51 protein-coding genes and 1 pseudogene are annotated in these 54,057 nt (G+C 71.9%); 21 read left to right on the top strand and 31 right to left on the bottom strand.

The features are described from left to right. Window positions 1-381: 381 nt before the first annotated feature. The 3 genes from AB0D48_RS30585 to AB0D48_RS30575 all read right to left on the bottom strand — a co-directional run bounded on the left by AB0D48_RS30585 (window position 382) and on the right by AB0D48_RS30575 (window position 1,949). Window positions 382-615 (bottom strand): hypothetical protein, encoded by a 234-nt coding sequence (locus AB0D48_RS30585; RefSeq protein WP_362404115.1) that lies wholly within the window; start codon window positions 613-615, stop codon window positions 382-384. Window positions 616-627: 12 nt separating this feature from the next. After that, complete coding sequence (locus AB0D48_RS30580; protein ID WP_362404112.1) at window positions 628-774, bottom strand: hypothetical protein; 147 nt, start codon at window positions 772-774, stop codon at window positions 628-630. Between the two features lie 98 nt (window positions 775-872). Further along, window positions 873-1,949, bottom strand: coding sequence for an endonuclease/exonuclease/phosphatase family protein (locus tag AB0D48_RS30575; protein ID WP_362404109.1), 1,077 nt, complete (start codon window positions 1,947-1,949; stop codon window positions 873-875). A gap of 363 nt (window positions 1,950-2,312) precedes the next feature. On the opposite strand from AB0D48_RS30575, the gene AB0D48_RS30570 reads away from it, so the two are divergent. Together AB0D48_RS30570 and AB0D48_RS30565 are read left to right on the top strand one after the other, a co-directional pair. Then, a complete protein-coding gene (locus AB0D48_RS30570) occupies window positions 2,313-3,524 on the top strand; it encodes a pyridoxal phosphate-dependent aminotransferase (RefSeq protein ID WP_362404106.1) in 1,212 nt (403 codons plus the stop codon). Between the two features lie 88 nt (window positions 3,525-3,612). Beyond that, entirely contained in the window at window positions 3,613-4,011 is a 399-nt protein-coding gene (locus AB0D48_RS30565; protein WP_362404103.1) for a hypothetical protein, read from the top strand. A 383-nt stretch (window positions 4,012-4,394) separates the two neighbouring features. Here the strand turns inward: AB0D48_RS30565 and AB0D48_RS30560 are convergent, their stop codons facing one another. Beyond that, window positions 4,395-4,802, bottom strand: a complete 408-nt coding sequence (locus tag AB0D48_RS30560) for a hypothetical protein (RefSeq protein WP_362404100.1) — start codon at window positions 4,800-4,802, stop codon at window positions 4,395-4,397. A 410-nt stretch (window positions 4,803-5,212) separates the two neighbouring features. Further along, complete coding sequence (locus AB0D48_RS30555) at window positions 5,213-7,033, bottom strand: phosphoenolpyruvate carboxykinase (GTP) (protein ID WP_362404097.1); 1,821 nt, start codon at window positions 7,031-7,033, stop codon at window positions 5,213-5,215. Between the two features lie 211 nt (window positions 7,034-7,244). On the opposite strand from AB0D48_RS30555, the gene AB0D48_RS30550 reads away from it, so the two are divergent. Then, the gene (locus AB0D48_RS30550; RefSeq protein WP_362404094.1) at window positions 7,245-7,919 is read left to right on the top strand and encodes a hemolysin III family protein; all 675 of its coding nucleotides are present in this window, start codon (window positions 7,245-7,247) and stop codon (window positions 7,917-7,919) included. Between the two features lie 45 nt (window positions 7,920-7,964). Here AB0D48_RS30550 and AB0D48_RS30545 read toward each other — a convergent pair whose 3' ends face one another. The 9 genes and pseudogenes from AB0D48_RS30545 to AB0D48_RS30505 form a co-directional block, all read right to left on the bottom strand. After that, on the bottom strand, window positions 7,965-8,627 hold the full coding sequence (locus AB0D48_RS30545; RefSeq protein ID WP_362404091.1) for a hypothetical protein: 663 nt from the start codon (window positions 8,625-8,627) through the stop codon (window positions 7,965-7,967). A 75-nt stretch (window positions 8,628-8,702) separates the two neighbouring features. Continuing rightward, window positions 8,703-11,135, bottom strand: coding sequence for a galactose oxidase-like domain-containing protein (locus AB0D48_RS30540; RefSeq protein WP_362404088.1), 2,433 nt, complete (start codon window positions 11,133-11,135; stop codon window positions 8,703-8,705). Window positions 11,136-11,158: 23 nt separating this feature from the next. Continuing rightward, window positions 11,159-12,343: a glycosyltransferase family 2 protein gene (locus tag AB0D48_RS30535; protein WP_362404085.1), complete on the bottom strand. Its 1,185-nt coding sequence runs from the start codon at window positions 12,341-12,343 to the stop codon at window positions 11,159-11,161. Between the two features lie 6 nt (window positions 12,344-12,349). Continuing rightward, window positions 12,350-14,032 (bottom strand): phospholipid carrier-dependent glycosyltransferase, encoded by a 1,683-nt coding sequence (locus AB0D48_RS30530; protein WP_362404125.1) that lies wholly within the window; start codon window positions 14,030-14,032, stop codon window positions 12,350-12,352. A gap of 143 nt (window positions 14,033-14,175) precedes the next feature. After that, window positions 14,176-15,540: a glycosyltransferase gene (locus AB0D48_RS30525; RefSeq protein WP_362404082.1), complete on the bottom strand. Its 1,365-nt coding sequence runs from the start codon at window positions 15,538-15,540 to the stop codon at window positions 14,176-14,178. A gap of 243 nt (window positions 15,541-15,783) precedes the next feature. Continuing rightward, window positions 15,784-17,838 (bottom strand): thioredoxin domain-containing protein, encoded by a 2,055-nt coding sequence (locus AB0D48_RS30520; protein ID WP_362404078.1) that lies wholly within the window; start codon window positions 17,836-17,838, stop codon window positions 15,784-15,786. Between the two features lie 27 nt (window positions 17,839-17,865). Then, a complete protein-coding gene (locus AB0D48_RS30515) occupies window positions 17,866-18,621 on the bottom strand; it encodes a DUF4344 domain-containing metallopeptidase (RefSeq protein ID WP_362404075.1) in 756 nt (251 codons plus the stop codon). Further along, window positions 18,618-19,283: a hypothetical protein gene (locus AB0D48_RS30510; protein ID WP_362404072.1), complete on the bottom strand. Its 666-nt coding sequence runs from the start codon at window positions 19,281-19,283 to the stop codon at window positions 18,618-18,620. Before AB0D48_RS30510 ends, AB0D48_RS30515 begins: the two co-directional genes overlap by 4 nt. A 151-nt stretch (window positions 19,284-19,434) precedes the next feature. After that, window positions 19,435-20,325, bottom strand: a pseudogene (locus tag AB0D48_RS30505) (transposase); the annotation flags it as partial. A gap of 278 nt (window positions 20,326-20,603) precedes the next feature. On the opposite strand from AB0D48_RS30505, the gene AB0D48_RS30500 reads away from it, so the two are divergent. Next, window positions 20,604-23,972: a tetratricopeptide repeat protein gene (locus tag AB0D48_RS30500; protein WP_362404069.1), complete on the top strand. Its 3,369-nt coding sequence runs from the start codon at window positions 20,604-20,606 to the stop codon at window positions 23,970-23,972. Between the two features lie 279 nt (window positions 23,973-24,251). Here the strand turns inward: AB0D48_RS30500 and AB0D48_RS30495 are convergent, their stop codons facing one another. Then, window positions 24,252-24,476, bottom strand: coding sequence for a hypothetical protein (locus AB0D48_RS30495; protein ID WP_362404066.1), 225 nt, complete (start codon window positions 24,474-24,476; stop codon window positions 24,252-24,254). A 2-nt stretch (window positions 24,477-24,478) separates the two neighbouring features. Continuing rightward, entirely contained in the window at window positions 24,479-25,360 is an 882-nt protein-coding gene (mca, locus tag AB0D48_RS30490; RefSeq protein WP_362404064.1) for a mycothiol conjugate amidase Mca, read from the bottom strand. A 120-nt stretch (window positions 25,361-25,480) separates the two neighbouring features. Between mca and AB0D48_RS30485 the strand changes: the two genes are divergently transcribed. After that, a complete protein-coding gene (locus AB0D48_RS30485) occupies window positions 25,481-25,897 on the top strand; it encodes a DUF4307 domain-containing protein (RefSeq protein WP_362404061.1) in 417 nt (138 codons plus the stop codon). 133 nt (window positions 25,898-26,030) lie between these two features. After that, window positions 26,031-26,528 (top strand): transcription elongation factor GreA, encoded by a 498-nt coding sequence (greA, locus tag AB0D48_RS30480; RefSeq protein ID WP_362404058.1) that lies wholly within the window; start codon window positions 26,031-26,033, stop codon window positions 26,526-26,528. 100 nt (window positions 26,529-26,628) lie between these two features. On the opposite strand, the gene AB0D48_RS30475 is transcribed toward greA, so the two are convergent. The 4 genes from AB0D48_RS30475 to ilvA all read right to left on the bottom strand — a co-directional run bounded on the left by AB0D48_RS30475 (window position 26,629) and on the right by ilvA (window position 30,633). Next, on the bottom strand, window positions 26,629-27,492 hold the full coding sequence (locus AB0D48_RS30475; protein WP_362404054.1) for an ABC transporter permease: 864 nt from the start codon (window positions 27,490-27,492) through the stop codon (window positions 26,629-26,631). Beyond that, entirely contained in the window at window positions 27,489-28,517 is a 1,029-nt protein-coding gene (locus AB0D48_RS30470; RefSeq protein ID WP_362404051.1) for an ATP-binding cassette domain-containing protein, read from the bottom strand. Before AB0D48_RS30470 ends, AB0D48_RS30475 begins: the two co-directional genes overlap by 4 nt. Window positions 28,518-28,755: 238 nt before the next feature. Further along, complete coding sequence (locus AB0D48_RS30465) at window positions 28,756-29,280, bottom strand: hypothetical protein (protein WP_362404047.1); 525 nt, start codon at window positions 29,278-29,280, stop codon at window positions 28,756-28,758. A 120-nt stretch (window positions 29,281-29,400) separates the two neighbouring features. Beyond that, window positions 29,401-30,633 (bottom strand): threonine ammonia-lyase, encoded by a 1,233-nt coding sequence (ilvA, locus tag AB0D48_RS30460; protein ID WP_362404044.1) that lies wholly within the window; start codon window positions 30,631-30,633, stop codon window positions 29,401-29,403. Window positions 30,634-30,826: 193 nt separating this feature from the next. Between ilvA and AB0D48_RS30455 the strand changes: the two genes are divergently transcribed. The 3 genes from AB0D48_RS30455 (at window position 30,827) to AB0D48_RS30445 (ending at window position 32,114) form a co-directional block, all read left to right on the top strand. Next, window positions 30,827-31,348: a MarR family transcriptional regulator gene (locus AB0D48_RS30455; protein WP_362404121.1), complete on the top strand. Its 522-nt coding sequence runs from the start codon at window positions 30,827-30,829 to the stop codon at window positions 31,346-31,348. A gap of 83 nt (window positions 31,349-31,431) precedes the next feature. Further along, a complete protein-coding gene (locus AB0D48_RS30450) occupies window positions 31,432-31,863 on the top strand; it encodes a sigma factor-like helix-turn-helix DNA-binding protein (RefSeq protein WP_362404041.1) in 432 nt (143 codons plus the stop codon). Continuing rightward, window positions 31,860-32,114 carry a hypothetical protein gene (locus tag AB0D48_RS30445; RefSeq protein ID WP_362404037.1) on the top strand — a complete coding sequence of 85 codons (255 nt, stop codon included), beginning with the start codon at window positions 31,860-31,862 and terminating at the stop codon, window positions 32,112-32,114. The genes AB0D48_RS30450 and AB0D48_RS30445 overlap by 4 nt, the downstream gene beginning before the upstream one ends. A gap of 675 nt (window positions 32,115-32,789) precedes the next feature. On the opposite strand, the gene AB0D48_RS30440 is transcribed toward AB0D48_RS30445, so the two are convergent. Next, window positions 32,790-33,947 carry a cystathionine gamma-synthase gene (locus tag AB0D48_RS30440; protein WP_362404034.1) on the bottom strand — a complete coding sequence of 386 codons (1,158 nt, stop codon included), beginning with the start codon at window positions 33,945-33,947 and terminating at the stop codon, window positions 32,790-32,792. Between the two features lie 75 nt (window positions 33,948-34,022). Here AB0D48_RS30440 and AB0D48_RS30435 point away from each other — a divergent pair, with 75 nt between their 5' ends. From AB0D48_RS30435 to AB0D48_RS30415, 5 genes are all read left to right on the top strand, one after another. Next, the gene (locus AB0D48_RS30435; protein WP_362404031.1) at window positions 34,023-35,129 is read left to right on the top strand and encodes a hypothetical protein; all 1,107 of its coding nucleotides are present in this window, start codon (window positions 34,023-34,025) and stop codon (window positions 35,127-35,129) included. Window positions 35,130-35,354: 225 nt separating this feature from the next. Next, complete coding sequence (locus AB0D48_RS30430; protein WP_362404028.1) at window positions 35,355-36,956, top strand: M48 family metallopeptidase; 1,602 nt, start codon at window positions 35,355-35,357, stop codon at window positions 36,954-36,956. Beyond that, on the top strand, window positions 36,953-38,044 hold the full coding sequence (locus AB0D48_RS30425; protein WP_362404025.1) for a hypothetical protein: 1,092 nt from the start codon (window positions 36,953-36,955) through the stop codon (window positions 38,042-38,044). The genes AB0D48_RS30430 and AB0D48_RS30425 overlap by 4 nt, the downstream gene beginning before the upstream one ends. Before the next feature lie 118 nt (window positions 38,045-38,162). Next, window positions 38,163-38,825 (top strand): peptide-methionine (S)-S-oxide reductase MsrA, encoded by a 663-nt coding sequence (gene msrA, locus AB0D48_RS30420; protein ID WP_362404023.1) that lies wholly within the window; start codon window positions 38,163-38,165, stop codon window positions 38,823-38,825. Window positions 38,826-38,949: 124 nt separating this feature from the next. Continuing rightward, window positions 38,950-39,129, top strand: a complete 180-nt coding sequence (locus AB0D48_RS30415) for a hypothetical protein (RefSeq protein WP_362404020.1) — start codon at window positions 38,950-38,952, stop codon at window positions 39,127-39,129. On the opposite strand, the gene AB0D48_RS30410 is transcribed toward AB0D48_RS30415, so the two are convergent. Continuing rightward, complete coding sequence (locus tag AB0D48_RS30410) at window positions 39,096-40,142, bottom strand: NAD(P)-dependent alcohol dehydrogenase (protein ID WP_362404017.1); 1,047 nt, start codon at window positions 40,140-40,142, stop codon at window positions 39,096-39,098. The genes AB0D48_RS30415 and AB0D48_RS30410 overlap by 34 nt on opposite strands. A gap of 188 nt (window positions 40,143-40,330) precedes the next feature. Between AB0D48_RS30410 and AB0D48_RS30405 the strand changes: the two genes are divergently transcribed. Then, on the top strand, window positions 40,331-41,323 hold the full coding sequence (locus tag AB0D48_RS30405) for a helix-turn-helix transcriptional regulator (RefSeq protein WP_362404014.1): 993 nt from the start codon (window positions 40,331-40,333) through the stop codon (window positions 41,321-41,323). On the opposite strand, the gene AB0D48_RS30400 is transcribed toward AB0D48_RS30405, so the two are convergent. From AB0D48_RS30400 to AB0D48_RS30390, 3 genes are all read right to left on the bottom strand, one after another. After that, a complete protein-coding gene (locus AB0D48_RS30400) occupies window positions 41,313-41,687 on the bottom strand; it encodes a GNAT family protein (RefSeq protein ID WP_362404011.1) in 375 nt (124 codons plus the stop codon). The genes AB0D48_RS30405 and AB0D48_RS30400 overlap by 11 nt on opposite strands. A 119-nt stretch (window positions 41,688-41,806) precedes the next feature. Next, on the bottom strand, window positions 41,807-43,075 hold the full coding sequence (locus tag AB0D48_RS30395) for an Ig-like domain-containing protein (RefSeq protein WP_362404008.1): 1,269 nt from the start codon (window positions 43,073-43,075) through the stop codon (window positions 41,807-41,809). 132 nt (window positions 43,076-43,207) lie between these two features. After that, a complete protein-coding gene (locus AB0D48_RS30390; RefSeq protein ID WP_362404005.1) occupies window positions 43,208-43,510 on the bottom strand; it encodes a hypothetical protein in 303 nt (100 codons plus the stop codon). A gap of 146 nt (window positions 43,511-43,656) precedes the next feature. Here AB0D48_RS30390 and AB0D48_RS30385 point away from each other — a divergent pair, with 146 nt between their 5' ends. Then, a complete protein-coding gene (locus tag AB0D48_RS30385) occupies window positions 43,657-43,992 on the top strand; it encodes an LPXTG cell wall anchor domain-containing protein (protein ID WP_362404002.1) in 336 nt (111 codons plus the stop codon). 54 nt (window positions 43,993-44,046) lie between these two features. Here AB0D48_RS30385 and hutH read toward each other — a convergent pair whose 3' ends face one another. The 5 genes from hutH to AB0D48_RS30360 form a co-directional block, all read right to left on the bottom strand. Further along, window positions 44,047-45,588: a histidine ammonia-lyase gene (hutH, locus tag AB0D48_RS30380; RefSeq protein ID WP_362404118.1), complete on the bottom strand. Its 1,542-nt coding sequence runs from the start codon at window positions 45,586-45,588 to the stop codon at window positions 44,047-44,049. 80 nt (window positions 45,589-45,668) lie between these two features. Further along, a complete protein-coding gene (locus tag AB0D48_RS30375; RefSeq protein ID WP_362403999.1) occupies window positions 45,669-46,784 on the bottom strand; it encodes a GGDEF domain-containing protein in 1,116 nt (371 codons plus the stop codon). Between the two features lie 150 nt (window positions 46,785-46,934). Next, window positions 46,935-47,735: an enoyl-CoA hydratase-related protein gene (locus AB0D48_RS30370; protein ID WP_362403996.1), complete on the bottom strand. Its 801-nt coding sequence runs from the start codon at window positions 47,733-47,735 to the stop codon at window positions 46,935-46,937. 83 nt (window positions 47,736-47,818) lie between these two features. Next, window positions 47,819-48,973: an adenylate/guanylate cyclase domain-containing protein gene (locus tag AB0D48_RS30365; protein ID WP_362403993.1), complete on the bottom strand. Its 1,155-nt coding sequence runs from the start codon at window positions 48,971-48,973 to the stop codon at window positions 47,819-47,821. A gap of 149 nt (window positions 48,974-49,122) precedes the next feature. Next, complete coding sequence (locus tag AB0D48_RS30360) at window positions 49,123-49,989, bottom strand: biotin--[acetyl-CoA-carboxylase] ligase (protein WP_362403990.1); 867 nt, start codon at window positions 49,987-49,989, stop codon at window positions 49,123-49,125. 131 nt (window positions 49,990-50,120) lie between these two features. Between AB0D48_RS30360 and AB0D48_RS30355 the strand changes: the two genes are divergently transcribed. The 4 genes from AB0D48_RS30355 (at window position 50,121) to AB0D48_RS30340 (ending at window position 52,835) form a co-directional block, all read left to right on the top strand. Further along, window positions 50,121-51,713, top strand: a complete 1,593-nt coding sequence (locus AB0D48_RS30355; RefSeq protein ID WP_362403987.1) for an acyl-CoA carboxylase subunit beta — start codon at window positions 50,121-50,123, stop codon at window positions 51,711-51,713. A gap of 12 nt (window positions 51,714-51,725) precedes the next feature. Beyond that, on the top strand, window positions 51,726-51,935 hold the full coding sequence (locus tag AB0D48_RS30350) for an acyl-CoA carboxylase epsilon subunit (RefSeq protein WP_362403983.1): 210 nt from the start codon (window positions 51,726-51,728) through the stop codon (window positions 51,933-51,935). Between the two features lie 92 nt (window positions 51,936-52,027). Next, the gene (locus AB0D48_RS30345) at window positions 52,028-52,162 is read left to right on the top strand and encodes a hypothetical protein (protein ID WP_362403980.1); all 135 of its coding nucleotides are present in this window, start codon (window positions 52,028-52,030) and stop codon (window positions 52,160-52,162) included. A gap of 58 nt (window positions 52,163-52,220) precedes the next feature. Further along, window positions 52,221-52,835 carry a nucleoside triphosphate pyrophosphatase gene (locus tag AB0D48_RS30340; RefSeq protein ID WP_362403977.1) on the top strand — a complete coding sequence of 205 codons (615 nt, stop codon included), beginning with the start codon at window positions 52,221-52,223 and terminating at the stop codon, window positions 52,833-52,835. On the opposite strand, the gene AB0D48_RS30335 is transcribed toward AB0D48_RS30340, so the two are convergent. After that, the gene (locus AB0D48_RS30335) at window positions 52,816-53,295 is read right to left on the bottom strand and encodes a hypothetical protein (RefSeq protein WP_362403974.1); all 480 of its coding nucleotides are present in this window, start codon (window positions 53,293-53,295) and stop codon (window positions 52,816-52,818) included. The genes AB0D48_RS30340 and AB0D48_RS30335 overlap by 20 nt on opposite strands. Before the next feature lie 376 nt (window positions 53,296-53,671). Between AB0D48_RS30335 and AB0D48_RS30330 the strand changes: the two genes are divergently transcribed. Then, window positions 53,672-54,057 (top strand): biotin carboxylase N-terminal domain-containing protein (locus tag AB0D48_RS30330; RefSeq protein ID WP_362403971.1); only part of this gene is annotated, 386 nt, incomplete at its 3' end.

The raw sequence follows: 54,057 nt of genomic DNA, 5'->3' as shown, positions 1-54,057 counted from the left end.
AGGGACCGGCCCGACCCGGAAGACGATGGGACGGACGGGAAACCCCCAGCCCCACCCTGATCCGGAGTAAGCGGCTCCCGACAACCCGAAGCCACAGACCCACTTCCCTCATCCCGCCCAGCCAAGATCCCGCCCCTCCACACCCCCGCGCACGTCCCCGACCCCGCCCAGCCAAGATCCCGCCCCTCCACACCCCCGCGCACGTCCCCGACCCCGCCCAGCCAAGATCCCGCCCCTCCACTCCCCCGCGCACGTCCCCGACCCCGCCCAGCCCAGGCCCGGCTTCTCCACACCCCCGCGTCGCTCCCCGACCCCGCCCAGCCCGGACCCGCCCCCGAAGCCCCCGACCCCGCCCCGCCCCGACCCCGCCCGCCCGCCCCCTCAGAGGTATTCCCGGGCGAATTCCACCGCCCACTCCACCGCGGCCACGGGGACGCCGCCCGCCTGAGGTTCGACGGTGAGGCGGGCGGTTTCCCAGCCCTGGTCGTGTTCGCGGTGGATCACGAAGTGCGCCTCCTCGGTGGCCCCCCGCTGGGCCACCAGGAACTCGATCGCCCGGTCGTCGCCGTCCGAGCCGACCGTGGTGATCGCCATGTCACCGACTACGAACTCCATGCCCCGCACCTCTCACTGACTGTTCAGGAACAGCAGCAGCAGGAACGCCATGAAGACCGCCCCCGCGATCATGAGGCCCCCCGCCACGGCTGTGATCACCATGCCGACCCGTTCCGCGCCCAGGCGGTAGTCCGCCGGCTTCCATTCACCCTGATGCATGCCCCCACCCTCTCCCCGGCCGCCGCCCGGCGCATGAGCCCGCGTACTCAGCCCCCGTACTCAGCCCGCGGACCCAGCCCGGCACTCAGCCCGCGCACTCACCGCAGCTGGAGCAGGCTCCATACCCCGGCATGGTCGGACGGCCACAGGCCGGACGGGGTGCGGTCGGCCTGCGCCTCACCGACCCGGTCGCTCGCCCGCGCGGTGATGCTGCCGCGGAAGAGCACGTAGTCGATGCGCTGGGTGAGTTTGGAGGTGGTGTTGAGCAGGTCGGCGTCCTGGCAGCAGGTGAAGCCGGGATTGCGGTGTCGGGTGGCGGTCCAGGCGTCGGTGAAGCCCGCGGTCAGGAGTGCGTTGTGGGGCGGCGTGCCGGGGCCCGAGTTGAGGTCGCCGAGCAACACGGCAGGAAGCGTGGTGTTCAGCGGGCCGGCGAGCAGTTCGGCGGCCTGCTGCAGCCGGACGGGGGGAGAGGCGGGCTCCAGATGGGTGGTGACCACCCGGGCGGTGTGACCGCGCAGGGTGGCGTCGACGGCAACCCAGCCCCGCTCGATCCGGATGCGGGCAGCACAGCCCGGCGACGCCGGAGCACAGATTTCCACGTGGCTCTGGAACACGGCCGTCTGCGCGTTGGCAACGGAGAAGACACGCGCGGGCAGGTCGGTGCGGGCCAGGAGTACGTCACGGTCGGTGAGCCGGATGTCCTGCAGGCCGCCGCCGGGCAGGGAGCGCGGAGCCTCGAAGTCGCTGCCGACGGTGACGGTGGCCACGGCCGCGTAGTGCTTGCCCCGGGCGGCGAGCTTGTCGAGAAGGATCTGCAGGAAGTCGTACTCGACGTGGGTGGCGCTGCCCGTTCCGGCGGGGGTCTGGCTTCGCCACAGCACGGCTTCCTGCAGGCCCACGAGATGGGGGTCGCCTTCGGCGATCTCGTCGGCCAGCGCGTCGGCGCGCTCGGGGAAGTTCGTCGCCTGGACGTTCGCGTACACCGTGGTCACGGCGGCGACCAGCGCCTGTGGGCTGGTGGCGGCGAGGACGGGTGCGAGGTCGGCACCGAGGTAGAGGTTGCGGGTCAGGACCCGCAAAGGGGCCGGGGACTCAGCGGCCGACGCCGCGGTGAGGGACCCGGGTGCGAGGAGCAGCAACGCGCACAGGGCCGGGGTGAACCATCGGCGAATCATGCAAGCAGACCTTTCGGCGAAGAGCGGGTGAAATCCGACATCTGCGCCGAAATCTAGGATGCCCGGTGGGGGGTGTCGATCTAGCTGTAGGCCGGGCGGCCGAGCCTCCCTGCGAGCATCGCGCGGCTGCGCGGCCCGGCCCCACATCGGGGCGCAGGACGCCAGGGGTGACGAGCGCAACACCCTCACTCGCGCCCCGGCCGCCGACTCCCCCATTCCGCAGGCCGGAACGGCGGCGCGGCCCCCGTTTCCAAGGGTGGAGCGCGTGGCCACCCATTCATCGCGCCAAACCGGACATAACGCTCCTTCACCTTCGGTCGAAATGCCGCAGCGGGCTCGCGGGGAGCGCCGTAAGCTCCCGTTATGCAGGTGATCCAGTCAACGAAACTCGCCAATGTCTGCTACGAGATCCGCGGACCCGTCCTCGAAGAGGCGATGCGGCTCGAAGCGGCAGGTCATCGCATCCTCAAGCTCAACACCGGCAACCCCGCGGCCTTCGGCTTCGAGTGCCCGCCGGAGATCCTTGAGGACATGCTCCGCAACCTGGGCACCGCCCACGGCTACGGGGACGCGAAGGGGCTGCTCTCCGCGCGCCGCGCGGTCATGCAGCACTACCAGACCAAGGGCATCGAGCTGGACGTCGAGGACATCTACCTCGGCAACGGCGTCTCCGAGCTGATCCAGATGTCCATGCAGGCGCTGCTGGACGACGGCGACGAGGTGCTGGTCCCGGCGCCGGACTACCCGCTGTGGACGGCATCCGTCTCGCTCGCCGGCGGTACCGCCGTGCACTACCGCTGCGACGAGCAGTCCGACTGGATGCCCGACCTCGGCGACATCGAGCGCAAGATCACCGACCGCACCCGCGCGATCGTGATCATCAACCCGAACAACCCGACCGGCGCCGTCTACGACGACGCGATGCTGCGCGGGCTCACGGACATCGCCCGCCGCCACAACCTGGTCGTCTGCTCGGACGAGATCTACGACCGGATCCTGTACGACGGCGTGACCCACACGAACACCGCCGCCATCGCGCCCGACCTGCTGACGCTGACCTTCAACGGGCTCTCGAAGAACTACCGCGTCGCCGGCTACCGGGCCGGCTGGATGGCGGTCTGCGGCCCGAAGAAGCACGCCGCCTCGTACATCGAGGGCCTCACGATCCTCGCGAACATGCGCCTGTGCGCGAACATGCCCTCGCAGCACGCCGTGGCCACCGCGCTCGGCGGCCGGCAGTCGATCGAGGACCTGGTCCTGCCGGGCGGGCGGATCCTGGAGCAGCGCAACGTCGCCTACGACCTGCTCACCCAGATCCCCGGCGTCACCTGTGTGAAGCCGAAGGGCGCGCTGTACGCCTTCCCCAAGCTCGACCCGGCCGTCTACAAGATCAAGGACGACCGGCAGATGGTCCTGGACCTGCTGCGGGCCGAGAAGATCATGGTCGTGCACGGTACGGGCTTCAACTGGCCCGAGCCCGACCACTTCCGGATCGTGACCCTGCCGAACGCCGTTGACCTGGCCGATGCCGTGACGCGGATCGGGAACTTCCTCGACGGATACAGCCAGCCCTAGCACCACGCGAGCCGGACACCAGGATTGAGCTCAACTTTAGAACGGATCCAATGTAGGATGGTCTCCTGACCACGCAGGAGGCCACCTCATGTACGAGCCGATCCGCCCCAAGTCGGTCGTCCACCGCGTGGGCGGCAACCAGACGCCCGACTATCCGCACAGGAGCCGTGGCGAAGCGCTGGACATCCAGCTCGCCGGCCACCTCGCCGCCCTGCTCGCCGTCACCGACGAGCTCGGGCTGGCTGAGGACGCCGCCAGGATCGCGGCGCAGGTCGCCCGACTGCGGGGGGCCCCGCCCGCCCGCGCGCCGCGGCAGGAGCCGGCCGGTGACGTCGCGGCCTTGCACCAGCGGGCGCACGACCTCGCCGCCCGCGCGCTCCTCGTCGCCGCGTCCCGCGCCGACACCACCGCCGCGATCCTCGCCGCCGAGCGCATGGACGCCCACGCCGCCGCCCTCCGGTCCCCGGACCTCGCCGGCGCCCACTGACGGCCCCGGTCCGGGGCCGCGGAGGCTCCGGACCGGGCGCCATATCCCTGCGGGGAGCCCGGCGAACGAAAGCCCGGCCTCTGCGGGGCCACCGCCGCCTGCCGTACACCTGCGGTGAGCTCGGCGGGCGAAGCCGCCGCGGCCGCCCGGCGCGGCACGGGCTGCGCCCCGTACCCGCGCGGTCCGGGCGCGCCACCGCTGCTGGGGCTCCGCCCCAGACCCCGCGCCTCAAACGCCGGCGGGGGCTGAAATTGCGCCGCGGGGCTGGATAGTGCCCCGCCGGCGATTGAAGCGCGGGCGCGGAGCGCCGTACGGGTGAGGGTTCCGGGGCCGAGCCATCGCGGAACGCCGGGCCACGACCGCCCGGTCCGGTAGGGCTTCGCTCAAGGCTCCAGTTGGGCCGACTCGACCGCGTCCGCGACCCCGCACCAGGGGGTCGTCGCCGCCGGCCAGACCGGGCCGACCGCTTCGGCGTGTTCCGGTGTCCCGGGGGTCACCCCCGGGATCTTCACCAGGGCCTGTGCGACCCGCGCGCCCGGCCCGGGGTGTTCCCGGTCGCGGAACTCCACCGTCACGACGTACGAGCCCTGGCCCGTCACCTCCACCGTCGCCGCCACGCGCCGGCTCGCCGGATCGATTCGGCATCCGGTCACCCGGGCCCGTACGTCCTCCACGACCTCGCGGGGCGGCTCGCCGCTGGCCCACACGTACAGCCCCAGCGGGGCGAACACCAACAGCCCGGCCAGTGTCACCAGGCCGACCAGCCAGCCCTGCCACTTCAACGCGCTCACGCCCATGCCCAGATCCTCCCGGGCGGCCGCCCCTCCCACCAGCACCCACGGGCTCACACAGCATTTCGAAGTGGGACCACCTGGACACCTGACGTTCTTTCAACTCAGCGCGGAATGTAGGTTTCCGCGAACACGCTGCACCGTGAGACGCATCCTGGGAATCATCCCGGGTGTGCTCCTCCTCGGAGGCGCGCCCTACGACGAGGCGGAACGCGTGACGGCCGGCCTCCACGAGGTGGAGGCCGGCCGTCAGCAGACGCACACGACCTGTCCGTCAGGAGCGCGGACGCTCCTGACGGACGGGCGGTGTGCTGCGGTGGGCGCCGCTTGGTCGGGGGCTCCCACAGCGGTGGGCGCCGCTTGGTCGGGGGCTCCCACGTTCGTTGGCCCCGGTCATCGGGGCGGGGCGGTCAGCCCAGGCGCTCGACGAGCGCGTGGTACTGGTCCCACAGTTCCTTCGGAGTGTGGTCGCCGTAGGTGTTCAGGTGCTCGGGGACCAGGGCGGCCTCCTCGCGCCAGACCTCCTTGTCGACCGTGAGGAGGAAGTCGAGGTCGGCGGCCGGGAGGTCCAGGCCGTCGAGGTCGAGCGAGTCCTTGGTCGGCAGGATCCCGATGGGGGTCTCGACGCCCTCGGCGGTACCTTCGAGGCGCTCGACGATCCACTTCAGGACGCGGCTGTTCTCGCCGAAGCCGGGCCACACGAACTTGCCCGCGTCGTTCTTGCGGAACCAGTTCACGTAGTAGATCTTCGGGAGCTTCGCCTGGTCCTTGTCGGCCGCGACCTTGACCCAGTGGGCCATGTAGTCACCCATGTTGTAGCCGCAGAACGGCAGCATGGCGAAGGGGTCGCGGCGCAGCTCGCCGACCTTGCCCTCGGCGGCGGCGGTCTTCTCGGAGGCGATGTTCGAGCCGATGAAGACGCCGTGGTTCCAGTCGAAGGACTCGGTGACCAGCGGCACGGCGGAGGCGCGGCGGCCGCCGAAGAGGATCGCGGAGATCGGGACGCCCTTGGGGTCCTCCCACTCGGGGGCGATCGTCGGGCACTGGGAGGCGGGGACGGCGAAGCGGGCGTTGGGGTGGGCGGCCGGGGTCTGCGAGTCCGGAGTCCAGTCGTTGCCCTTCCAGTCGATGAGGTGCTTGGGCGCCTCTTCGGTCATGCCCTCCCACCACACGTCGCCGTCGTCGGTGAGCGCGACGTTGGTGAAGACGGTGTTCGCGTACATGGTCTTCATGGCGTTGGCGTTGGTGTGCTCGCCGGTGCCGGGCGCGACGCCGAAGAAGCCGGCCTCGGGGTTGATCGCGTAGAGGCGGCCGTCCTCACCGAAGCGCATCCAGGCGATGTCGTCGCCGATGGTCTCGACGGTCCAGCCGGGGATCGTGGGCTCCAGCATGGCCAGGTTGGTCTTGCCGCAGGCGCTCGGGAACGCCGCCGCGACGTACTTGGCCTCACCCTGCGGCGGGGTGAGCTTGAGGATCAGCATGTGCTCGGCGAGCCAGCCCTCGTCACGCGCCATGACGGAGGCGATGCGCAGCGCGTAGCACTTCTTGCCGAGCAGGGCGTTGCCGCCGTAGCCGGATCCGTAGGACCAGATCTCCCGGGTCTCGGGGAAGTGCGAGATGTACTTGGTGGTGTTGCACGGCCACGGCACGTCGGCCTCGCCCTCGGCGAGCGGAGCGCCGAGGGTGTGGACGGCCTTGACGAAGAAGCCGTCGGAGCCGAGCTCGTCCAGGACGGGCTTGCCCATGCGGGTCATGGTGCGCATGGCGACCGCGACATAGGCGGAGTCGGTGATCTCGACGCCGATAGCGGAGAGCTCGGAGCCGAGGGGGCCCATGCAGAACGGGACGACGAACATCGTCCGGCCCTTCATGGAGCCGCGGAAGATCCCCTTCTCGCCAGCGAAGATCTCCTTCATCTCGGCCGGGGCCTTCCAGTGGTTCGTGGGGCCCGCGTCCTCCTCCTTCTCGGAGCAGATGAAGGTCCGGTCCTCGACGCGCGCGACGTCGGAGGGGTCGGAGGCGGCGTAGTAGGAGTTCGGGCGCTTCGTCTCGTCGAGCTTCTTGAACGTTCCCTTGGCGACGAGCTCCTCGCACAGGCGCTCGTACTCGCCCTCGGAGCCGTCGCACCAGACGACGCGGTCCGGCTGGGTGAGGGCTGCGATCTCGTCCACCCAGGAGATCAGCTCCTGGTGAGTCGTCGGGATGGTGGGAGCCGCGTTGTCGCGCGCCACGATTGCTCCTTGTTGAGGGGTGTGTTTGGTATAGGCCCCGTGGGGGCTGCGACCCGGACGCTTCGCGCTCCGCTCATCCGGTGTCGACCGCACTCATCTGATCATCCGGTGCGTGTGCGCATATGTCCAGAGGGCCTCTCACGTGAGCATCGCCACGTCCGTCAATCTTCCGTAAAGAGGACCAACGGAAACCTACGGACCCGTAGGTAGCATGTCGCTCATGATTTCTGACGCCGCCGCCGTACCGGAGCCGGAGGCCAAGCCGCTGATGCGTGGCTGGCTGCACCTCGGGATGTTCCCCGCCGTAGTGATCGCGGGCGTGGTGCTGATGGCCTTCACCGACTCGACCCGGGCGCGCGTCGCCTGCGGCGTCTACATCCTCACGGCATGCCTGCTCTTCGGCGTCAGCGCGGTCTACCACCGCGGCACCTGGGGGCCGCGCGGCGAGGCGATCCTGCGCCGGCTCGACCACGCCAACATCTTCCTGATCATCGCGGGGACGTATACCCCGCTGACCGTGCTGCTGCTCCCGCCCTCCACCGGCCGGACGCTGCTGTGGGCGGTGTGGCTCGCGGCCGTGGCCGGCATCGCCTTCCGCGTCTTCTGGGTCGGCGCGCCGCGCTGGCTGTACACCCCGTGCTACATAGCGATGGGCTGGGCGGCGGTCTTCTTCCTGCCCGACTTCATGCGCACCGGCGGCATCGCCGTGCTGGTCCTGGTGATCGTCGGCGGCCTGCTGTACAGCGTGGGAGGGGTCATCTACGGGATGAAGCGACCCAATCCCTCCCCACGCTTCTTCGGCTTCCACGAGGTCTTCCACTCCCTGACCCTCGCGGCCTTCATCGCGCACTACGTCGGCATCTCGCTCGCCGCGTACTCGCACTGACGGCGGCGGCGCCGTCAGCGGCCGCGCCGTCAGCGGGGGGCGCGGTCAGCGGGGGAAGCCGGCCGGCCGCGGCTGGGCCCAGCCGCCTTCCCGCTCCCGGTCCCGGCGCCTGAGCACGTGGCCCCGCCGGCCGGCGAGCAGGGTGAGCGCCGAAAGGCCGCCCGCCCCCATGAGCAGCGTGTCGAGCTCCCCGGCGGGATCGATCGTGGCCGCGTCCTCGACCGGTACGACGCCCTCGGGGTCCCGGATCACCTCGATGCTCTGGCCCACCCGGTAGCTGGAACCCGAGCCGTCGTAGCCCAGCTTCTCCTCCAGCACCACGCCGTCCTCACGGCGCAGGGTGTACCGGTGGTTGTTGCCGCCCGTCTCCTCCGCGCTGTCCGCGGTGATGACCACCCGCTCCCGGACTCCGCGCCGGTCCAGCGCGAGTTCCGGGGCGTACTGCACCGAGCCCACGAGCACGAAGAGGGCCGGCAGGGCGGAGAGCCAGGCCAGCCACGGACGGTTGTTGAGCGCCGCCAGCAAGCACCCGAAGACCACGAGCAGGACGACCCCGCTCATGATCGGGACCCCGTCCATGCCCAACGCCGCGTACGCGATGCCCGTGTTGACCGCGGCGATCACCCAGGCCAGCAGCGCGACGGCCAGCGTGGCCCCCAGCAGCGTCCAGCCGTTCCTGGGCGTGAATATCTCGTCCTTGTCTGCCATGTGCGCAGGATAGGCAGAGGCCACAGGGCGGGGCCCGGCCGCGACACGCGGCCGGGCCCCTCTGTTGTGGCCTGCTCAGCAGGCGTAGCCGTCGCCGTCCTTGTCGAGCCGCAGCGGGTCGCTGCCGTTGACCTTCATGCGCCGCGGGTACTGGTGGGCGGCCAGCCAGTCGCAGCGGGCCTTCGTCGTCTCCTTCACCTCCACCGGGAAGCGGGTCGGTACGCACAGGCTGACCGTGCCGTAGTGGCGGTCGCAGCCCGCGACGCTCGGGGCGACCGGGACCGAGCCCCGCTTCGCGCCCTCTTCGTCGGACACGGGCTCCTTGGCGGGACCCAGCTTGTCCGCGAAATCGTGCACGTGCGCGGCGGGCCGCTCCTCGGCGGCCGCCAGCGCCGGGGCCCCGCCCAGGTGGACCCAGGTCGCGATCGACGGGATGCCGTTCGCGTCGACCGCGAAGAGCATGTACCAGCCGGGCGGCGCCAGGCTGGGGTTGCTGGTGACGCCCAGGTCGATGTTGTTCCCGTTCACCGTCATGGGCAGGTCGACGAACCGCTGGTTCGGGTCCGAGGAGTGGGTGACCGCCGCCGGACGGATGAGCTCCGCCTTGGCGACCGGCCGGTCGACGGTGATCCGCTGCGTGTCCCCGTACACCCACTGCGTGTCGATCACCGAGGTGATCTGCGGGCGCGGGCCTTTGAACAGGTACGGCGGGGTGTAGATCGACACGTTGTGGTTGTACGTGCCGTTGCCCGGGTTGTCGCCGACCGACATGACCCGGCCGTCCGGCATCAGGAACGACGCCGAGTGGTACGTCCGCGGGATCGGGTCGGCGGCCAGCCCCGCCTGGTACGTGTTGGTCACCGGGTCGAAGAACGAGGCCTCGAAGACCGGGTCGGCCCGGTCGTGCAGCCCGCCGCCGGTCTCCAGCACCTTGCCGTCCGGCAACAGCACGGCCGACACGTACATCTTGCCCTCGGCCCCGCTCTGCGGCCGCTTGCCCGCGCCCGTGTCGACCAGGCCCTGCGGGAGGTCCGGACCGGCCGTGTAGGCGGGGCTCGGCTTCTTCAGGTCGATGATGTCGGTGATCCGGTTCGCGGCCGGGTTCGTCTCGTTGTTGCCGCCGCCGATGGTCAGGACCCGCTGGTCCTGCGCCGGGGGCAGCAGCACGCTCGCCGACTCGTCGCGCTGGTCCTTGTTGCGCAGCCCGGGCACGTCGGTGATGGTGTTGGCGGCGTAGTCGTAGACCGAGGAGCCGGTGCCGGGCGTGTTGTTGCCGAAGGTGTGGCTGCCCGAGTAGAAGAGCCGCCCGTCCTGCATGAGGATCATCGACGGGTACAGGCCCCAGTACGACCAGGTCTGGTTGACCTCGTTCATCGGCAGCCATTTGTTCTGCGCCGCCGAGAACTTCTCCGCGGTCACGTTGCCCGTGGAGTCCTCCTTCAGACCGCCGAAGGAGATGACGTCACCGTTGCCGAGGATCGTCGCCGACGGGTACCAGTGCCCGCCGTTCATGTCGTTCGTCTTCGTGTACGTCTCGGTCGCCGGGTCGAAGACGTAACTGTCCTTCAGCCCCTGGTAGCCGATCTTGCCGTCGGCGGACGGATAGCCCTTGTTGCCGCTCATCACCAGCACCCGGCCGTCGGCCAGCTGCACGTGGCCCGAGCAGAACATGTCCACCGGCGTCGGCACCGTCCTGAACGAACCGTTCGCCGGGTTGTAGACGGCCGAGGTGAAGGTGCCCGCGTTGAACTGGGCGATGTCATTGCCCGAGCCCGCGATCAGCAGCACCTTGCCGTTCTTCAGCACGACGGCGTGCATCGAGCGCACCGGGTTCTTGGCCGGGATCACCTCCCACTTGCCCTTGGCGCACTCCTCCGCCGTGCCCGAACAGGTGGGCTGCGGCGGCACCGCACCCACCTCCTCCAGCGCGTAGTCGTCGGTGGTGAGCGTGCCCACCCCGTAGACCGACAGCCCCCACGCGATCTTGTCGGTGCCCGGCGGGACGGCCGGCGTACGGACCTCCGTGCGCGCCCATCCGGCACTGACCGGCGGATTCTGCAGGTCGGTCCAGTACTGCCAGACCCCGGTCGCGGCCTCCCGCCGGAACACCGTCACCGAGACGTCCGGGGTGTTCGACTTGTACCAGGCGGAGAGGTCGTACTGCTTTCCCGGGGTGACGGCGGGCGCGCAGGCGGTGTTCTCGGTGACCAGCGCCTTGCGGTCGCCGTTCACGCGGCGGGTGAGGGAGACCTTCATCGCCTTGGTGCCGCTGTGCGCGTCGGCGACGGTCGCGAAGGTGAAGTCGTTGTCGCCCCAGCCGGATGTGGACCAGCAGGACGGCATGTCGGCGCCGGGCGCGCCGGCGGTCTCGAAACCTGGATTGGTGAGCAGATTGGGCGGGCCGGCCGTGGCCTGCTGCGGTGCGGTGAGCAGCAGACCCGCGGTCATCGCCCCGACGGCCAGCAGGGCGGCCCGCCGCCCCGCCCGCCGCCGGATCTTCAGACGCATCGAAAGGTTCCCTTCTGTGCGGCTCAACTCCTGGTGTGGCGCCCTGCCGTGCGCGAACCGCGCGGCAGGTAGACGAGGGCCTCGGTGGCCGCGTACCGAAGGACGAAGGTGGTGACCAGCGCGAGGGCGGTGGCCGGCAGCACCGTCATGCCGAACTTGGCGACGAACACCGCTATCAGCGGTATCCGCAGCAGCAGATCGGCGTTGGCGAGCAGCGCGAAGCGGCCCACCCGGTCCGCCCAGTGGCGGTGGCGGCGGCGGTCCCGGAAGAGCAGGGTCTCGATGAGGACGAAGTTCCACAGGACCCCGGCCTGGTTGGCGACGACCTCCGCCGGGAGGTAGTGCATCCCGGCGGAAGTGAGCAGCCAGAGCGCGGCCAGGTTCGGGACGAAGCCGGAGAGACCGATCAGGCCGAAGCCGATCAGCCGGGCCAGCGGGGTCGCCGAGCGCAGCGAGGCGAGGTGCGCGAGGAAGCGCATGCCTTCGCGGGCGGTGGACTTGGACTCTCCCGCGAAGCGGTCCTGGAAGACGAAGGGCACCTCGGCGACCTTCGCGGGCCGGCCGCGCACCGCCAGCTCCAGCAGGATCTTGTAGCCCAACGGCCTGAGGGCGTCCGCGGTGACCACGGAGCGGCGCATCGCGAAGAAGCCGCTCATCGGGTCGCTGATCCCGCGCAGGGCGCGCGGGAAGAGTCCCTTGGTGAGCCAGGTCGCCCCGCGCGAGACGGCGATGCGGTAACTGCCGGCGAGTCCGGCCCGGCTGCCGCCGCTGATGTAGCGGGAGGCGACGACGAGGTCGGCGCCGGTGCGCTCGCCCTCGCCGACGAGCTCCGGCACCAGGTGGGGCGGGTGCTGGAGGTCGGCGTCCATGACGACGATCCAGTCGGTGTCCGCCCGCCTCATCCCCTCGACGACGGCGCCGCCCAGGCCGCCGTCGGCGCTCTCGCGGTGCAGGACGGCCACCGGGAAGGGGTGCTCCAGGGCGGCCTTCTCGATGACGGCCGGGGTGTCGTCCGTGGAGTCGTCCACGAACAGGACCTGGCACGGCAGGTGTGCGGGCAGCGCGTCACCGAGCCTGCGCAGCAACTCGTCGATGTTTCCCGACTCGTTGAAGGTCGGGACGATGAGGGTGACGCTGCCGGCGACCGCCTGCGGAACGGCGAGTTCCGCATCGATCGGGGCATGGAGGGACCACAGGTCCTCGCTCATGGTGGCTCAGCTCCCACTCTGGACGTCGGCGCTGCCTGTGCTGCCTGTGCTGCCTGTGCTGTCGGCACGGTTGCCGGTGTCGGAGGCGTTGCCCGTGTCGGCTGCGTTGCCGGTGTCGGAGGCGTTGCCGGTGTCGGAGGCGTTGCCGGTGTCGGTGCGGTCGGTCCGGCGGATCTCTATGCGGTCATCGCCCGAGCCGAAGACGGCGACCACCGTCGAATGCTCCAGCGCGGCCTTCACGTTCGGCAGGTCCACCGCGTCGCGGCGCACCGTCGGCGAGGAGACGACGTAGTCGATGTCCCGCCAGCCATGCGGCAGGGTCTTGGTGACGGCGGGGTCGAGGTCGGCCTTGTAGAACCAGATCGCGCCGAGACCCGGCTCGAAGCCGCGGTGCACGGCGTCCAGCCACAGCGCGTCGTCCAGCAGCACCCGGGTGCGCGCCGGATCGTCGACCTCGCTGCCGAGCCAGGCCGCGGCCTGCCGGTACGGGGCGTTCGCGTCGACCGTGAGCGCGGTGCGGTTGCCCTCGTACCAGCGCGGCAGGACATACAGCGCGGCGGACGCGGCGAGTACGCCGAGCAGCGCCCAGCGCGCGTACACCAGCCGCCTGCGCTCCCCCGGGGTCCGGCGGCGGCGCAGCACGGCGTGCGTGACGCTGGCCGCGCCGCCCGCGAGGACCAGGGCCAGGAAGGGCAGCGCCTGGATCACGTACATCGCCGGGAGGTAGCCCGAGGGCCGCAGCGCGACGAGGGCGAGGATGACGGCGGCGAGCGCGGGACCGGCGAGCGCGCGGGCGGTGACCGACCAGCGCAGGGTGGCCAGCAGCAGGACGGCGCCGGCCAGCCCGCCGAGCGGCAGCACGGTGTCGTAGTAGAGCCAGGAGCGGAAGACGCCGTTCGAGCCGGACCCGGCGTCGAGGATGAAGCCGGAGCCCTCGCGGCCCATCTGGTAGGTGATGCCGTCGATGAGCGAGACGTGGCCGGAACCGGGCAGCAGCTCGCCGTTCAGCAGGGCGTACAGCGGATAGGCCAGCCCTATGAGCACACAGGCGGTGACGGCTCCGGTGACGGCGAACTTGCGGGTGTCGCGGTGGCTGTGGCGCCACATCGTCACCAGCAGCGCCGGGAGCACCACCAGCATCGTCTCTTTGGTCAGGACGGCGGTGGCGGCTGCCAGCCCGGACCCGAAGTGGTGCCACAGGTGGCGGCTGGGCGACGCGGCGAGGCAGAAGGCGAGCAGGATCCACATCACCGCGAGGTTGTCGAGGAATATCTCCCGCTGGAGCACGACGGAGAGCGGGGACAGTCCGAAGAGACCCATCGCGAGCCCAGCGGCCCAGCGCGGCAGCCACAGCCGGCGCGCGAGGACGTAGATCAGCACCGCACTGGCGGCGGAGACGACCAGCATCGAGAACCGCATGGTCGCGACGGTCATCGAGTCGGGCACGAAGAGGGAGGGGAGGTACGTCAGGCCCGCGACCTGGATCCAGCCGAGCGGGGGATGGTCGTACCAGTACGTGTAGTGGGCGAGGCCGTGGCCCTGCTGGACGGCCCACGCCTGGGCCAGGTAGGTGCCCTCGTCGTCGCTGAGGGTCGGGAAGCCGGTGAGGTTCCAGCCCTGGACGAGGACGATCACCAGCAGAAGGGCCCCGCAGAGGAGCAGGTCGGGGCGGGAGGAACGGAAGCGCACGAGCGGGCGGGCGGGCGCGGGCGGCTCGACGCCGAGCCCGCCGCGGCCGTTGCGCTGGGCGGGGACGCGGGGCTCGGTGGTGGTCGCGGTGGCGGTGGCGGGCGCGGCAGGCCGGGGATCAGTGGCCGTGGGCACAGTGGCGGTCACCGGTGGCTGTCCTCTCGGATCGCGGAGTACGCGGCGGGCGAGGTGGACGCGCTGTACGTGGGCACGGCAGAGGCAGCGGCAGCGGCAGACGCCGTGGCGGTCGCGGTGGCGGTGGCGGGCGCCTCGCCGAGGTGGGCGCCGGTGTGGCTGGTCAGTTCCCACTCGCCCTGGCCCCGCTGCTCGCGCCAGACCGCGCGGATCGCGGCGCCCGCGAGCATCACCTGGTAGAACGGGCCGCCGACGACGAGCTTGACGTAGTGCGAGAAGCGGACGCGCAGTCCGTACTGCCGGCCGAAGTCGTGGAGGCCGACGATCTCGAAGACGAACGTCACCATCGCCGTGATCATGGGGAGGAAGGTGATGATCGCGATGCCGACCGGTACGTCGAGGAAGAGAGCGACGGCGAAGTTGAGCGGGATGATCACGCCGGACGCGGCCTGCATGAAGGGCGTCATCAGCGTGTAGCGGGCCAGCCAGCGCTGACCGCGGCCGGGCAGCTGCCGCCAGTCCTTCTTCCGGTAGACCTGGAGGAAGCCCTGGTTCCAGCGGGTGCGCTGCTTGAGCAGGCTCACCAGCGAGCCCGGCGTCTCCTCGCGGGTGACCATGTCGGCGTCGTACGCGACGACCACCTTCTTGCCGACCGACGAGAGCCGCACGCCCAGGTCGCAGTCCTCGGCGAGGCAGTCAGGGTCCCAGCCGCCGGCCTCGCGCAGCACCTCGGTGCGCACGAAGACGGTGTTGCCTCCGAGCGGGATGAAGCCCTTCTCGGCGTGCAGGTGCAGCCGGGAGCGGAACCAGAAGAAGTACTCCAGGCAGTTGCGCAGGCTGTACCAGCTGGAGTGGAAGTTGATGAGCTGGACCCCGCCCTGGACCACGTCGGCGCCGGTGGAGCGGAAGGCGTGGTCGACGTGGGAGAGCAGCTCGGGGTGGACCTGGTCCTCGGCGTCGAAGACCCCGACGATGTCGCCCCGGCAGTACGGGAGGGCGGTGTTGAGGGCCTTGGGCTTGTTCTTCTTCTCGTGGTGGTCGACGACGACCCGGACGGTGCCCGGTGCCCGGGCGGCGGCCCGCTCGGCGACGGCGGCGGTCTCGGGGTCGTCATGGCCGACGATCACGATGATCTCGTAGTCGGTGTGGCTCGATTCCAGGAGCCGGTCGATGGTGTGCTCCAGCACCGCCTGCTCGTGGCGGGCCGGCAACAGCAGCGAGAAGGCCAGTCGGCCGCCGCCGTCGGGGCGGTCGAAACGGGTGGAGGCCAGCACCTCTGGCGTCCGCCAGGCGTGCATCTGCCACCAGAGCGTAAAGGCGGCTATCCCGAAAAGCGCAAGCGAAACGACAGAAATGAACACAGAGGTGTACAAATTGTCCCCCCAGACATGCCGCAACCCCAGGCGGCGATCGTCAAACCCCCCGGAGGCTCTCGGCGGGCCCCCCGGCCCGCCGCCCCCGTTCCCCCCTCGCGCGCACCCCCCGATGCGGCGTCCCGGTACCTGCCCGATGACACGAGATTAGTCAGTGAACATGACACCCAGGAGCAGCACAGATAAAAAGCACGTTTCTGAACTCATATGAGAGCAACCGGAATTGACGGTACTCCAGCCACTTCAGGGACGAAACGTACCCAACTGCTCCGCCAGCTCGACCGGCTCCGTCGTAGGCCGCGCGCAGACGAAATGTCGACACACATACGCCGTCGGACGGTCGTGTACGAGTGTGCGCTCGGCCAGCAGGGGGAACTCACCCCCACCGCCGTCCGCCGAACGCGGCATCCCCGTCGCCACCACGGCCCCAGGAGCCGTCCCCAGCAACGCCGCCCGGTGCAGCGCCGCCCGGGCCGGATCCTCCGGGTGACCCACGACCGCCACCTCGCGCGGCCCGTCCAGCAGCGCCTCGGCGACCGCCAGCCCGTGCCCGATGAAGCGCGGAGCGCGCGGCCCGAGGGCGTGCACCACCCCGAGCGCCCTCTCGGCGGCCGTGCGGTGGGCCTCCGAACCGGTGTGCGCCGCATACGACAGCAACGCCCCGGCGGCGGCCGTCCAGCCGGACGGCGCGGCCGTGTCGGTGGGGTCCTGCGGCCGCCTGATCAGCGACTCGGCATCGTGCGCGGTGTCGTAGAGCGAACCGTCCTCGGCCGTGAACTGGTCCAGAACCAGATCGACGAGGAACCCGGCGAACTCCAGCCACACCCCCTCGCCGGTGACGCCGGCCAGCGCCAGGAACCCCTCCGCCACATCGCCGTAGTCCTCCAGCACGCCGGCATTGGCGCCCACGTGACCGTCCTTGCTCGTCCTGGCGAGCCGGGCCCGTCCGTCCATGTGCACGCGCACCAGCAGATCGGCGGCCTCGGTGGCCCGCTCGATCAGGTCCGGCCGCTCGAAGAACGCCCCGCAATCGGCAAGCGCGGCAATGGCGAGACCGTTCCAGGCAGCGACGATCTTGTCGTCGCGCCCGGGCGCGGGCCGCGTCTCCCGCTCGGCGAACAGGAGCGCCCGGATCGAGGCGATCCGCTCGGCGTCCGCCGCGGGCCCGTCCTGGGGCAGCTGGAGCACCGACTTGCCGTGCTCGAAGGTCCCCTCCTCGGTCACCCCGAAGTAGGCGACGGCCAGCTCCCCGTCGTCCTCCCCCAGCACTTCCCGCAACTGGGCGGGCGTCCACGCGTAGTACGCGCCTTCCACGTGCTTCCCGCTGAGCGGGTCCTCGCTGTCGGCGTCGAGCGCGGAGGCGAAACCGCCCTGGTCGGTGCGCAGTTCCCGGACCATGAAGTCGGCGGTCTCCAGCGCGACCCGGCGCGCCAGATCCGATCCCGTGGCCCGCCACAGGTGCGCGTAGACCCGACAGAGCAGCGCGTTGTCGTACAGCATCTTCTCGAAGTGCGGCACGACCCACTCCCGGTCCACGGAGTACCGCGCGAACCCGCCGCCGAGCTGGTCGTAGATACCGCCCCGGGCCATGGCCTCGCAGGTGTCGGCGGCCATCTGGAGAGCGCCTTCGGCCCCGGTGCGGGCGTGGTGGCGCAGCAGGAACTCCAGCACCATGGACGGCGGGAACTTCGGCGCCCCGCCGAACCCGCCGCGCGTGGCGTCGTACTCCCGCGTCAGCCCGAGCAGCGCCTGCGCCAGCTCCTCGGGCCCGGGGCTGCCGGCCCTCCCGTAGTCCAACTGCCGCCCGGCCAGGTCTCGTACGATCTTCTGCGCGACCTCGGCAACCTCCTCGCGCCGCCCCACCCACGCGGTCCGCACGCCTTCCAGGACCTGCATGAAGGAGGGCATCCCGTGCCGCGGCTCGGGCGGGAAGTAGGTCCCGAAGTAGAACGGCTCGGCGTCCGGGGTGAGGAACACGGTCATGGGCCAGCCACCCTGCCCGGTGGCGGCCTGCACGGCTTCCATGTAGACGGCGTCGACATCGGGCCGCTCCTCGCGGTCCACCTTGACGTTGACGAAGTGCTCGTTCATGTACGCGGCAGCGAGTTCGTCCTCGAACGATTCGTGGGCCATGACATGACACCAATGGCAACTCGAGTAGCCGACGCTGAGCATCACCGGCACCCCGCGCTCCCGTGCCTCCGCAAAGGCCTCGGGCGACCACGGCCACCAGTCGACGGGATTGTCGGCGTGCTGGAGCAGGTACGGCGAGGTCTCGTTCGCGAGGCGGTTCGGCATGGGGCCATCCTGCCGCACGAGATCACTTCAGGGGCGAAGGAACGGGGCCAGGTCGTGGGTCCAGGCGTCGCGGATGCGGGTCCATGTGGCGGGGCAGGCCGCACGGGGCAGGGTGGCGAGGTCCGGGTGGCGGGTGGGGGCTGCGGCGTAGACCGCGCAGCGGTGGGATTCCGCGCGGGCCGCGTCCGGGGCGTGTTCGTCGGTGGGGTCGGGGGTGGGGTCGGCCGCCGCCGCGAGGTCGTAGGCCCGGGCGGCGGTCAGGAGGGTCTGCTCGCCCTTGGGGTCGTCGCGCAGGAGCATCAGCTGGGCGAAGCGGTCGGCGGCGTCCTCCTCGGTGCGGTCGTCGCCGCCGACGGGCAGGTCGAGGGCGTCCACGAGGGCGTGGCCGGCCTCGTGGTACAGCGTCTCGCGGACGACCTCGGCGAGCCGGTCGTCCGGATGCGGGTCCCCCGCGTGCTCGAACAGTTCGCGGTCCTCCGCCAGGTCGTCGTAGCAGAGCTCGATGCGGTGCTCCTTGGGGTCGTAGCCGGTCCCTTCGCCGTCGCAGGAGCGGGCGAGGACGGTGAGCCGGTACGGGACGGCGAGGTACGCGTTGAGGTCGGCGGCGACCGTCTCGGTGAGCCTGCGCTCCTTCAGGAAACGGGCGCTGTCGCGGTCGGCCTCCGCCGGGTTCTCGTACGCCGGCACGAATCCCCGCTCGGGCCCCGCCCGTTCGCAGCCGGCCAGGGCCGGCATCAGCATGGCCGCGCACAGGGCTGCGGCCGTCCGGCGTAAGGCTGTCATGCCCGGGTGCAGACGTGGGTGGTGGTGCTGCCGCTGGTCTCGACGTGGCGGATGGTGAGGGTGTTCTTCGCGTACTCGACGGACAGCTTCTGGCCGTCGTTCGCGTTGGGGTGGCCCGGGGGCTTCCACGGCAGGGTGAGGGAGACGGTCTCGCCGACCGTCGCGGGGACGGCGAGGGCCTCGCCGCCGGTCAGGCGCTGTACCCCCTTGGGGGCTTGGTAGACGTCCAGCACGAGGTGGCCGCCGCGCAGCAGGAAGCCGCCGTGCCAGGTGCCCGCGCCGCCGTCCCATTCGATGGTCCAGCCGCCGTTGCCGCCGCCGTCCGCGTTGACCGTGGCCTTGCCGCGTCCCGTTTGACCGCCGGGGGTGGTCGATTCGATGGTCCAGTTGCCCCTGATGAAGGCGTCGAACGCGCGGCCGGCCACGGTGGGGGCGGGGGGCGGGGTGGAGGGGGCGGGCGCCGTCGCGGGCGCCGTGGGGGCGGGCGCCGTTGTGGCAGGCCCGCCGGCGCCCGGTGCCTCCGGGCCGGCCGGCGCGGCCGGGTCCGGGGTCTTGCCGGTGCAGGCGGCGAGTACCGAGGCTCCCACGCCGATGGCCAGGTAGCGCAGCGCGTTGCGCCGCCCGATGAGCCGCGCCGCCGTGCGGATCTCTCGTACCGTCACCAGGTCTCCTGTTCGGACAAGTTGGATTAGCGAAGGATGACTATAGGACGGTCACGCTCGCCAACTCCCTGTCAACTCGGCCCGGCCCCAACGGGCCGGGCTTGTGGGTAGGGCGCGGCTGGCTGCCGCATGGCCTCCCACGTCTGAGCACCTATGTGAGTGCTGGGACGCGTGACTCACGCCCCGCGATCCACACGGTCTCGCCCTTGCGGCGGATGTTGTGGGATGCGTTGTCGTCCGCGTTCAGCACGGTCCCGCAGGACCGGCAGGCGAACGCTGCCTGGTCGACCCGGTTGCGCCGGTCGATGTGGCCGCACTCGGAGCATTGCTGACTGGTGTACGCCGGATCGACGTACACCAGCGGCACCCCAGCCCGTTTCGCCTTGTAGGCGATGAACTGGCCGAGCTGGTGGAAGCTCCACGAGTGCAATTTCGTCCGCTGGTCCTTGCGGTGCCGCACCCGGTCCCGGATGCCGCCCAGGTCTTCGAGGGCAACACCCTGGCCGGTGCGTTCAGCGGCGGTGACGATGGTCTTGGAGATGATGTGGTTCTGGTTCGCGGCGTGGCGCTGCTCACGCCGGTTGCGCTTCTTGAGGAGGCGCTTCGCGGACTTCGTACCCTTGGCCTGCAGCTTCTTCCGTAAGTCGAGCTGCCGCTTGCGGTACCGGTTCAGACCGCGCCCGGTGGCCCGGTACCCGGTGGACGTGGTGGCGATGTTGACGATTCCGAGGTCCACGCCGATGAACCCCGCCGGGTCCTCGTTCAACGGCGCCTCGGGAACCTCGCAGGTGGCGATCAAGTAGAACGCGCCGTCGCGCTGGATCAGGTCGGACTCACCCTTGCGGTGCCCGCGCAGCATCGTGAGGGCGTCGGCGGAGCCGGCGAAGCGGACGCCTCTGAGTCGCCCGGCCGTGGTCCAGATCGACACCGCTCCAGCATCCAACTGCCAGGACAAACAGCGGTCGTCGTACGGATGCGCCGCCTGAGGCCGGAAGAGGATCGGTTTGGACTCGGCATTGACCCGGCGCTTGGAGCCCGGCTCAGCAGGGTCGCTTCAAGTGCCGGTAGCTGGACGGCATCCGGCAGCAGCTTGACCTGCACAAACGACCTTCACGCAAGCAAGCTAGCAGCGGCCACTGACAACGCCCTCCGGGCAGCTCCGAAGCGAACTCCGGCGCCTAGCACCCTCAGCCAAAGGTGCCTATTACTCCTGTACTTGAAGCATGGGCATCCTCTGAACTAGCTCAGATTCCCTGTCGCTCGCGCGCGTCCCGACGGACACTTGTGGCACGTTGCCGGAGCTCTCTGAGGGGGATGCCGATGCGGGACAGCCATCGCGGTGAGGCCGAGCGGCTGTTGGGTCGGGCCGTGGACGAGGAGGCCCGGCGGGCCGCAGCGGGCACACCGGTCGACCAGGCGGCGCTGCTGGCCCGCGCCCGGGAGGCGCTGGACGCGCTCGCGGCGAGCGCGGCTCCGGAGTACGAGGCGTACGTACGGGCGCTGGACGAGGCGGCGGCCGGGGAGCAGTCGCTCGGCGAGGCGTTCCGGCGCGGCAACACGTCAACGGCCTTGCTGGTGACGGCGGTTGCGGCGGCGGCTGCGATCGGGGCGGACCTGTCGCTCGGTGTGGCGGCCGGTACGGCCCTGACCGCGGGGGCCGTCGCGGGCGTCGCGGGGGCGGTCGCGACGGTGGCGAAGGTGACGGCGCTGCACCTGCCGGCGGCGAACCGGCGGGCCGGCGAGCGGGGCCGGCCGGGCGGGCCGGAACAGCTGAGGCTGCAGTGGCTGTCGGCCCTGGAGGTACGGGGGATACGGCCCTTCCTGGAGCAGCAGCGGGCGGTGACCGCGGCGGCGCGGGCGCCCCGGCCGGCCTCCCGCACCGGCACGGCGCAGCTGCGCGGGACGGACCGCAGTGCGGAGGCGCGGCGGCGCAGTGTGCTGGAGCAGTCCTTCGGGCAGCTCCCCGATCCGGCTGGGCTGTTCGCGGGCCGGCGGGCGGAGCTGACGCGGATCGCGCAGTGGGTGCAGGCGGCCCGGGCCAGTACGGAGACCCGGCCGGTGGTCGTGGTGCTGCACGGCGAGCCGGGGGTGGGCCGGACGGCACTGGCGCTGCGGGCGGCGCACGGGCTGCGGGACCAGTTCCGGGGCGCGTGCGTGGTGGATCTGCGGGGCGGCGACCCGGGCGCTCCGCTGTCGACGCGGGAGGCGTTGCTGCACCTGCTGAACCGGCTGGGCGCGCCGCGCGAGCAGCTGTTGTTCCGCGAGGGGGCTTCGGCGGAGCAGCAGGTGCGGCGGCTGGGCGAGCTGTACCACCAGCACTTGCAGGGGCTGCCGGTGACGGTGGTCCTCGACGACGCGGTGGATGCGGCGCAGGTCCGGATGCTGGTGCCGGAGCGGTCGGAGAGCCTGGTGCTGGTGACGGCGCGGGAGCCGCTGGAGCTGCCGGCGGACCTGGCGGCGTGGGTGCACCAGTTGCCGGTGGAGCGGCTGGCGGAGGCGGATGCGGCGGAGCTGGTCCGGGCGGCCGCGGCGGTGCCGGAGACGGACGGAGGCGCCCGCACGGACGCCCGGGCCCAGCCTGAGGCCCAGGCCCAGGCCCAGGCTCAGGCGGACGAGGCGCTGGCCGCCGTGGTGGAGCTGAGCGGCGGGCTCCCGCTGGCTCTGCGGATGCTGGCCCCGCTGGCCCGCGCGGGCCTCACACCTCCCGGCCCCGGCCCCGCCCCGAAACCCTCGGAACCCTCGGAAGCCTCCGGCGGCCACCCGGTCGAGCGCGCCCTCCGGGCCGCCGACGCCCGTCTCGCCGAGCCCGCCCGGCAGCTGCTGCGGTGGCTGCCCCTGGCCGGGCGGGCCTCCCTCGGCGGCGCGGCGGCGGCCGCGCTGGCCGACGTACCGGAGCAGGCGGCGCTGCGCGCCCTGGAGGAGCTGTGGGAGGCCGGGCTGATCGAACGGGTGCGCGGGCAGCGGTTCCGGATGCACGACGCGGTACGCGCGTACGCCGCGGCCCGGCTGGCGGCGGAGGAGGACCGGGACCGGTCGTCGGCGGCGCACGAGCGGCTGATCCGCAACTACGCGCAGCTCGCGGACTCGGTGATCCGGATGGTCGACGGGAAGATGTCGACGCGGGCGAACCACTTCGGCAACCACGGCTTCACGTCGCTGGACGCGGCGCTGCGCTGGCTGGACGACGAGTCGAGCTTCATCACGGCGGCGCTGCGGCATTCGGAGGGGGTGGACCAGCAGGCGGTACTGGACCTGCTGGGGGCGCTGTGCGACTTCTGTCTGCTGCGCGGGGACCTGTACCGGCTCGGTGAGATCGACGAGCTGACGCAGGCGGTGGCGCTGGCGGCGGGCCAGTCGGGCGGCGCGGGCGGGCAGCAGGGGCGGCTGGTGCGGTCGGTGCAGTGGCGTACCGGTATCGCGGCGCGCCAGCTGGGCGAGCTGGACAAGGCCCGCACCACGCTGACCTCGGTGGTGGACCAGTACATGGAGGCCCATCAGGAGGCGGGGGCGGCGATGGCCCTGGTCTCGCTCGGCATCACCCTGCACCACCAGGGCAGCCTCCCGGAGGCCGCGGCCCGCATCCGCGAGGCGCTCGTGCTCCAGGAGCCGGAGGAGCTGGCGGGCGACCGCGCGTGGGGCCTGCACGCGCTGGCGGCGGTGGAGCGGGACCTGGCGCACCTGGCGGAGGCCATGCAGCTGCTGGAGCAGTCCCTCGTCCTGCACCGCAAGAGCGAGAGCGTGCACGGCGAGGCGTGGGCGCACTTCCAGCTGGGCCAGGTGTACCTGCGGGTCGGGGACGTGCGGCGGGCGGAGGCGGAGCTGCGGGAGGCGCTCGGCCTGTACGGGCGGACGCGCGACGACCGCGGTGAGGCGTGGGCGCTGACCCAGTTGGGGCGGGCCAGGGTGGTGGACGGTGATCCGGGGCCGGCACTGGAGAAGCTGCGGGAGGCGCTGGCCCGGCACCGGGAGGCGGAGGACGCGCGGGGCGAGGCGTGGACGCTGTACTACCTGGGGCAGGCGCTGGAGGAGGGTGGCGAGCGCGATCAGGCGGTACGGGAGCTGGAGCGGGCCCGGACGATGTTCTCGCGGATGCGGGACGTGTACGGGCTGGCGCACGCCCGGCACCACTCGGGCCGGGTGACGCGGGACCAGCGGGCGGCGCAGACCGGGAACCTGAGGAACTCCGGCTTCGCCCGTCAGCTGCTGGTGGACGCGCGGGCGGATTTCCGGCGGATCGGGCTGGCGCACGGCGAGGCGTGGACCTGTCTGGAGCTGGCGGTGGTGGACGCGGGCAACGCCAAGATCGCGCAGGCGCTCGGACTGTGTGAGGAGGCGGTGCGGCTGTTCATCTCGTACGGGGACCGGCGCGGGGAGGACTGGGCGCGGTTCCTGCGGTGCACGATGCTGCCGTACGCCGGCTTCGCAGACCTGGCGGTGTCCGGGGCGCCGGAGGAGGCGCGGGCGGAGCTGGCCCGGCTGACGGCGGCGCCGCATCCGGCGCGGGACGGGCGGCTGGAGGACTGCCTGGAGTCGTACGGGGTGATCCTGGGCCGCGGGGTGGACCCGGCGGAGGGCTGGCAGGCGTGGCGGCTCGGCCTGGTCCCGAACCTGCACTCGCGGGAGATCATGGGCGTCCCGTTGCCGCGGACGGACCCGGACCCGGACCGGGGCCCGGCGCCTGCCGTGTGACGCGCGGAGACCGCCCCCGGCCTGCGTGGCGGGGGCGGTCACGCGGCGGATGTCAGCGGGTCCGGTCAGGCGGCCGGGGGCACGGATCAGGTGGGCCCGGGGGCGTCAGCCTGTCCCGAGGACCGGCGTCAGCCTGTCCCGAGGACCGGCGTCAGCCTGTACCGAGGACCGGCGTCAACCGGTCCGTCCGGGCCCTGCCCGGCCCGGGGCGGGGCGCGGGCGTCAGCCGGTCCAGCCGAGCCGGGCGCGGCCGTCAGCCCGTCGGTCCGGGCGCGGCCGTCAGCCCGTCCGGTCCGGGGCGGGGGTCGCGGTGCCCGGCTCGGGGGCCTCCTGGAAGTCCACCCGGCCCATGTGGCGGCTCATCGACTTCATCAGGCCCCACACGCCGAGGGCGAGGGCCGCGAACACGATGAACCCGAGGATTCCCGGGGTCACCTTGTTCTTGTCGAAGGTGTCGGCTGCCAGCGGGAGGAACTGGGTCAGTGCTGCCTGCGTAGCGCTCATAGCTACGCATTCTCCCGGATGCCCGCGAAGAGGTCGGACTCGGGGAGGGAAGTGTCGACGAGCGACTTCGCGAGCTCGTACTCCTCCGTGGGCCAGACCTCCTTCTGGATCTCCATCGGGACGCGGAACCAGCCGCCGTCCGGGTCGATCTGCGTGGCGTGCGCGACGAGCGCCTTGTCACGGATCTCGAAGAACTCGGCGCAGGGCACGTGCGTGGTCAGGTTGCGCTCGGTGCGCTCGAACTCCTTCCACCGCTCCAGCCACTCCCCGTACGGGGACTCCAGGCCGCGCGAGAGCAGCGCCTCGTGCAGGGCGATGGTGCGCGGCTTGTTGAAGCCCTGGTTGTAGTAGAGCTTCTGCGGCTGGTACGCGGGACCGAACTCGGCTTCCGGGTACTTCTCGGTGTCGGCCGCGCCGTCGAAGGCGACCATCGAGATCTTGTGGGTCATGATGTGGTCGGGGTGCGGGTAGCCGCCGTTCTCGTCGTACGTGGTGACGACGTGCGGCTTGAAGGCGCGGATCTTCTTCACCAGGCGGCCGGCCGCCTCGTCCACGTCCTCCAGCGCGAAGCAGCCCTGGGGCAGCGGGGGCAGCGGGTCGCCCTCGGGCAGGCCGGAGTCGACGTAGCCGAGCCATTCCTGCTCGATGCCCAGGATCTCGCGGGCCTCGTCCATCTCCTTGCGGCGCACCTCGTGGATGTTGTCCTCGATGTACTTGTCGCCCTGGAGCTTGGGGTTCAGGATCGACCCGCGCTCGCCGCCGGTGCAGGTCACGACCAGCACGGGCACCCCCTCGGACACGTACTTGGCCATGGTGGCCGCGCCCTTGCTGGACTCGTCGTCGGGGTGGGCGTGGACGGCCATCAGTCGAAGCTGCTCGGTCAAGACGGGATCCTCTGCGATTCGGCGCGACGGTCGGCCTCTATATTGACCGAATCGGGGGACGGAAAATTCCGGGGGTGGGCCTGCGAGGGCCCGGCCCCGCCCTGTCGGAAGGAACGATCGATGAGCACGGTGCGCGGAGGGCTGCCCGAGGGCCGTTACGGCCGTTCGGCGGACGAGCGTGCGGACCGGAAGCTCAAGATCGTCGGGGCGGTGCTCGGTGCCGTGCTGCTGGGCGTGGTCGGCTGGATCGGCTGGGACTACGTCTCGGGGCAGAGCGTCAGCGCCGAGGTGATCAAGTTCCAGGTGGTCTCGGACACCGAGGTGAAGGCGCACCTGGAGATCCGCAAGGACGCCTCGGTCACCGGGGTCTGCACCCTCAGCTCGCAGGACGAGGAGCACAATGAGGTGGGCCGCGCCGACTTCACCTTCGCGCAGCCCGAGGCGCGCGTGGACGAGGTCGTCACCTTGAGGACGACGGGCCGCGCCACGATGATCGAGCTGGTCGGCTGCCAGCAGGCGGCGTCCGCGACCCGCTGAGGGCCCGGGCCGTGACACGGTCGGCGGGCAATCCGGCACGTGGGTCCTCCCCCTTTTCTTCCCGAATTGTTAGGCTCGTGGTTTCGTCCGCCGCTGGCGGCTTTGTAGTCCCCTGTACCGACGAGGAGCACCCGTGACCCAGACGAGCGAAAGCGTCACCTGGCTGACCCAGGCGGCGTACGACCAGCTGAAGGCGGAGCTGGACTACCTCTCTGGTCCCGCCCGCACGGAGATCGCCACGAAGATCGCAGCCGCCCGCGAAGAGGGCGACCTGCGGGAGAACGGCGGCTACCACGCGGCCAAGGAGGAGCAGGGCAAGCAGGAGCTCCGTGTGCGCCAGCTGACGCAGCTCCTGGAGAACGCCAAGGTCGGGACCGCGCCCGCGTCCGACGGCGTGGTGGCGCCCGGCACCCTCATCAAGATCGCCTTCGATGGCGACGAGGACGACACCATGGAGTTCCTGCTGGCCTCCCGCGAGTACGCGTCCTCGGACTTCGAGACGTACTCGCCCCAGTCCCCGCTGGGCAGCGGTGTGCTGGGCAAGGCGATCGGCGAGGACGCCGAGTACGAGCTGCCGAACGGCAAGAAGGCCTCCGTCAAGATCCTCGACGTCAAGCCCTTCACCGGCTGATCACCCTTCTTCGTACGCCGATGCCCGGCCGGGTTCTCCCGGCCGGGCATCGGTGCGTACGGCTGCGTACGGATAGGGCTACGACCGGGCCGTACGGGGCCTACGCGGTCGCCGAGCGGTACTTGCGGACCGCCAGGGTCCGGAAGACCGTGATGATCAGCAGTGACCAGAGCACGGACGCCAGCACCGGGTTCTGCATCGGCCACGCGTCCGGGACCGGGTAGCCCTCCGGGAGGTTGCCGAAGAGCTCGCGGGCCGCCTGGACGGTGGCGCTGAAGGGGTTCCACTCCGCGATCGTCTGCAGGAAGGGCGGCATGTTCTCGGAAGGGACGAACGCGTTGGAGATGAACGTCAGCGGGAAGAGCCAGATCAGCCCGCCCGAGGTGGCCGCCTCCGGGGTGCGCACCGACAGGCCGATCAGGGCGCCGATCCAGGAGAAGGCGTAACCGAGCAGGAGGAGCAGGCCGAAGCCGGCGAGCACCTCGCCGATGCTCGTGTGGGTGCGCCAGCCGACGATCAGGGCCACGATCGCGAGGACGAACAGGGTCAGCGTGGTCTGGACGAGGTCGGCGAGCGTGCGGCCGGTGAGGACCGCGCCGCGGGCCATGGGCAGGGAGCGGAAGCGGTCGATCAGACCCTTGTGCATGTCGTCCGCGATGCCCGCGCCCGCACCGGCGGTGGCGAAGGTGACGGTCTGGGCGAAGATGCCGGCCATCAGGAACTCGCGGTAGGCGTCGGGCGAGGTGCTGCCGCCGACGCTGATGGAGCCGCCGAAGACGTAGCTGAAGAGCACGACGAACATGACCGGCTGGATCACGCCGAAGATGATCATCTCGGGGATGCGGGACATGCGGATCAGGTTCCGCTTGGCGATCACCAGGGAGTCGTTGACGCCCTGGACGAGGCCGCCGCGCGGGCGGGGGGCTGCGAGTTCCTGGACCGGGGTCGGGGAGCTGCTGGTCACTTCGCCGCCTCCTTCCGCGCCGCCTTGCGGCCCTTGGCATCGGTGGGGGTCCCGGCCGCGCCGTCGCCGTTCTCGTCCGTGGTCAGTTCGGCGGCGTGGCCGGTCAGGGATATGAACACGTCGTCGAGGGTGGGGCGGCGCAGACCGATGTCGTCGATCTCGATGCCCCGGCCGTCCAGTTCGCGGATGACCTCGGCGAGCAGCTTGGCGCCGCCCGACACCGGCACGGTGAGCTTGCGGGTGTGTTCCTCGACGGTGGTCTCGCCCTTGCCGAAGCCGGCGAGCACCTCGCGTGCGGTGGTGATGTGGTCGCGCTCGTGGACGACTACCTCCACGCGCTCGCCGCCCGTACGGGCCTTGAGCTGGTCGGAGGTGCCGCGGGCGATGACCTTGCCGTGGTCGACCACGCAGATGTCGTGGGCGAGGTGGTCGGCCTCTTCGAGGTACTGGGTGGTGAGCAGCAGAGTGGTGCCGCCCGCGACCAGTTCCTGGATGATCCCCCACAGCTGCTGGCGGTTGCGGGGGTCGAGGCCGGTGGTCGGCTCGTCCATGAACATCACGGGCGGGCTGACGACGAGGGCGGCCGCGAGGTCCAGGCGCCTGCGCATGCCGCCGGAGTACGTCTTGGCCGTGCGGTCGGCGGCGTCGCTGAGGTTGAAGCGCTCCAGGAGTTCCTCGGCCCGGGCCTTCGCCGCCTTGGCCTTCATCTGGTAGAGCTGGCCGACCATCTGGAGGTTCTCGCGGCCGGTGAGGTATTCGTCGACGGCGGCGAACTGGCCGGACAGGCCGATGGCGCGGCGGACTTCGTTGGGGTGCTTGAGTACGTCGATTCCGGCGACGACGGCTTTCCCGCGGTCGGGTCGCAGGAGGGTGGTCAGGACGCGTACGGTCGTGGTCTTGCCCGCGCCGTTGGGGCCGAGCAGACCCAGGACGGTGCCTTCGGGGACATCGAGGTCCACGCCGTCCAGAGCCCGTACGTCGCCGAAGGTCTTGACCAGGCCTTCGGCGTAGATGGCGCCTGGCATATGGATTCTCCCAGTCTGGATCGGGCCAGCAGGGTCGGGCCAGCAGAATCGAAGCTTCCCTGGGCGAAGCCTATGGTCGCCGGGCAGGCTTCGCCCGGTCGGCCGAACGGACGGGACCACGCTAGGACGTCATGTCGCGTACCGCACGGGAATTACGGGGCCTGCGCGGTCGGGCAGGCCAGCCGCCGCCGGTCAGCCGGGGCAGCCGGCGCCGGTCAGCCGGGGCACCTTCCGCCTGTCAGCCCGTGCCGAGGTACGTGGCGTTCACCGTCAGCAGGCTCTCGCCCTGACGGAGGGTGAGGCCGTCCGCCTGCTTCACGCTGCCCACCAGCAGGACCCAGTCGGTCTTCTCGTAGGTGAGGGTCGCGGTGCCGCCGGCCGGATGCGGCTGCCAGCCGAGGCCCTGCAGCTGCTCCCCGATCTTGGGCAGGGCGGCGTCCGCCTGCTGGGTGGGGAGGGCGGCGGTCCAGTCGACCAGGCTCGGGGCCTTCCGGCCGGTCGTCTCGGCCGTGGTCCTGCCCTTCGCGGGGTCGATGCCCGCCGCCCGCAGCGCCGACCTGACCTCCCCGTCCACGGCGTCCCGGCCGAGCGGCGCACCCGTGCTCCTGGGGGTGGGCTTCGCGGGCGGCGACGCCGGGGCCGCGGAGGCCGCTGCCCCGGGACCGGCGCTCTCGGAGGCGGCCGTGCAGCCCGCCAGGGCGAGGGCCGCCGACGCGGCCAGAGCGATGGCGGCCGCTGCCTGCGGTCTGACACGTGTGTGCACCGTTGAGACTCCCACCCGATGTGAACGAGGCGGAAACGTTCACGTTCCCGCCTCGTGTCTGCCTCGTTCCGCCATGAGTATCGGGTAAGAGGGGGGCGGAGCCTAGGGGTGTTTCACACCTCAGCTCATCACCTTGTAGCCGGCGCCGTGCAGCGTCCGGGCGACCTCCGCGCAGTGCTCGGGGCCTTTCGTCTCCAGGTGCAGCTCCACCTCCACCTCGGTGAGCCCGAGCCGCGGGTCCGTCCGTACGTGGCTCACGTCCAGTACGTTCGCGTCCACCACGGACAGCACGCCCAGGAGCCCGGCCAGGGCCCCCGGCCGGTCGGCCACCCGCAGCCGCAGCGACAGGTAGCGGCCCGCCGCCGCCATGCCGTGGCGCAGGATCCGCTGGAGCAGCAGCGGGTCGACGTTCCCGCCCGACAGGACGGCCACCACCGGGCCCCCGCCGTAGAGTTCGGGCTCGCTGAGCAGGGCGGCGACCGGGCTGCACCCGGCCGGCTCGACGACCAGCTTGGCTCGTTCCAGGCACAGCAGCAGCGCGCTGGAGAGCGCGTCCTCGGAGACGGTGCGCACGTCGTCCAGGAGCTCGCCGATGATGTGGAACGGGATGTCGCCGGGGCGGCCGACCTTGATGCCGTCCGCCATGGTGTTCGGGTTGTCGATCGACACCGGGTGCCCGGCCTTGAGCGAGGGCGGGTACGCGGCCGCGCCGGCCGCCTGGACCCCGACGACCCGTACGTCCGGGCGCAGCGCCTTGACCGCGACCGCGATGCCGGCCGCGAGACCGCCGCCGCCGATGCCGACGAGGATCGTCCGCACCTCGGGGCACTGCTCCAGGATCTCCAGGCCCACCGTGCCCTGGCCCGCGATGATGTCGTGGTGGTCGAAGGGGTGGATGAACACCGCCCCCGTGCGTTCCGCGTAGTCCCGGGCGGCGGCGAGGGTCTCGTCGACGACCTGCCCGTGCATGCGCACGTCGGCGCCGTACTCCTGGGTCGCGGCCACCTTGGGCAGCGGCGCCCCGAGCGGCATGAACACGGTGGAGTGGACCCCGAGGAGGGAGGAGGCCAGCGCCACGCCCTGGGCGTGATTGCCCGCACTGGCCGCGACGACGCCGGCGGCCCGCTGCTCGGGACGCAGGCCCGCGATGCGCACGTACGCCCCGCGCAGCTTGAAGGACCCGGTGCGCTGGAGGTTCTCGCACTTGAAGTGGACCGGGGAGCCGGTGAGTGCGGAGAGGTGCCGGCTGCCCTCCATCGCGGTGACCCTCGAGACGCCTGAGAGCATTTTCTGAGCCCCCCGGATGTCGTCGAGGATGACCTGCGGGACGGGCTGGGGCACGCGGTAGTTCATGCCGCCAGTCTCGCAGCCCGCGAGCGGCCGGGCTCAGCACGGCGGCAGGGGCGAAATCTCGCCATCCGGGACGGCAGCGCGACAGCTGTGGGGACGGGCCGTACCAGTTCTCGTACGAGGCGTACGAGCCGCCGCACGGCCGCGTACTCTGTCCCCCATCCTTGTCGGACCCACGCGAAGAGAGCCCATGGCCATGCCTTCCTCCCCGGCCAATTCCGATCTGCCCGCGGCGCCCGAAGCGCCCGCCGGAGCCGGTCTCCTCGACGCGCTCCAGCACCAGGTGGCGGTCTTCGCCCGCCGCGCCGAGCAGACCCGCCTGGGTGGTGTCGGCCAGGCCCGCAACTCGATGGACCGCGCCGCGTACCTGCTGCTGAACCGGCTCGACCTGGAGGGGCCGATGGGCGTCAAGGCGCTGGCCTGCGGCATGGGTATCGACTCGTCCACGGTCACGCGGCAGGTCGCGCCACTGGTCGACAGCGGTCTGGTCAAGCGGACCTCGCACCCCGAGGACGGCCGTGCCGTGGTGCTCGCGCTGTCCCCGCGGGGGCTGGCGCGGCTGGAGGAGGTCCGCTCCTCGCGGCGCGAGCTGATGGCGCGCGTGACGGAGGGCTGGAACGAGGAGGAGCGCGAGTCCTTCACGCAGCTGCTGACGCGTTTCAACCTGTCGCTGTCGGAGCTCATGGCGGCCGTCACCGAGGCCGGTCCGGCGTCCTGAGCCGGGGCACCGGCCGGGCCCGGGCCCGGCCGTGAGGCGCCTGCGTCCGACCTCTTGACCAGGGTGGTCCCGCTGCCCGCACTATGTGGGATATGCGGGCGGTTGACCAACGGGCGGACCCCTACGCGGAGTTCGAGGCCTTCGTCGCGGGCGCGGCGGGGCGGCTGCTGCATGTCGCGCTGCTGCTGACCGGTGAGCCGGAGCCGGCGCGCCGACTGCTGGCGGGCGCGCTGTCGCGTACGTACGCGAACTGGCGGCGCCTGCGCGGGGACGATCCGTACGACTTCACCCGCCAGGAACTGTGCGCGGCCTTCGCCCGTACCGGCTGGCGGCACCACGGCGGCGCGGGCGTACTGGCGCGGCTGAGCCCGCTGGAGCGGCTCGTCCTCGTCCTGCGGATCTACGAGGGGGTCGCGGAGGAGGTCACGGCCGCGCAGCTGGGGCTGTCGGCGGACCGGGTACGGGTGCTGTGCAACCGCGCGGTGGCGGCGCTGCGCTCGCGGGAGGCGGCGTGAGCGGCCGCCCGGACCGGAAGCAGGACCAGGTCAGACGGCTCCTGGAGGGCCCGTACCCGACGGTCCCGCCCGGTCTGGCGGCGGGCGCGGCGGCCCGGGGCGACCGCTTGCTGCGCCGCCGCCGGGTGCTCCGCAGGTTCGGCTGGGCGGTGCTCTTCGCGGCGGCGGTGGCCTTCGCGGTCTGGGCCTCCCTGACCCACCCGTGGGCCACACCCCCGACGGGCGTCTCACCCCCACTGGAGGGCTGGTAGCCAGCGGAAGCTCCGCGCACCACGCGGCCACCGGTGCGGGCCCGACCCGCCGCGACCTCCCCGCGCCGCGCCGCTGCCGGGGCGAACCCCGACCCACGCGACGTCCGCGCCCGCGCCACTGCCGGGGCGAACCCCGACCCACGCGACCTCCACAGGCCGCGCCGACTCCGGGGCGCTGCCCCGGACCCGCGCAAGTCCGCGCGCCACGCCGCTGCCGGTGCGGGCCCCGACCCACGCGACGTCCGTGCCGCGCCGCAGCCGGGGCGCTGCCCCGGACCCCGCGCCTCAATCGCCGGCGGGGCTGAAATTGCCCTGCGGGCAATCCGGGGCCGCCAGGCAGGAGGGATGCGCGTGCGACTCCCCCCGCCAGGGAGCCCGCAGCAGCCGAATCCAGCCCCGCCGGCGTTTGAGGCGCGGGGTCTGGGGCGGAGCCCCAAGTCCTTCACCCCCGCCGGCCAGCAGCGAGCCCAGGGGCAATCCAGCCCCGCCGGCGTTTGAGGCGCGGGGTCTGGGGCGGAGCCCCAGGTCCTTCACCCCCGCCGGCGAGCCGCGGGTCCCGGGGCGGAGCCCCGGGTGATCCAGCCCCGCCGGCGTTTGAGGCGCGGGGGCCCGCGCGCCCCGCAGCGGCACGCGCGGCCCCGCCGGGCCCGGGCGGGGCCCGGCGGGGGCGGGGGCCTAGCCCAGGGCCTGGGTCAGGTCCGCCAGGAGGTCGTCGGCGTTCTCGATGCCCACCGACAGGCGGACCAGGTCCGCGGGGACCTCCAGCGCCGAGCCCGCCGCCGACGCGTGCGTCATGCGGCCCGGGTGCTCGATCAGGGACTCGACGCCGCCCAGGGACTCCCCGAGGGTGAAGAGCTTGGCGCGGTTGCAGACCTCGACCGCCGCCTCTTCGCCACCGGTGACCCGGAAGGAGATCATCCCGCCGAAGTTGCGCATCTGCTTGGCCGCGATGTCGTGCCCCGGGTGCTCCGGCAGGCCCGGGTAGAGGACCTGGGTGACCTTGGGGTGACGGGTCAGCATCTCCGCGACCTTGGCCGCGTTCTCCGCGTGCCGGTCCATGCGCACGGCCAGGGTCTTGATGCCGCGCAGCACGATCCACGAGTCGAAGGGCCCGGCCACCGCGCCCATGGCGTTCTGGTGGTAGGCCAGCTCCTCGCCCAGCGCCGCGTCACCGGTGACCAGCGCGCCGCCGACCACGTCGGAGTGGCCGCCCATGTACTTGGTCAGCGAGTGCACGACCACGTCCGCGCCCAGCGCGAGTGGCTGCTGCAGGTAGGGGGACGCGAAGGTGTTGTCCACGACCAGCTTGGCGCCGGCCGTGCGCGCGATGTCGGCGACGACGGCGATGTCGGTGATGCCGAGCAGCGGGTTGGAGGGGGTCTCGACCCAGATGACCTTGGTCTTCGGGGTGAGGGCGGCGCGTACGGAATCCGGGTCGGAGGTGTCGGCCACCGACCACTCCACGCCCCACCGGGAGACGACCTTCGCGAAGAGGCGGAAGGTGCCGCCGTACGCGTCGTTCGGAATGACCACGTGGTCGCCCGGGGAAAGCAGCGTACGCAGCAGGCAGTCCTCGGCGGCGAGCCCGGACGCGAAGGCGAGCCCGCGCCGGCCGCCCTCCAGCGCCGCGAGGTTCTCCTCCAGCGCGGTGCGCGTCGGGTTGGCGCTGCGGCTGTACTCATAGCCGCCGCGCAGTCCTCCGACGCCGTCCTGCTTGTACGTGGAGACCTGGTAGATCGGGGGTACGACCGCGCCGGTCAGCGGGTCCGCCGTGTTGCCCGCGTGGATCGCGCGGGTCTCGAAGCTCTGGTGCTCATGGCTGTCATCGCTCATGGGCAGAGCCTAAGCCCCGCCCGGGGTCGGCTCCCCTATTGGCCTGCTGCCCACCCGGTCTGGTTCGCTTGAGGCATGGAGATTCTGTGGTTCGTGTTCGCGGTGCTCATGATCGTGTTCGTACTCGGCCCGTACATACGGCGCAGGCGCGGCGGGGTCCGCCTGGTCGCGCCCGGCAGCCCCGACGCCGCCGACCCCGCGAACTACGGATTCGACCGGCAGGAGGACCTGGACATCCGGATTCCCGGCCCCGACCCGGATCTGATGGACGCCCTCGACAACGTACGCCGCACCGGCCAGTGGCAGGCGGCCTCGCAACTGCTGGCCGGAACCCCGAAGGAGGGCGAGCTGCGCTGGCAGCGCGTGCAGGCCTTCGGCGGGGCGGCCGCGCTGGAACTCGTACAGCAGCCCGGTGTGGGCGCGCAGTGGCTTAAGGCGTGGCGGCTGGAGGCGGACAAGGACGCGGGTGGCGCGCAGGTGCACGCGGAGCTGCTGGTGCAGCAGGCGTGGCGGCACTCGGGCGGGGTCGGTTCCGAGGACCACCGCATCATCCTGGAGGAGGCCCGGGAGGCGTGCCGCAAGGCCGCGCTCCTGGCGCCCGGCGACCCTGTTCCGTACATCACGGAGCTGGCGATCGCGCGGGGCCTGGCCTACTCGGAGGCGGAGTTCGACGCGCTGTGGGCGAACGTGATCGACCGGGCGCCGGAGCACATGGGCGCGCATCTGGCGGCCCTGCACTACTGGTGCGAGAAGTGGCACGGCTCCCGGGAGAAGGCCGACGCGTTCGCGCACGCGGCTGCGGCGCGTGCCCCGCAGGGCTCGCTGCTGGCGGCGCTGCCGCTGTTCTCGCTGTACGAGAACCTGCCGGACGTGCTGCTGGTGAGCAGCTTCTACCAGAGCGCGGCCGTGACACGGGCGGTGGAGGGGGCGCTGTACGCGGTGCACACGGCGCGGCAGGACGACCCGATGCTGGCGCACGTACGGCACCTGCTGCTGCTGTTCCTGGTCAGCATGGAGCGCTGGGCGGAGGCGATGGAGCAGGTGCGGCACGTGGACGGCTACGTGGGCGCCCTGCCGTGGTCGGCCTCCGAGGACCCGGCGGCGCAGTACGCGGTGTACCGGGCGCTGGCGGTGGCGGGGTACGAGGCGAACGGCGGCTCCCCGGCGACGCTGCCGAACTGACGCAGTGCGGGGGGGTGGGCGGGGGGTGACGGTAACCACCCCTCGTCCGGGGGCGACCAACCCCCGTCTCCGGGCGCCCCTCCCCAGCAGGCCCCCCCACCAGCGGAAATCACCCGCCAATAAGGTTGCCGTAAGTGACCCCCGGGCCGCATGATGCGGCGGTGGCGGCCGTCTCCGGCCTCGTTCCACAGCACCGCTTTCATCCCGTGGGGGGATCTTTTCCATATGGGCGCTTCACTGCGCGCCGTGCGCGCTCTCGTCCTGCTCGCCGGCTTCTATCTGCTCGGCCTCGTCCTGCTCGCCGTCCTCGCGGGCGCCGACTACGCCGTCCTCGCCTCGGGCCACGGCGGCCCGGCCGCCGTCAAGATCGTCATAGTCTCCGTCGTCCTCGCCGTCCCCATCGTGCGGGGCCTGTTCATGCTGCGCACCCCGAAGGGCGAGCCGCCGGCCGGCGTCCCCGTCACCGAGGCGCAGGAGCCCCTGCTCTGGCAGACCGTGCGCGACGTCGCACGGCAGGTCGGCACCCGCGCCCCCGACGAGATCGTGCTGATCGACGAGGTCAACGCCGCCGTCGGCGAGGACGCGAAGCTGCTGGGCCTGCGGCCCCGCACCCGGCGCCTCTACCTGGGCCTGCCCCTGATGACGGGCCTGGACGAGATGCAGCTGCGCGCCGTACTCGCCCACGAGATGGGCCACTACGCCAACCTCGACACCCGCCTCACCCCGCTGATCGCCCGCGGGCGCGCCCAGCTGATCCGCACCATCGGCCACTTCCACGACCGCGCGGACAGCAAGGTGGCCAAGGAGCGCGCGAAGCAGGAGAAGAAGGCCGAGAAGCGGATCGCCAACGGCAAGAAGGCCAAGGAGATCAACACCGCCGGCGAGGGCGCGATGTACCGCGCGATGGCCAAGATCTACACGGCGTACGGCAAGTTCTACATGCGCGCCACCCTCTCCTCCGCCCGCCGCCAGGAACTCGCCGCCGACCTCGCCTCGGTCGAGGTCGCGGGCCGCGACTCCGCCGCGTCCGCGCTGCGCGAGCTGAACGCCCTCGACTCGGCACACGACTTCTACATGCGCTCGTACGCCACCCTCGGCGTCGGGGCCGGCCTGCTGCCCCGCCCCGGCCAGGTCTTCGGCGGCCTGCGCACCCTCCTGGAGGCCCGTTCCGCGGAACTGGACGGGCTGCGCCACGAGTTGTCCACCGAGCCCACCTCCCCGTACGACTCCCACCCCGCGCTCGCCGAGCGCGTGGCCCGCATCGAGGCGCTGCCCGACGACGGCCGCGGCGGCCAGGCTGCCCGCCCCTCGCTGGAGCTGCTCGCCTCCCCGCAGGCCTCGCTGACCGCGCTGGAGCAGGCCGTGCTCAGCCCGCAGGCCCTCGCGCTCAAGCGGGTGGACTGGGAGGACCTGGTCCACGAGTCGATGACCCAGTACGTCGGCCAGGGCGCGGCGGAGGTCCGCGAGGCCCTCGCCGCCGAGGGCGCGGGCCCGGAGCTGGCCGTCCTGCTGGACGCGATCGACGCCGACCCGGCGGTGCGCTGGCGGATCGCCGACCGCCTGCCGAAGTCCGAGGAGGCGGCGTCCGCCACGGGCCGTGCGGCCCGCGAGTTCGCCCGCCCCGTCGTCCGGCGCGCCCTGAACCAGCTGGTGACCGTCGAGCTGACGGCGCGCGGCGCCGCCCGCTGGCAGCTGTCCTGGTCCGACTCGGCCACCCTGCGCTACCCGGCCGACGGCTTCGAGGACCAGCTCGGCCTGGCCCTGGACGCGGCCGTCGCCGACCAGCCGGACACCGAATCCCTGCGAAAGCTGGTGCTTGCCCCGTGATCGGCCTCGTCATCCTGAGCGTCATCCTGATCGGCGCCGCCTACACGTTCCTGCGCAAGGTCCGCCAGGGCCGCAAGGTGGAGGGGCGCGGCCGCAGCGGCGCCGACGTCCGGGCCGCCGTCGCGATGGGCTTCGTACCCGCCGATGGGCTGGACACGGAGAACCGTTTCCCGGTGTCCGCCGGGCAGCGGGCCGCCCTGGCCGCCGTCCGGGCCGGGGACTGGCAGTCCGCCGCCGCCTGGCTGGACGAGGCCGGCCAGGACTGGGACGAGCGCATCCGGCGCGTCCAGGTGCTGTCCGAGCTGGCGGCGGAGGAGGACGGCTGGCTGCTCGCCTGGCGGGCGGCGCGGCCGCAGGACCCCACGGCCGCGGTGGTGCACGCGGACACCTCGGTGCAGGTGGCCTGGAACGTCCGCGGGTCGCTGAGCGCCAGCCGGACGACGCAGGAGCAGTTCCGCGTCTTCCACCAGCTCATCGCGAAGGCGCAGGAGGCCGTGCACGAGGCGCAGCGGCTCGCCGACCCGGCGGACCCGGTGGCGTACATGGTGGAGCAGCCCATCGCCATGGCGCTGGGGTACTCGCACGAGCGGTACCGGGAGCTGTGGGCGCAGATCGTGAAGCGCGACCCGAAGGTGCTGGCGGCGCACGTGGGCGCGCTGCAGTACTGGTGCCGCAAGTGGCGCGGCTCGCACGAGGAGGCGCGGGCCTTCGCCCGGGAGTCGGCGGCCGCGGGCGCGCCCGGCGACCTGCTGTCGCTGCTGCCGCTGTACGCGTACCTGGAGGAGGAGATGTCCGACCAGGAGGCGGACCCGGACGTCTACTACAACCAGCCGGAGGTCATCGCGGCCGCGGACGCGGCGCTGGCGGACCTGGCGGCGGCCCGGGCGGACGACCTGCGGGCGGGACGGCTGCGGCACATGCTGGCGTGGGTGCTGTACTGGCAGGACCGCTGCCCGGAGGCGGTGGAGCAGTTCCGTGCCGTGGACGGGTACATCGGCGCGGCGCCGTGGACGTACTCGGCCGACCCCAAGGCCCGCTACCTGAAGGCGCGGGACTACTGCGTGCGCCAGGTGACGCGGAACGCGTGAGCCGCGCGTCGTGGACGTGACGGGGAGGTGACGGGGGCGGGTCGGGTCCGGGCCGGGGCCGGGTCGGGGAATCCCGGCCCGCCCCCGCCCGTTGTCATCGGTGACAAGGAGGGAACCCATGTTCTCGTACCGCCGTACGCCCGAGCTCCCCACCCGCGAGGAGGCCCTGACCGGCCGCGCGGAGCCTCTCTTCGGCCTGCCCGAGAAGCACACCGTGCTGGGCAACCCGCTGGCCGGCCCCTATCCCGCGCACCTCGAAGTGGCCGACTTCGGTCTCGGCTGTTTCTGGGGTGCGGAGCGCAAGTTCTGGCAGACGCCCGGGGTGTGGACCACCCTGGCCGGTTACCAGGGCGGCTACACGGAGAACCCGACGTACGAGGAGGTGTGCTCGGGACAGACCGGCCACACCGAGGTCGTCCGCGTGGTCTTCGACCCTTCCCTCGTCTCTTACGAGACCCTGCTGAAGCTGTTCTGGGAGTCCCACGACCCCACCCAGGGCTTCCGCCAGGGCAACGACGTCGGCACCCAGTACCGCTCGGCGGTCTACACCCACTCCCCCGCCCACCAGGCGACGGCCGAAGCCTCCCGCACGGCCTACCAGCGCGTCCTCACCGCCTCGGGCCACGGCGAGATCACCACGGCCGTCCTCCCGGCCTCGGACCGCCCCTTCTGGCCCGCGGAGGCCTACCACCAGCAGTACCTGGACAAGAACCCGGGCGGCTACTGCGGCATCGGCGGCACGGGCGTCTCCTGCCCGATCGGCGTGGCCCCGGCACAGTGACCGCCAGGCCGGGCCTCGACGCGGCCCACACCGTCCTCGCCGCCCCACGCCCGTGAGCCACGACTGTCGCTGGGAGACGACCCGATCACCCGTCCCAGCAGTGGTATCCCCGAAGGGGCTGGCGGTGGCCCGGGAGCGGCTCGCCGTCCTGGAGGCGCGGATCGCCGTACAGACCGAGGCCCGCGACCGGCTCCGTACGGCGCTGGGCCGGCTCGACTCAACCGATCGGCCGGATCGGCCGGATCGGCGCGATCGGCTCGATCGGCCGGATCAGATCGTCGACGCGTCGATCACGAAGCGGTAGCGGACGTCGCTCGACAGCACGCGCTCGTACGCCTCGTTGATCTGCTCGGCGCGGATCAGCTCGATCTCCGAGCCCAGCCCGTGCCGGGCGCAGAAGTCCAGCATCTCCTGGGTCTCGGCGATCCCGCCGATCATCGAGCCGGCGAGCGTCTTGCGGCCGCCGATGACGGAGAAGAGGTTCAGCTCCACCGGCTCCTCCGGGGCGCCGACGTTCACCAGCGCGCCGTCGACCTTCAGCAGCGCGAGGTACCGGTCCAGGCCGAGCGGCGCCGACACGGTGGACAGGATCAGGTCGAAGCTGCCGGCCAGCTCCTCGAAGGTGGCCTCGTCGTTGGTGGCGTAGTAGTGGGAGGCGCCCAGCTTCAGGCCGTCCTCCTTCTTGCGCAGGGACTGGGACAGGACGGTCACTTCCGCGCCCAGCGCCGCCGCGATCTTCACGCCCATGTGGCCGAGGCCGCCGAGGCCGACGATCGCGACCTTCTTGCCGGGGCCCGCCTGCCAGTGCCTGAGCGGCGAGTAGAGGGTGATGCCGGCGCACAGCAGTGGCGCGGCGACGTCGAGGGCGAGGCCGTCGGGGATGCGGACGGTGTAGTTCTCGTCGACGACGAGGTGGGTGGAGTAACCGCCGTACGTGGGTTCGCCGTTCTTGTCGAGCGCGTTGTACGTGCCGGTCATGCCCTTGGCGCAGAACTGCTCCTGGCCGCGCAGGCAGTACTCGCACTCACGGCAGGAGTCGACGAAGCAGCCGACGCCCACCCGGTCCCCGACCGCGAACTTGGTTACTCCCGGGCCGACTTCGGTGACGACTCCGGCGATCTCGTGGCCGGGGACCATCGGGTAGATGCCCTCGCCCCAGCCGTCGCGGACCTGGTGGATGTCGGAGTGGCAGATGCCGGCGAACTTGATGTCGATGAGGACGTCGTGCTCGCCGACGGGGCGGCGCGGGACGGTGGTGCGCTCCAGCGGGGCCTTGGGCGCGGGGGCGGCGTAGGCGGCGACCTGGGTGACGGACATGGGTGCTCCTCGGCGGTGACGCTGGCGATGTGCCGCCGCAGCTCGGTGCGCTGCGGCGACGCGCACCAGCCTGCCCTGCCACCGCAGACCCACCCAGCCCCCTGCCCTGCCTACGACTGCCGGACCTACCCCTGGCGGGGTCAGGCTCAGGCCCGCGCCGCGACCGGTCGCCCGGGGATACTGGCGGTATGGACCAGCTTGACCAGCGCGCCGAGCTCGGCGAATTCCTCCGCTCCCGCCGCGCCCGGCTGCGCCCCGAGGACGTGGGCCTGCCCGACTACGGGCGCCACCGGCGCGTGCCCGGCCTGCGCCGCGAGGAGCTGGCGCAGCTCGCGGGGGTGTCGGTCGCGTACTACACGCGCCTGGAGCAGGGCGCCGGGCACAACGTGTCGGCGGAAGTCCTCGACGCGATCGCGCGGGCGCTGCGCCTGGACGGGTCGGAGCAGGCGCACCTGACGCACCTGGCCCGTCCGAAGGCCCGCAGGCGCCGCCAGAGCCACCGCCCGCAGCAGGTGCGGCCGGAGCTGCGGACGCTGATGGACGCGATGGAAGGGGTGCCGGCGTACCTCGTGGGGCACCGGCAGGACGTCATCGGCTGGAACCGGCTGGCGGCGGCGGTCTTCGGGGACTTCGGGCGGCTGCCGGCGCCGGAGCGGAACCTGGTGCGGCTGGTGTTCCTGGACCCGGCGACGGCGGAGCTGTACGCGGACTGGGAGTGCCGGGCCTGCGAGGTGGTCAGCAACCTGCGGATGTACGCCGGCCAGAACCCCGACGACGAGCAGCTGTCGGCGCTGGTCGGGGAGCTGTCGGTGAAGGACGAGGAGTTCCGGCGGCTGTGGGCGGCGCACACGGTGGCGGACAAGACGCACGGGCTGAAGCGGCTGCGCCACCCGCTGGTGGGTGAGATGCACCTGTCCTTCGAGACGCTGAGGCTCCCGGACGATCCGGCGCAGTCCCTGGTCACCTTCCACGCGGCGCCGGGCTCGCCGTCCGCGGACGCGCTGCGCCTGCTGTCGTCGTGGTCGGCCCCCTCGACCCCGCCGGCCTCCTCGACCCCGCCGGCCTCCTCGGCCCAGTCGAGCGCCTCGGCCCAGTCGACGCCGTCCGTCCCGTCCGCACCGTCCGCCCCGTCAGCCCCCTCGAAGGAAGCCGACGGCCGGGATCCGGCGGCTACAGCGTGAGCTGGAAGTACGCCGTGCCGCGTTCCCGGCGGTAGCCCAGGGCCTCGTTCACGGCGCGCATCGGGGTGTTCTCGTCCGCCACCGTCGTGGCGATCTGCCGCAGAGCGGGATGACGCCGCGCGGCGAGCGCCATCATCCGCCGCTTCACCGCGCGGCCGAGGCCGTGGCCCCGGTGGGCGGGGACGACCACCGTGTCGTACTGGAGGGCGCGCGGGCCGGCCGGGTCCGGCAGGACGAGCTCCGTGTAGCGCGCTGTCGTGCGTGACCATGACGAAGGTCGGGCCGTGCTCCTTCCAGAGCCCGCACGGCCTTCGCGACGCCGTCCTGCCCGTCGAACCTGAACCGGGCCGAAAGCAGGCAGCACCCGTGATCGCCGGACACGCCGCCGGTGAGAGTCACGTGCGAAGACGGACGGCGGGGAACCCGTGTGGGATCCCCGCCGTCCGCAGGATGTCTCGCGCCGTCAGGAGGACACTGCCGCCGTCAGGAGGCCGCGCCGGCCTTCCACTCCGACCAGCTCATGTTCCAGCCGTTGAGGCCGTTGTCCGGCTTGATGGTCTTGTCCGGGGAGTTCACCACGGTGACCACGTCACCGATGAGCGAGTTGTCGAAGAACCAGGCGGCCGGCTGGTTCGGGTCGCCCGCGCCCTTGGCGTCGTTCAGGCCGACACAGCCGTGGCTGGTGTTGACGCTGCCGAAGATCGAGTCCGATCCCCAGTAGTTGCCGTGGATGAAGGTGCCGGAGCTCGACAGACGCATGGCGTGCGGGACGTCCTTGATGTCGTACTCGCCCTTGCCCTCGTCGTTCTTGAAGCCGACGGTGGAACCGTCCATCCGGGTCTCCTTGAACTTCTCGGAGATCACCATCTGGCCGTTGTACGTCGGGTTCTCCGGGGAGCCCGCCGAGATCGGGATGGTCTTGAGGACCGCGCCGTCCCGCGTGACCGTCATCTTCTTCGTCTTCGTGTCGACCGTGGAGACCTGGCTGCGGCCGATCTTGAAGGTGACGGTCTTGTTCTGGACGCCCTGGACGCCGGGAGCGCCCTGCACGCCCTCCAGTGCCAGCTTCAGCGTGACCGTGGAGTTCGCCTGCCAGTACTGCTCCGGCCGGAAGTCCAGCCGCTGCGCGCCGAACCAGTGGCCGACGACTTCCTGGCCGCTGGTGGACGTGACGGAGATGGCCGCCTGGACGGCCTTCTGGTCCTTGATCGGCTTGTTGAAGGTGATCGAGACCGGCATGCCCACGCCGACGGTCTGGCCCTCGTCCGGGATGAACGAGCCGACGAAGCTGTTCTCCGGGGAGACGGTGGTGAAGGAGGCGTTCTCGTGCGCCTCGCGGCCGTCGGCGTCCTTGGCGGTCGCCGACAGGGCGTACTTCGTGGAGCGCTTCAGCGCGGCGTCCGGCTTCCAGCTCTTGCCGTCCGCGGCGATCTTGCCCGCCACGGCCGTGCCCTCGCTGGTCTTCAGCTCCACCTGCGTGAGGGTGCCGTCGCTGACGGCGACGTTCGTCGCGTCGTTGAGGCCGACATTGGTGGCGCCGTCCTTCGGCGTGATGGTTATTCGGGCCTTGGAGGCGTCCTTGGCCGCCGCCGCGTCGACATCGGCCTGGGACTTGCTGCTCTCGCCGCTGCCCTTCGGTTCGCCGCCGCCGTCGTTGCACGCCGAGAGCATCAGTACACCGCCGAGCACGGCGGATACGGCCACCAGGGACCTTCTCCGCCGCTTGCTGTCCGTCCTCACACGCCACTCCATCGTTGCCGGAACCCCCGAGGCTGCCGTCCCGGGGTTGGCCGGGCAGGGGGAAACACCCCCTGCCTCGCCATGACAACGCGTTGACGACGCGTATCGGTTCCACATCCCGTTGGGATGTGGGCCACCACACGGTCAGGCGTTGTCGGTTTCTTCGTCGAAGTCCCCATCTTCCTCGTCCAGGTCCCACTCCATGGACTCGGGGTCGTATTCGACGGGCTCGCTGCTCCAGGAGGCCTGCGCCAGCTCCACGCCGGGGATCTCCGCGACCAGGTCCGTGGGGTCGACCAGGTAGGCCAGGGCCTCCGACTCGTCCTCGCGGACGGCGGACTCGGCATGGCCGCGCTCCTCGTCCGGCATGAACTCGTCGGCCTTGATGTGCGCGAGCGCGGCTCCGGTCAGCGCCTGCGGGTCCGGCACCTCAAGTACCAAATCCACCTGAAGGCGTACATATCGTGATGTCTCAGAAGAGTTCATACGACGGAGAGTAAGCCCGCGGAAGCCCTGACTTTCCCACGACCCGCCCCTTTCCGTAGCATCACCGCACACGGCCAATTCGCTGCTGCCACAAGGGGGATCGCACCGTGTCCGCACGTCGACCGCTGCTCACCGCTCTCGGAGCGACCACCCTCCTCGCCGCCCTCTGGTTCGTGCCATCGGCCAACGCCACCGCACCGGAGCAGGCACCCGGCCGCTCCGGCGTGCCCGCGTCCGCGAACAGTGCCCGGACCACGACCCTGACGACGACCACCCTGACGGCCACGCCGGCGGAAGCGCCGTCGGACGCGCGTCCCGAGGTCGTCACCCTCGCCGACACCGGCTCCATCGACACCACCCCCTACCTGCTGGGGGGCACGCTCTTCCTGGGTGTCGGGGCCGGCTTCGTGGCCTTCTCCGTACGCCGCTCCCGCACCGCGTAGGACGGCGAAGGGCCGCCCCACCGGGGCGGCCCTCCACTGCGCTCGCGGGCGACGTCAGGCGAGCGGCCCCGTCACGCCTTCCACCGCGGCGACGAGACCACCCGTACGGATGAATTCGTCGGCGGCAGCCAGGTCAGGAGCGAGGAAACGATCCGGCCCGGGACCCTCCACGCCCGCCGCCCGGGCGGCCGCGATCGCGGCGCGGCTGGCCGGGGCAGGGGTGAGCCCGTGCCGCAGCTCGATGGCACGGGTCGCCGCGTACAGCTCGATGGCGATGATCCGGGTCAGGTTGTCGACGGCGGTACGGAGCTTGCGCGCGGCCGACCACCCCATGGAGACGTGGTCCTCCTGCATGGCGGAGGAGGGGATCGAGTCGGCGGAGGCCGGCACCGCGAGCCGCTTCATCTCGCTGACCAGGGCGGCCTGCGTGTACTGGGCGATCATCAGCCCGGAGTCCACGCCGGCGTCGTCCGCGAGGAACGGCGGCAGGCCGTGCGAGCGGTTCTTGTCGAGCAGCCGGTCGGTGCGCCGCTCGGCGATGGAGCCGAGGTCGGCGGCGACGATGGCCAGGAAGTCCAGCACGTACGCGACCGGGGCTCCGTGGAAGTTGCCGTTGGACTCCACGCGCCCGTCGGGCAGGACGACCGGGTTGTCCACGGCGGCGGCGAGCTCGCGGGAGGCCACCAGGGCGGCGTGCGCCATGGTGTCGCGGCCCGCGCCGGCGACCTGCGGGGCGCAGCGCACGGAGTAGGCGTCCTGCACGCGGGGGGCGGTCTCCTCCTGGTAGTGGCGGACGAGCCCGGAGCCCTCCAGGACGGCGGCCATGTTCGCGGCGGAGGCACCCTGCCCCGGGTGCGGGCGAATGGCGTGCAGTTCGGGCGCGAGGACCTTCTCCGTACCGAGCAGCGCCTCCAGCGTCAGCGCGGCGGTGATGTCGGCGGAGGTGTAGAGCTTGCCGAGGTCGGCGAGGGCCATGACCAGCATGCCGAGCATGCCGTCGGTGCCGTTGAGGAGGGCGAGGCCCTCCTTCTCGCGGAGCTCGACGGGCGCGATGCCGGCTTCGGCGAGCAGTTCTCCGGCGGGGCGGACGGTGCCGTCCGGACCCTCGGCGTCACCCTCGCCCATGAGCGCGAGCGCGCAGTGGGACAGCGGCGCGAGGTCGCCGGAGCAGCCGAGGGAGCCGTACTCGTGGACGACGGGGGTGATCCCGGCGTTGAGCACGTCGGCCATCGTCTGGGCGACGGAGGGCCGTACGCCGGTGTGTCCGGAGGCGACGGTCTTGAGCCGGAGGAACATCAGCGCGCGGACGACCTCGCGCTCGACGCGCGGGCCCATGCCGGCGGCGTGCGAGCGGACGATGTTGCGCTGGAGCTGGGCGCGCAGCTCGGGGCTGATGTGCCGGGAGGCGAGGGCGCCGAACCCGGTGGACACCCCGTAGACGGGCTCGGGCTTGGCGGCGAGCGCGTCGACGATCTCCCGGGCGCGGGCGAGCGCGTCGAGGGCCTCGCCGGACAGCTCGACCCGCGCGTTGCCGCGTGCGACGGCGATGACGTCCTCGGCGGTGGTCCCGGACGTCCCCACCACGACAGTGTGCATATCCATATTCAGCACCCTACGGATTGAATCGCTACCTGTCACTAGCCAGCATTGTCACGAGTCAGATCAGCGAGGGACCCTTACCCTCGGCCGCGGAAGCGGCGCCGCTCACCGGGAGCCTCCTGGGCGGCCGCGTCGGCGAGGCGGACCACCGCGGTGTCCCGGCCCGCCACGACCGGCTTCGCCGAGCGGGCGGCCTTCGCCTTGTACTGGGCGGCGTCGGCGAGGCGGAACAGCCGGCGGGAGGACTTCACCAGCCCGATCGGATCCCCGGTGGAGGCCACCCCGCAGGCCACGCCTTCGCCCAGTTCCAGCTTGGCGGCCCGGGCGCACAGCTCCTCCGTCACCCGCACCACCTCATCAGCCGTCGGACCCACCCCGACCAGGCAGAACTCGTCGCCGCCGAGGCGCGCCACCAGCGCGCCCGGCAGCATGGCCCCGCACAGGCTCAGCACCGACCCGAACCGCTCCAGGAGGCGGTCGCCCATGGCGTGGCCCAGGGTGTCGTTGACCTTCTTCAGCCCGTTCAGGTCGCACACCACCAGGCTGACCACGGCCCCGGTCCGCCGGTGCTCCTCCAGGGCCTCGTCGAGCCGCATGTCCACCGCCCGCCGGTTGGCGAGACCGGTCAGCGGATCGGTGAAGGCGAGGCGCCGGGCCTCGGCCAGCCGCTCGTTCTGCGCGAGCCCGGCGGCGACCACGGCGGCGAGCACGGTCGCGAACTCGGCGTCGTCCTCGTCGAAGTCGGGCAGCCCCTGGTCCCTGGCCACGTACAGCTCGCCCCACGCCCGTCCGCTGAGCACGATGGGCGCGACCACACAGGTCGCGCGCCCGCGCCGGCGCAGGGCCTCGCCGCGGCGGCCCGGCCGGTCGCCGACGGCGCTCTCCACCCAGGCGTGCGGGCCGCCGCCGCCCGCCCAGCGTTCGTGCAGGAACTCGGTGATCTCGGGGAAGTCGTGGACGGGATAGGACTCGTCCTCGGGGAACTCCTCCTCCCCGGTCCGACGCTCCCCCTCGTTCACGAGCACCCGCAGGCGCCCCCGCTCGCGCTCCCACGCGGAGATCGCGGCGAAGGAGCCGTCCAGGGCCGTTCGCGCCCCCCGCGCAGCCGCCCGCACACTGTCCCGCGGCGCGCACGCCGCGGCCATTGCCTGCGCGAGGCCCACCACGGCTCGCAGCCGCCCGTCAACTCCCATCACCCCAGGTTAGGGAGTTTTGCCCGATCTAGTGACAGTTGGCGCGACTTTCGGTGGCAGCAAGATCACCACAGGTGACGACGGCCCGCGACAGCAGTGCCCCGCCTGGCTACTGCCCGGGCGCCCCACGGCACCGCCGCCCCCGCCGGACTACTGCCCGGGCCAGTTCGGCTTGCGCTTCTCGTTGAAAGCCGCCACACCCTCGGCCCGGTCGCCCGAGAAGGCCACCGTCCGCCACGCCGCGTCCTCGATCTCCAGCCCGGCCGACAGGTCCATCCCGTGCCCCAGCCGCAGCGCACGCTTGGCGGCACGCAGCCCGACGGGTGAGTTCGCCGCCATCCGGCGGGCCAGGTCGAGGGCCTCGGCCGTGTCCGTGCCGACCGGGACCACCGAATCCACCAGACCCAGGGACAGCGCCTCGGCCGCCTCCACCCGGCGCGCCGTGAAGATCAGCTCCGCCGCCCGGGCCGCGCCGACCCGGCGCGGCAGCAGCTGCGTGCCCCCGCCGCCCGGGATCACGCCCACCGACACCTCCGGCAGGCCGACCACCGCGGTCTCGTCGGCGACGATCACATCGCAGGCCAGGGCCAGCTCGAAGCCGCCGCCCAGCGCGAAGCCGTGCACCGCGGCGATCGTCGGCATCGGCAGCTCCAGCACGCCGCCGTACGCGCCTCGCGTGGTCGGCCGCTGCCGCACCAGCTCGGCGTCCGACAGCGAGTTCCGCTCCTTGAGGTCGGCCCCCACGCAGAACGCCCGCTCCGCGGTGGAGGAGAGCACGACCACCCGTACGGAAGCGTCCGCGGCCAGGCCGGCGCACGCGGCCCCGATGGCGCGGGCCATCTGCGTGGACACCGCGTTCATCGCCTTGGGGCGGTCCAGGACCAGCTCCGCGACCCCGTCCTCGTGGCGGCGTACCGTCACGAACTCCGACTCGACTGGCTGTGACTGCACTGGCACAGGACCCTCCCGGTTAACGAACGTTATCCGGGGATCTTAGGGGGTCCCGGGTAGGGCAGGCCAGGCTCCGGCCTGCCCTACCCGGGACCCCCTCGCTTCCTGCGCGTCAGGGACCAGGGCTCCACGACACCCAGCCCGCGCACCGGCCGCTGCCACATGGGCTGGAGCGCGAAGCGGTACCCGCCGCCGCCCTCCTCCGACTCGGCCTCCTTCTCCGACACCGGCGCGGCCCCGGTCCGGCCCAGCTCCTCGGCCATCGCCCCGTCCACCAGCACCGCGTCCTTCGGGGCTATCGACGTCAGGCGGCTCGCCAGGTTCACCGTCGTCCCGAAGACATCGCCCATCCGGGTCGTCACCGTGCCGAAGGCGATCCCCACCCGCAGCTCGGGCATCTGCGGATCGGCCTCCATCGTCTCGATGAGCCGCAGCGCGATCTCCGCCGCCGTCGCCGCGTCGTCGGCGCAGTACAGCACCTCGTCGCCGAGCGTCTTGATCAGCCGGCCGCCGTGCGCGGCCACCAGGTCCGCCGACGTCGTCTCGAAGGACTCGACCAGCTCGCCGAGCTCCTCCTCCTCCAGCCGCCGCGTCAGCCGGGTGAAGCCGACCAGGTCGGCGAAGCCCACCGCGAGCCGCCGGTCGACCATCTCCTCGTCGTCCGCCACCTGCACGACACGCCCGGTGGCGGCGGCCAGCTGGCGCCGCCACACGTAGACGAGGAACTCCTCCAGCTCGGGCAGCAGCAGCTCGACGAGCGGGTACGTGACCTCCGTACGGGTCATCCCCGGCTCCGGTGGCTCCGTCAGCCCTTCCAGGAACGAGTCGATCTGCCACTCCGCGAGGCGCGCCGTGGTCTGTCCGGTGGAGCGCGCCACCTGCACGGCCATCGGCTCGGACAGCAGCCCGGCCTCCACCAGGCCCGCGAGCCGGCGCAGCGCCAGTACGTCCGCCTCCGTGAGGGCCTTGGCCTGGCCGATGTCCGCGAAGCCCATGGCCCGCCAGAAGCGGGAGGCGAGCTCCATCGAGACACCGGCGCTGCGGGCGGCCTGGAAGGGCGTGTACCGGCGCTCGGCGCCCAGGATCAGCTGTTCGAGCCTGATCGCGAGGGGGTCCGCCGTCGGCTGGGCCGTGTGGTCCACCTCGTGGTGCGGGTGGTGCTGGTCGCGCCCGATAGGGGTACCGGGACCCGAGGGTCCGGAGGCGGACGCGCTGGACGTAGGGTCGTCGACGGTCAAGGGCCGCCTCCTGTCCATTCCGTGCGCACTGCCCTGCCGAACCGGGTGATCACCACGAGTACCGGGATCGCCTAAACCATACGGCAGGTGTGCCGTAGCTCACTCCCCCTCCCCGTCTTCGGCCCGCTCCGCCCGGGTCCCGCCGGCCGTCAGTGCACCGACCGCAGGTGGACGACGTCCCCGGCGCCCACCGCCTCGTGCCGGTCTTCGGCCGTACGGATCACCAGGCGCCCTTCGGTGTCGACCGCTTCGGCCGTTCCGGTGAGCGTGCGCCCGCCCGGGAGCTCCGCGCGGACGTGACGGCCGAGGGTTGCGCAGCCCGCCGCGTAGGTCTCCTGGAGGCCGCTGGCCGCGGGGTCGCCGCCGGCCGCGCGCCAGTTCCCGTACCACTGCTCCAGGGAGCGCAGGACGGCCCGCAGCAGCGGGTCCCGGTCGGTCACGGAGGCCTTGGCCAGGGCGAGGGACCCGGCGGCCGGCACCGGCAGCTCGTCCTCGGTCAGGGAGACGTTGAGCCCGATCCCGATCACCACGCCGTCGGCCACCCGCTCGGCGAGGATCCCGCCGGTCTTGCGCTCCTCCCCGTCCACGGTGACCAGCAGGTCGTTGGGCCACTTGAGGGCGGTGTCCACACCCGCCGCCCGCGAGAGCCCGGTCGCGGTGGCCACCCCGGCCAGCAGGGTCAGCCACCCCCACCGCTCCTGCGGCACGGCGTCACCGGGCTTGAGCAGGACGGAGAAGAACAGCCCGGACCGGGCGGGCGCGACCCAGCTGCGGTCGAGCCGCCCGCGCCCGGCGGTCTGCTCCTCGGCGACGAGCACGGCCCCCTCGGGCAGCTGCGCCGCCCGGGCCGCGAGATCGGAATTCGTCGACCCGGTGGCGGCGACGACCTCCAGGGAGGTCCACAGTCCGCCCTCGGTGACCACGGCCCGCTGAAGGGCGGCGGCATTCAGGGGCGGCCGGTCAAGGTTCGACCAACGACCGGCGGAAGCACCTGCTGAGGCATCTGATGGCGTCATGCAAGCCACATTAGGTGTGTCAAACGCCGCACTGCCGAGCGCCATGCCCGCCGATACGCTACGCACCAGTAGCCAGCAGTAGTCAATCAATTGACCAGGCCGTTGACACCACGCAGGGAGCCGCGACCCCGATGTCACAACCGTCAGAGCCGATCGACATGCACACCACCGCGGGCAAGATCGCGGATCTGCAGCGCCGCATCGACGAAGCCACCCACGCCGGATCCTCGCGTGCCGTGGAGAAGCAGCACGCCAAGGGCAAGCTGACGGCGCGTGAGCGGGTGGCCCTGCTGCTGGACGAAGGTTCCTTCGTCGAGCTGGACGAGTTCGCCCGCCACCGCTCCACCAACTTCGGGCTGGAGAAGACCCGCCCCTACGGCGACGGCGTCGTCACCGGCTACGGCACGGTGGACGGCCGCCCGGTGGCCGTGTTCTCCCAGGACTTCACCGTCTTCGGCGGGGCCCTCGGCGAGGTCTACGGCCAGAAGATCATGAAGGTCATGGACTTCGCGCTGAAGACCGGATGCCCGCTGGTGGGCATCAACGACTCCGGCGGCGCCCGCATCCAGGAGGGCGTCAGCGCCCTGGGCATGTACGGAGAGATCTTCCGCCGCAACGTCCACGCGTCGGGCGTGATCCCGCAGATCAGCCTGATCGTCGGGCCCTGCGCGGGCGGCGCCGTCTACTCCCCCGCCATCACCGACTTCACGGTCATGGTCGACCAGACCTCGCACATGTTCATCACCGGCCCGGACGTCATCAAGACGGTCACCGGCGAGGACGTGGGCTTCGAGGAGCTGGGCGGGGCGCGCACGCACAACAGCACGTCCGGCGTCGCGCACCACATGGCGGGCGACGAGAAGGACGCCATCGAGTACGTGAAGTCGCTGCTCGCCTACCTGCCGTCGAACAACCTCTCCGAGCCGCCCGCCTTCCCGGAGGAGGCGGACACCGAGGTCTCCGACGCCGACCGCGAGCTCGACGTACTGATCCCGGACAGCGCGAACCAGCCGTACGACATGCACACCGTGATCGAGCACGTGCTCGACGACGCGGAGTTCCTGGAGACGCAGTCGCTGTTCGCGCCCAACATCCTCACCGGCTTCGGCAGGGTCGAGGGCCACCCGGTGGGCGTCGTCGCCAACCAGCCGATGCAGTTCGCCGGCTGCCTGGACATCGACGCCTCCGAGAAGGCGGCGCGGTTCGTCCGGACGTGCGACGCCTTCAACATCCCGGTGCTGACGTTCGTGGACGTACCGGGCTTCCTGCCGGGTACCGACCAGGAGTACAACGGAATCATCCGGCGCGGCGCGAAGCTGATCTACGCGTACGCCGAGGCCACGGTCCCGCTGATCACCGTCATCACCCGCAAGGCCTTCGGCGGCGCGTACGACGTCATGGGCTCCAAGCACCTCGGCGCGGACCTGAACCTGGCCTGGCCGACGGCGCAGATCGCCGTCATGGGCGCCCAGGGCGCGGTGAACATCCTGCACCGGCGCACGATCGCGGAAGCCTCTCCGGAGGAGGTGGAAGAGACCCGGGCGCGGCTGATCACCGAGTACGAGGACGCGCTCCTCAACCCGTACACGGCCGCCGAGCGCGGTTACATCGACGCGGTGACCATGCCGTCGGAGACGCGGGCGCACGTCGTGAAGGGGCTGCGCCAGCTCCGCACCAAGCGGGAGTCCCTGCCGCCCAAGAAGCACGGCAACATCCCCCTCTAGGAGGTCAGTCCTGTGGTGATCAAGGTCGTCAAGGGAAACCCGACACCGGAGGAGCTGGCCGCCGCTCTGGCGGTGGTCCAAGCGCGCGCGGCGGTGCTGGCCTCGGCACCGTCGGGCGCGCCGCGGGTGGCCGACGAGTGGTCGGCGCCGGCCCGGGTGGCACGGCACCGGCTGCCGCAGCCGGGGCCGCGGGCGTGGGGCCGTACGTACTGGCCCGGCTAGGCCCTGTCCTCGCGAAGATGGTGTGAACGGGGGGTGGCGCCTGAGTACGGGTACTCAGGCGCCACTCCTGTCTTCGGGGACAGGATCGGAGCATGCTCTGGTCCGATCCGAAGAACGAGCCGCCGAAGGACATGCGCGACGCGCAGGCGATGGTCCGGCGGCTCACCGTGGTGCTGGCCCTCGCCATGCTCGTGGTCGTCTACGTGCTCGGCGTGGACCACTTCTAGACCGCTGCCGCCGGCTTCCGCGAAACCACCTCCAGGGGTACCCCTCAGCGCCCCTACGATGGCCACCATGACTGTCGAACCGCGCCCGCTCGTCCTCGCTTCCGCTTCCCCCGCCCGGCTGAACCTGCTGCGGCAGGCCGGGCTCGCCCCGCACGTGATCGTCAGCGGCTTCGACGAGGACGCGCTGGACCACGACGAGCCCGCCGAGCTGGCGCTGGCGCTGGCCGAGGCGAAGGCGGCGGTCGTGGCGGGCCTGGACGAGGCCGCGGGCGCCCTGGTGATCGGCTGCGACTCCGTACTGGAGCTGGACGGGGAGGCGCTGGGCAAGCCGGCGGACGCCGAGGAGGCCACCGCGCGCTGGAAGGCGATGCGCGGGCGGGCCGGAATCCTGCGGACGGGCCACTGCGTGATCGACACGACGACCGGCCGTCAGGTCTCGGCGACGGCCTCCACGACGGTCCGGTTCGGCGAGCCGACGGACGCCGAGGTCGCCGCGTACGTGGCGAGCGGCGAGCCGCTGCACGTGGCGGGGGCGTTCACCTTGGACGGGCTGTCGGCGCCGTTCATCGAGGGCATCGACGGAGACCCCGGCAATGTGATCGGGCTGTCGCTGCCGCTGCTGCGCTCCCTGCTGGGCGAACTGGGTGTATCGATCACGGACTTGTGGGCTTGAACTCCCCGAGCGGTGGCGGCGGGTTGTCCTGCACGCCGCCCCCGGCTCCGTCGTCGGCCACGGGCTCGCGCGGGGCGGCGTAGAGCATCAGGGTCAGGACGAGGAGGCACAGGATCAGCGTCGTCACCGCGAAGGCGCCCCAGCCGACCAGGGCGACGGCCAGGACGCCGAGCACCCCGTGGGTGACGGCGGCGGTGACGAGCACCACACGGGCGAAGGCGCCGGGGGCCCGGTCGCGGACGGCCGCCACGGCGGCGAAGACGGCGCACAGCAGGAGGAAGGCGCCCATGCCCACCCCGAGGCCGTAGGTTGCCTTGGACATGACATCCGGATCGCTGCCCGCGATCGACATCGCCTGATTCGCGGTGGTCTTGCCCAGCACGATGTGGACGAGCACGAGCACGGCCGCTTCCGCGACAAGTACGATCGCGGCCAGTCCGGCCACGAGTCTGCGCAGCACGACGTCCCCACCCCCCACACGTCACAAGCCTGTTCGACGCCTGGAGGCTACTAACGGGTAAACGTGCGGACAAGGGGTCCGTGCCGCTTCGTTACGGGAGGACCCCTGGTGCGGCGATCAAGCGACGAAAACGTGGGCCGTTCGTAGGGACTCGACAAAGAATCACCCGGGGCCGCTGACCCGCAAGACAGAGACCTTGGCTACATGACGGGGTTACTGTGCAGTCGGGGATCCCCCTGACTTGGGGCGCCATAAGGGTTCCCCGGTAGAGCGGGCCTCGAATCACACTCTGTGTGGGCAAGGTCACCACCGGGGAAGGGTCGAAAGCCCGTGTGGACTGTCCCTAAACTCAGCTTGTTTCAAGGAGGGAGCCATCGTGCGCAAGGTGCTCATCGCCAACCGTGGCGAAATCGCTGTCCGCGTTGCCCGGGCCTGCCGGGACGCCGGGATCGCGAGCGTAGCCGTCTACGCCGATCCGGACCGGGACGCTCTGCACGTCCGCGCGGCCGACGAAGCGTTCGCGTTGGGCGGTGACACCCCGGCCGCGAGCTACCTGGACATCTCCAAGGTCCTCCAGGCCGCCGCCGACTCCGGTGCGGACGCCATCCATCCCGGCTACGGATTCCTGTCCGAGAACGCCGAATTCGCCCAGGCCGTCATCGACGCCGGCCTGACCTGGATCGGCCCGCCACCCCAGGCCATCCGCGACCTCGGCGACAAGGTCGCCGCCCGCCACATCGCCCAGCGCGCCGGCGCACCCCT

The sequence above is a fragment of the Streptomyces sp. NPDC048269 genome (assembly GCF_040652395.1).
Classification (GTDB): Bacteria; Actinomycetota; Actinomycetes; order Streptomycetales; family Streptomycetaceae; genus Streptomyces.
The sequence above is the reverse complement of the archived record's forward strand: the minus strand, read 5'-3'. Positions and strand labels throughout refer to the sequence as shown.

Coding starts and splice junctions, on each gene's coding strand:
- AB0D48_RS30585 (WP_362404115.1), bottom strand. CDS start 615: ATGGAGTTCGTAGTCGGTGACATGGCGATCACCACGGTCGGCTCGGAC.
- AB0D48_RS30580 (WP_362404112.1), bottom strand. CDS start 774: ATGCATCAGGGTGAATGGAAGCCGGCGGACTACCGCCTGGGCGCGGAA.
- AB0D48_RS30575 (WP_362404109.1), bottom strand. CDS start 1,949: ATGATTCGCCGATGGTTCACCCCGGCCCTGTGCGCGTTGCTGCTCCTC.
- AB0D48_RS30570 (WP_362404106.1), top strand. CDS start 2,313: ATGCAGGTGATCCAGTCAACGAAACTCGCCAATGTCTGCTACGAGATC.
- AB0D48_RS30565 (WP_362404103.1), top strand. CDS start 3,613: ATGTACGAGCCGATCCGCCCCAAGTCGGTCGTCCACCGCGTGGGCGGC.
- AB0D48_RS30550 (WP_362404094.1), top strand. CDS start 7,245: ATGTCGCTCATGATTTCTGACGCCGCCGCCGTACCGGAGCCGGAGGCC.
- AB0D48_RS30545 (WP_362404091.1), bottom strand. CDS start 8,627: ATGGCAGACAAGGACGAGATATTCACGCCCAGGAACGGCTGGACGCTG.
- AB0D48_RS30540 (WP_362404088.1), bottom strand. CDS start 11,135: ATGCGTCTGAAGATCCGGCGGCGGGCGGGGCGGCGGGCCGCCCTGCTG.
- AB0D48_RS30535 (WP_362404085.1), bottom strand. CDS start 12,343: ATGAGCGAGGACCTGTGGTCCCTCCATGCCCCGATCGATGCGGAACTC.
- AB0D48_RS30520 (WP_362404078.1), bottom strand. CDS start 17,838: ATGCCGAACCGCCTCGCGAACGAGACCTCGCCGTACCTGCTCCAGCAC.
- AB0D48_RS30515 (WP_362404075.1), bottom strand. CDS start 18,621: ATGACAGCCTTACGCCGGACGGCCGCAGCCCTGTGCGCGGCCATGCTG.
- AB0D48_RS30500 (WP_362404069.1), top strand. CDS start 20,604: ATGCGGGACAGCCATCGCGGTGAGGCCGAGCGGCTGTTGGGTCGGGCC.
- AB0D48_RS30495 (WP_362404066.1), bottom strand. CDS start 24,476: ATGAGCGCTACGCAGGCAGCACTGACCCAGTTCCTCCCGCTGGCAGCC.
- AB0D48_RS30485 (WP_362404061.1), top strand. CDS start 25,481: ATGAGCACGGTGCGCGGAGGGCTGCCCGAGGGCCGTTACGGCCGTTCG.
- AB0D48_RS30470 (WP_362404051.1), bottom strand. CDS start 28,517: ATGCCAGGCGCCATCTACGCCGAAGGCCTGGTCAAGACCTTCGGCGAC.
- ilvA (WP_362404044.1), bottom strand. CDS start 30,633: ATGAACTACCGCGTGCCCCAGCCCGTCCCGCAGGTCATCCTCGACGAC.
- AB0D48_RS30455 (WP_362404121.1), top strand. CDS start 30,827: ATGCCTTCCTCCCCGGCCAATTCCGATCTGCCCGCGGCGCCCGAAGCG.
- AB0D48_RS30450 (WP_362404041.1), top strand. CDS start 31,432: ATGTGGGATATGCGGGCGGTTGACCAACGGGCGGACCCCTACGCGGAG.
- AB0D48_RS30440 (WP_362404034.1), bottom strand. CDS start 33,947: ATGAGCGATGACAGCCATGAGCACCAGAGCTTCGAGACCCGCGCGATC.
- AB0D48_RS30435 (WP_362404031.1), top strand. CDS start 34,023: ATGGAGATTCTGTGGTTCGTGTTCGCGGTGCTCATGATCGTGTTCGTA.
- AB0D48_RS30430 (WP_362404028.1), top strand. CDS start 35,355: ATGGGCGCTTCACTGCGCGCCGTGCGCGCTCTCGTCCTGCTCGCCGGC.
- msrA (WP_362404023.1), top strand. CDS start 38,163: ATGTTCTCGTACCGCCGTACGCCCGAGCTCCCCACCCGCGAGGAGGCC.
- AB0D48_RS30410 (WP_362404017.1), bottom strand. CDS start 40,142: ATGTCCGTCACCCAGGTCGCCGCCTACGCCGCCCCCGCGCCCAAGGCC.
- AB0D48_RS30405 (WP_362404014.1), top strand. CDS start 40,331: ATGGACCAGCTTGACCAGCGCGCCGAGCTCGGCGAATTCCTCCGCTCC.
- AB0D48_RS30395 (WP_362404008.1), bottom strand. CDS start 43,075: ATGGAGTGGCGTGTGAGGACGGACAGCAAGCGGCGGAGAAGGTCCCTG.
- hutH (WP_362404118.1), bottom strand. CDS start 45,588: ATGCACACTGTCGTGGTGGGGACGTCCGGGACCACCGCCGAGGACGTC.
- AB0D48_RS30375 (WP_362403999.1), bottom strand. CDS start 46,784: ATGGGAGTTGACGGGCGGCTGCGAGCCGTGGTGGGCCTCGCGCAGGCA.
- AB0D48_RS30360 (WP_362403990.1), bottom strand. CDS start 49,989: ATGACGCCATCAGATGCCTCAGCAGGTGCTTCCGCCGGTCGTTGGTCG.
- AB0D48_RS30355 (WP_362403987.1), top strand. CDS start 50,121: ATGTCACAACCGTCAGAGCCGATCGACATGCACACCACCGCGGGCAAG.
- AB0D48_RS30345 (WP_362403980.1), top strand. CDS start 52,028: ATGCTCTGGTCCGATCCGAAGAACGAGCCGCCGAAGGACATGCGCGAC.
- AB0D48_RS30340 (WP_362403977.1), top strand. CDS start 52,221: ATGGCCACCATGACTGTCGAACCGCGCCCGCTCGTCCTCGCTTCCGCT.